The sequence below is a fragment of the Bacteroides sp. OM05-10AA genome (assembly GCF_003439055.1).
Taxonomy (GTDB): domain Bacteria; phylum Bacteroidota; class Bacteroidia; order Bacteroidales; family Bacteroidaceae; genus Bacteroides; species Bacteroides intestinigallinarum.
Genome location: NZ_QSUR01000012.1, coordinates 1 through 57,671 on the forward strand (window position 1 = coordinate 1; position 57,671 = coordinate 57,671).

Here is a 57,671-nt window from a genome sequence, read left to right on the forward strand (position 1 = left end):
GAAATAAAAAAGAGATTACCACCAAATTTGACGAAGAACCAAAAATCGCTTATGAGAGGCTGAATTCAAGTTGTAAATGCGACACCTCCTTGTTTTACAAGTTCACTAGTTTTACCGGAAACCTCAACTACATTATTGCATCATCATGTAGTTCTATGGATGGGAACTGATGCGAATGGGAAAGGTATGATGCTGCCAAAGCGCGACATCCGACACGATCTATTTTGCCGTTTTCCGTCTGTGGAATAGATTCTGTAATAAAAATATGTTTGGGACGATAATATGGTTCCAATGTTGTCTGCAACTTATTTTCTATCTCTCTTGTGTCCAATTGTCCCACTATCAATAAGGTTACAGCCTGCCCTAAGCGCTGATCCGGAACTGAAGTAATGACAAAGGACACAGGAATAAACGGGCGGAGTAACTTCTCCATCTCCTCTGCTTGAATCTTAATTCCTCCACTGTTAATCACATTGTCTTTCCGGCCTAGAATCATAAAACTTCCATCGGGATAGATACGTGCAATGTCATTGGTCTGCAATGTTTCGTCACATACCAAAGGGGCATCGATGATTAATGTATTCTCTGCGGATAAAGACAATTTTACTGAAGGAAATGGATAATAATGTTCTGAAGCCGATACTCCGTTCAGACGACGAAGGGCAATATGCGACAAAGTTTCAGTCATGCCATAAGTGGAGTAAACGGCAGTTGGAAGATGGTTTATCTCCGTTTCCAGAGCCTCATCAACGGCTCCGCCTCCTATAATCAGAATATCCGTTTGTTTTAATCGCTCTTTTTCTTCGGGAACCTGCAACGTGTTATAAACTTGCAATGGGACCATTGCTACAAATCTCAAAGGTTCTTTTATATCCATTAACGGATGACCGGAAGCAGGACGAACAATCAGGTTCAAACCTGCAACCAATGAACGTACAACCACCATCATTGCACCGATATAACGAAGATTCATACATAATAATGCCGACTCACCTTTCCTCAAATTCAGAAATTCACAAGTCAGACGCGCACTTTGCATCATTTGATCCTTGCGTACCATCAGTTCTTTAGGTATACCCGTAGAGCCCGATGTATGAACCGTGATGACAGGAGAGTCATTAAACCATTCGTTCAGGAAAAGATACAAATCCCAATAAGCAGGAGAATGAGCTTCTGCTCCTCCTGCTATCAGTTGGCTTATATCTTCAAAAGTGTATTCTTTTCCTTCCAGTAGCAAGCGCTGTCGTTGTCGATTGAATATCATCAGAATATCCTTTAAATACCACTAAATACCATCATTTACAAAACCACAGGCAATCTTTTCTGATTTCAAGAGGTACTTCCACATTGTCAGTAAAGAGCATACCCGTTCCCAGTCCTTGTGGTAGTGGATTATTGAATGTTGCACACCAATGGGCGATAGCGTTCAAACCAATGTTGGACTCCAAAGCGGAAGTGATCCACCAACCGATATGTTGCTTTTCCGCTTCCATAATCCATTCATCCCCTCCACATATTCCTCCGTGGAGGGATGGTTTAATGATGATATATTGCGGACGGATGGTTGCCAGCAGTTTCTTTTTTTCTTCCAGCGTGTTGCATCCTATCAGCTCTTCATCCAATGCTATCGGCAACGGAGATTCAGAAGTGAGCCGGGCCATTTCTTCCCATTGCCCGGCACGGATCGGCTGTTCGATAGAATGTAAATCAAATTCTGACAGACGTTTCAGTTTTTCCATTGCATCACCCGGAGAGAAAGCACCGTTTGCATCTACACGCAACTCTATTTCTTTAGAAGAGAAATGGGTACGAATATGACGTAACAACGCCAATTCTTTTTCAAAGTCGATAGCACCAATCTTTAGTTTGACGCAACGGAATCCGGCTTCCATCTTTTTCTCGATCTGGGATAACATGTTTTCAAAATCTCCCATCCAGATCAGGCCGTTGATTGGAATCCCTACCTCTCCACGTGAAAAAGCCGTATCGGACAAAGCCCAACTCCCTGCAAAGAAATGCCAGATAGCCGTTTCCAAGCCAAATAAGATGGAAGGATACTTGCATAGACCATCCTTATCCAATTTTCCCTGTTCTTCCTCTACTTGCCGGCAAGTTCTTATTAATATATCCTCATAATCAGGGAGATCATCACAACTTAATGCAGGCAAAGGCGCGCACTCTCCAATTCCCACTCTACCCGGAAAATCAGGAGAAGTAAAGTGAAGATACCAGACTTTTCGTGTAGTATATGTTCCCCGGGAAGTTCCCGCGGGTTGCTTGAAATGAAGCAACCGGGGAATAATATCTATCTTACAATCCATAATGAATATCTTTTCAATCTGCTAATTACTGCACAATCAGTCCTTCATTAGCCTATTATTTTAAGGGAATTTCGGATATTGTTTGAAGTTCGGTTTACGTTTCTCCAGAAATGCATTCTTTCCTTCCTGTGCTTCATCCGTCAGGTAATAAAGTAATGTTGCGTCACCTGCCAACTCCTGAATGCCTGCCTGACCGTCCAATTCGGCATTCAATCCCGCTTTAATCATGCGCAAAGCCAACGGACTAAGTAACATCATTTCTTCCGCCCATTGCACGTATTCATCTTCCAGCTGTTCCAAAGGTACTACCTTATTCACTAATCCCATATCCAATGCTTCCTGTGCATTATACTTCCGGCAAAGGAACCAAATTTCACGTGCTTTCTTCTGTCCTACCACACGTGCCAGATAAGATGCACCGAATCCGGCATCAAAGCTACCCACGCGAGGACCTGTCTGACCGAAAATAGCATTTTCCGAAGCAATGGATAAATCACATACTACATGGAGCACATGTCCGCCACCAATGGCAAAGCCGTTCACGGCAGCAATCACAGGTTTCGGAATACTACGGATTTGCTTTTGTACATCCAATACGCTCAAACGAGGTACACCGTCTTTCCCGATATATCCGCCACGTCCTTTCACATTCTGGTCGCCTCCCGAACAGAATGCCTTATCACCGGCTCCGGTAATTACAATCACATCAATATCCGCTTCTTCACGGCAAATGCGCAATGCATCACTCATTTCGGCAGTGGTAGTCGGGGTAAATGCATTCCGATAACGTTCACGGTTGATTGTGATACGGGCAATTCCATTATAATAATCAAAAAGAATATCGTCGTATTCTCTGATGGTTGTCCACTCTCTTTGTGTTGGCATAATTTATTTTTGTTTTAATTGATGATAATAATTCTTCAACATACGTGCATCCTTGTTTTTGTTGGTAAACACTTCCAGGAGCACAGGTTGTTCCATAGTTTCCGGCTGGGTGAAAGTTTTCATTGCTTCAGTCAGTTCTTCATCATTTTGCGCTTGTAGATAAAGGAAACCACGTTCCTCCGCCCAGCCTTTAGCTGACGTTTTATGGACTGCCGCAATAAATTTATGTGAGGTGCCCGACATATCCAATCCCGGTAAAGTATGGAAAATCTCTCCTCCTCCGTTATTTAATAAAAGGATACGCAGGTTGGAACGGACGTTGATATTCCACAACGCATTCATATCATAGAAGAAACTTAGGTCTCCGATAGCTATGAAATTCAGTTTGTCGGAAGCTGCCGCATAACCGACAGCGGTAGACAACGATCCTTCAATACCACTTGTTCCCCGATTGCAACAAACTTCAATCGTGGAAGGAATCGAATATAGTTGTGCATAACGAACTACCGAACTGTTTGCCAGATGCAATGCACAGGACTCCGGCAAGGCTTTCAATAATGTACCGACAGCCAACATCTCCGAATAGGCAAAATCCGGTTCGGGGATAATCTTACAATAATTCTCCCATACACGGGGATAGTCAGGAGTCCGGTTATCCAGCAGGCTGGCGATCTTCTCCAGAAATTCAAACGGGTCCATCTCGATCACTGTAGTCAATGAGCCGTATAGATCGACAATCTCACCCTCCGGCGATACGTGCCAATGCTCTTTAGGCGGATGCTGACGGAGAAACTTCTTCAATCGTTTGGAAACCACATGTCCTCCATAAGTAATCAGCAATTCGGGCACCATCTGGTCTATCTTCTCTTCGGGCATGGCATAAAGTGCCGCATCGAAATTCTTTACCGGAATACCGGGAACTGTCTGATTGCCGATATGTTCCGTCAACCAGGCAAAATGTTTATATAATAACTTGATATATCTTTTTTCAAACAGATAGATAAGGTTCATCTGACCGATGATAATCATGCGCTTCTGATATTTATTCATCCGGTCGACCAGATCATTATAATCACGGTCATAAACGTTCAATCCCTGATAACGGGTTATCACACGCACTTCCGGGAGCGTATCTACCGTGAACTGAAACAGTGGTTCGGAAATAGGAACATTGATATGCACCGGCCCTTTTCCATGATGATTCGTCTCCAGCAAGGCTTCATTCACCAGGCGATTGCAATACCATTCATCTTCTTCCGTATGAATCTCCGGAAGATTAACCGACTTCTTGACCAGCGTTTGAAACACACCCGGTTGCGGCACTGTTTGTCCATCCATCTGTCCGATCCAGGCAGCGGGACGGTCTGCTGAAATGACAACTAAAGGAACATTCTGATAAAATGCTTCGGCTACAGCCGGATGAAGATTTAATAATGCAGTACCGGAAGTGCAGCACACAGCAGCAGGCTTACCACCATTCAACGCAAGACCAATAGCAAAATAACCGGCACTCCGTTCATCCGTCACTGCATAACAGGTGAAATTCGGATGATTAGACAAAGTATGTACGATGGGCGTATTACGACTACCCGGACACAACACAACCTTAGTAATCCCGTGCGCCTCGAGCAACGCAACCAACTGGAGTATGTTCTTCTTGTCTGTATACATGATGATAATTATTAGTAGTTTATGATTTTAAAGGAGGCGTTGCAATAAGCCGTTTGATGGTTTGCAACTTCTTTTCCGTTTCCAGCCATTCGTCATTCAATTCCGAAGAAGCCAGTAGTCCACCGCCGGCATAAAGAGTCAGTTGTTCATCTTCAATATGCATACAGCGCAGATTCACATAGATGTCAGTTCGCCCTTCCGGGTCCAGCCAGCCGATAAAGCCGGAATAATAGCGGCGGTCGTAACCTTCGTTCTGCAATATAAACCGATAGGCTTCTTCTTTCGGTAAACCGCATACGGCAGGTGTCGGGTGCAACACTTTCAAGAGATCTCCCAAACCTTTGTTATCTTTCAAAGAAAACCGGAAATCTGTTTTCAAATGTGACAAAGCACCTGCATAAGCCGGATAAGGCCCGTTCTCCGTAGAATGAATGCCCAACGAAAGGAGTTGGCGACGAATGTAAGAAGCGACATAATCCTGCTCTTTTCGATTCTTTTCATCCCATATTTGGGGCAGTTTACCATCTTGCAAAGGCTGTGTCCCGGCCAACGCTACCGTATTCCATTCATCTTTTTCACCCGATAAAATGATTTCAGGAGTGCTTCCCAGCCAGATACCAGTTTGCGGAGTGTAGCACAAGTATATATATGAATGAATATAACGCCTGCACGCTGCACGAAATATGGATAAAGGAGAAAAACCGGATACTTTATCAATAGTAAGATGACGTGAAAGTACTAATTTATCAAAAGTATTATCACGCAAAGCATTTATAAAGGTATGAAAGCAGGAGGCATATTCCTCCGTAGAAGAAGTCAGGAACGATTCTTGTCCTTGCATCCGCAAAGCGACTTCCCGTTCTTCTGCCGTATCATCGTCAATCGGCAAAGGTTGCCCCCACTGATCGGGTTGAATCAGTACAACGGGACACGTCTCACTCACCTGAAACGGAGCGATGACAAATCCTCTCTTTCCATTCAACTCTTTCAGATCGTATATCAGCCGTACCGCTCCTTCCGCCTGTGTCAACAGACGGGGAACTTTCTCCCCCGGAATACGGTAAACAGCAAACGGCTGCTTCCGCTGAATAAATGCATCAATAGTTGTCAAATTACTTATTTCTTCGTCGGTCATCTCTTTTTCATCACACTGTTGACTACGCGTATGGAAGACACCAGTTTATTCGTTGAAGTAAACACGTCTACATTCCATACATGGGATGAGCGTCCCTTATGTACGATTGTTCCCACCGCACGCACTGTGTCTCCTTCATGTGCGGAGGATATATGATTGCCGCTAACCTGCATTCCGACAATAATCTCATCCGGTTGGCAAAGAATCATCGAGCCGAGTCCGGCAACAGTTTCTGCCAGTGCAAGAGTGGCTCCGCCATGTAAAATGCCAAAAGGCTGGCGGGTACGATGGTCTACCGGCATGGTTGCTTCCACACGGTCTTCATCGGCATACGTATATTGGATACCCAGGTTTCCCATCAGTGCATGGCGGGCCTGTGCATTCAGTTGGTCAAGGGGAATTTCGGCTGCACGCACTTCGGCAATGATAGCCTTTTCTACCGCAACAGCCACTCCGTCTTCCTCATTGGAAGCTGTCACATAATCGGCACAAACTTTCACGGAATCTTGTGAATGTCCCATAGCTACTCCTAGTCCTGCCAGTTGAATCATTGTCACATCACACACACCGTCTCCAATAGCAATCACTTCATCACGCTTCACATTCAATACTTCCAGCAAAGCTCCCAGAGAATTGGCTTTATCAATGGAGCAAGGAACTACTTCCAGAAAATAAGGTTCCGAACGGAATACGTCCAACGCTCCATTCAGTCTTCTTTTCCAATGATCTTCCAGTCCCACCAGCGCTTCTTCATCGTCACTGACCAGCATACATTTGCAAGGAGCAAAGTCGACGGCTGCAGAAAATTCTTCTTCCTTGATTATTTGCAGGTTATTCAACCGGGCTTCGTTACAGATATGTTCATTTTCTGGAGAATCCGTTATGATCGTATCATCATGATAAGTGAATATGGCAAAGCCATTTTTGCGGGCTTTCTTTTCCAGATAAGGCAACATTTCGGGATTGATCCTGCGTTCAAACAGAATCTCGCCATTTTGCGCATTGATTATCTGACAGCCATTATAGGAAAGAATAAAACCTCCATAGTTTCCAAGTTCGAGCATCTTAGCCAGTGGCATTAAGCCATAAGTCGGTCTGCCGGATGCCAATACGATACGTACTCCCATTTGTTGAACTTTCAACAAAGCGGCCAATGTACGTTTGCTAATTTCTTTCGCATCATTGAGGAGCGTTCCGTCTACATCAAGAACTAATAATTTATACTTCATGATTACACGATTTTGATTTAGATTACAAAGGTAGGAAATTGAGTGAACGACAGAAAGCGTAAACAGATAAAAATTACTTTAATTTCACTCTTTCAGACGCATTTCCAGATAATCGCGAAGGATTCGGGCATGATTATACACAGGTTCTTTAGAAGCATAAAGTAAAGTGACCACAGGATGGGGTTTGATAAGAATTAGAAAATCAGTCATTGCAGGAGAAGCATCCAGCTCTTTTTGATACTGCGTGACGAAATCTCCCCAATGTCCGAGAATATCTTCATGAAACCACTTACGTAATGTAGGGGATGGTGTTATGTCTTTTGCCCAATAATCGTATTTCAACCATTCTTTCTTCATTCCGCGTGGCCATAATTTATCTACCAACACCCGGTATCCATCTGTTTCTGAAAAATCTTCGTAAACCCTCTTTATCCTTACCTGTATCATTTCCATTAATATTTAGTTATCAATAGATAAACCGGGAAAAACGAAAATTGTTTAGTAGAACTATTTAATTCCTCAATGTGTCCTGCGCTTTTTTAAATTCATAAGGAGTCATTCCTGTCTTTTTCTTAAAAAGGTTATATAAAATTGGAGCGCTATTAAATCCGGACTCATCAGCGATGGCACGTATGGTATAGTTAGGATATTTTTTCATTAGTTTGATTGCATAATTAATACGCAGTCCGTTGATGTACCCATTGAAATTAGTTCCGGTGCATTCTCTTATCATCCGGGCAAAACGTGCATTATTCAGATGTACAATCTGCGCTAAATCTTCTCTTGAGAGCTCTGGAGAAAGATATAGCTGTTTCTGAACGACTGTATGGTTTAATTCCTGGAATATTTTCTTGTTCTCCTCTTCTTCCCCACTTTCTTTGTCTGTTTCGTCCAAAAGTTCATCCTGTTCCTCTGGAGAAATCAATTCAGGTTCCAGTTCTGATGAAACCTCCTGTTCCTCGTACACTTCCAATAACTGATTACCATCTTTTTTGTCAGCTAATTTCTCGTTTATCAGTTTGGCAAGCATCCGGTTTTTATACTCTATTATATGGTTGAAACGCCACAAACGCCAAAGTATAAACAGGGTCAGCACTACAATACACGCCAAAAAGCAGAGTGAAACATTCCTTATTTTTAGCTGTGAGGCTTGCTCGGCGATGTATTCTTCTTTTTCGGAAGCACCGTACATCGCGTTCAATTCTAATGCAGCATTTTTCCTGTCGTTACTGTTAATGCTATCCGTTATCGCAATGATGGTTTCACGTATTTCTGCAGCTTCTTTATAACGATTCATACCCAGATATGCTTGTACTTCCTTATTAAGTACAGCAAGATATTGAGCGTTCAAGGTATCTCGTTGTGTCCTCAACAGTTCTTTAAAGTCCTTACTGTTGTCTAGTACTTTCTCATATTGTTTGGAAAGAATCAAATAAGGAATCGAATACATCTTGCCATCCGGAGTATGAGATTCTTTCATTGCCAGATATTTTTGATAATATCCTTCTGCTTGCGCATATTTCTTTTCTAAATAAGAGATATAGGTCAATTTTGCATATAAATAGCTATATTGACCATCAATGTAACCTTCGGGAACCTCCGGTACTTTCTCTAATTTTTTAAGAAGTTTTTCGCGTTCATAAGCAAGAGCCAAAGCTTCATCAATACGGGAATCTGTCATTAAAAATCCCATCTCCGCTCCATAATAATAGGAAAGCAGCATCATTTCTCTCACATCCTTTGACCCACGCAGTAATTCAATCGTACGGTCAAAATAATTATACGCCTCATCTTTCAATGACAACCTCCAATTATTCTCCCCTATGCAAAAAAGTAATCTGGCTTCCGCCTCTCTGTCCTTCAGTTTTTGCGCCTGCATAATTCCACTAAGAGCATAATGCATGCTCTCATTATATTTACTCATTAAAGATGAAAGTTCAGCTAAATAAACCGTCATCTTCAACATGTGCTTAGGTTCTTTTTGAGAGATGGAATCAAGCAAGTATGACTTCCTTGCATACATAAAAGCTAGTTTATTCATATACATATTACGATATGACAAACTGCGCAATTCATTAATCAGACGCAGAGGGAAGGCTCTTCTGGATTCTGCCTCATCCAATAACTGTAAAGCACGTTTGGGGTTAGATATATAAATATCTCTGATATATTTTTCTGTATATAAAGAGTCATTATTTATAATTTTATCAGCCCTCGAAAATTGATTGTGTACAAATAGAAGCACAAAAATACATACCCAAAAACGCATAAAACTCTTAATCGTGTTTAATCATTAATGATCCAAAGGTATATATTTTCTATAGAACGTGCAGACACAATTTAAATTTGCAAAATAAAAATAAGAAACATTAGCTAAACATATTAGAGATGTAACGTGGTTCCAAGTCATCTATTCATCTGAATCACAGCCCCAACGCTTTACCCAATCGCCCTTCAAGACATACACTTAAGTCAGTCGTTACAAACTTACCATTATAAAAAAGAGTAAATATAGTAGCCGGAGTAGGTGCGTTTTGCGCCTGTTTCATACTTTCTAATTCAATTATTCTCAATGGAATATCTTTGCTCGCAGCAGCACTGACTAAAGAACCGCGAACGTGAAACTCCGTAAACGGGCAGCGATGGGTATAATAAACGACTATTCCATCCTTATCCGGACACTCACCGCTCAACACGCAATCATTAAAAGAAGGATCAGGAGCAGCCGGGTTTAGTTTCAAACTTAAAAGGCTGAATCCGTAAGGGAGTTTTTCTATTGTTTGGAAACCTTGTCGCAACAGCCATTTCGTGTCACTCATAAAATGAAATTTAGAAGTGCCCACCACTGTGACAAGCCCATCTTTCCCCTGCGATTTTGCATCATCAATGGCAGACTGCAATAATGCCTTACCATGTCCGCAACCTTTATATTTACCTGACACCCAGAAACAGTTTATCATCAGATAATTGGGAGCATTCACCGGAACCCATGCTTTTTCAGCAGGACCGTATTCGATAAACACTTTTGCCCGTTCATCAATACGTCTGAACACATAGCCGTTATCGAACTCTTTCTTCAGCCATTCTTTTTTCAGTTCATAACTATCCTTGCATTTCTTATCTGAAAAAGCACAGCATATATGTTCATTTGCAATATTCTCCTTTGTCAAAGTGATGTAATTGGTTTCCATAATATTCTATTTAATTAATAGGTTAAACAAATAACAGTTCGATATTCACTCATTGTTATGAGTTGGTAGAAAATCGCCAAGCTAATATCCTGCTACTTTTAGTTCCCTGCTGCATTCGAATAACTTTATATTCGGACACATTCACCGATTTTAGTTTGGCATATAACTTTTCCAGATTCTTTTCTTTAGAAACCAAACTCGTAAACCATCCGCAGTTCTTCTGATATTTTTGGCTCTCGGAAATCATATTCAATAAGAAACGAACTTCTCCGCCCTCGCACCAAAGTTCATTCGCACTCCCACCGAAATTCAACTGCACTTTATTTATCTTCGTACCTTTCAGACTGCTTAATTTGCGTAACGTTCCGTCTTCCGCCTCTTCACGCGAACTATGAAACGGAGGATTGCATATTGTCACATCAAAATACTCATCAGGCATAATAATTCCATCGAAAATCTTCTTACTGTCTTTCTGAAGTCGCAAGTCAATCTTATGAGCCAACACAGGGTTGCAAGTCACTATCTTTCGTGCATTTTCTATCGAAACCGGATCAATATCAGTACCAACGAAAGTCCATCCATATTCAGTGTGGCCTATGATCGGATAAATACAATTTGCACCTACCCCAATATCCAGACATCTACATTTTGACTTCTGACCATTAGCATCTCCCGCCGGTAAATCCGGTGTTGTTCCGTTCGGCTGGATAAGATCGGCAATATAATGAATGTAATCCGCCCTTCCGGGAATAGGCGGACACAAATATTGCTTCGGTATGTCCCAATAGCGGATGCCATAATAAGTTACCAATAATGCTTTGTTCAAAGCTTTCACCGCTTGCGGATTAAAAAAGTTTATAGTTTGTATTCCGAGGGGATTGAGCGATACGAACCTCTTTAATGGAGGATAATTTTCCATCAACAATGGAAAATCATACTGACCATTGTGCTTATTTCTTATATGTAACTCACCTTTTTTTGCCATGCGGGCAAAGATACAGAGAATTTTCCTGCCTACAAATTCTTCTTAACTCTTATCCTAACACTCTTCTGAATATCATATATAATATTCTACCATTTCAATCAGCCCGGCGCGTAAAGTATACTTAGTTGCTTCATATACATTATTCACACCCAACTTCCGGAAAATATTCTTTTTGTGGGTGATAATAGTATGAATGCTTGAGGTTCTTTCCAATGCTATTTCTTTCACGGATTTCCCATGTGCTATCAATTTAAGAATGTCAATCTCTGTAACAGTCAAAACAGAATGAATTTCCGGTTTGTCGGAACCGATTATCAATAAATTGGTTATCTGATGACAAAGAAATCGTTCCCCGTGTGCTGTACACATCAATGCAGAATGAATTTCCTCACCGGAGTTCTCTTTCAAAATCATACCAATATTCCTTTCTATACTCATCCTACGAATAAAGTCTTCGCTCAATTCATTGGAAAACAATATCCAACGAACTCTCGGAAAACGTTTTTCTATAATAAGAAACTCTTCTATACCATTGATGTCAAACAGTGTATAGTCAAGTATAACGACACTGTCATTACATTCTACCAATGCAAGCATGAGCTCTTTCTTGTCTGTCACATCTATCATGCGACATCCACTGAATATAGCGGAAATATATCCATGCATTCCCATTCTGGTTATATCCTGATTATCTGCTATGATAAATGTAATGTCAGTGTTCATTGTTATTCTGATTTTTAAATTCAACGGATATTTTTCAAACGCATATTGCAGCCCGGAGACACGGAGGTATCATCGTTCTTTATTAGCTACATCAAACCACAAACGGGTAGTAATCTCATCTGCTCCCTGATGGGATATGGCAATCTGATACTGCTTACCATTCAGTGATTGTTCCGTTACGGGATAAAAAAAGCGACGAGGTAACTCTCCGGAACCCAAAACGGAATCGGGACCAGGGATAAGCTGGGGATAACCGAGCCTACGCCAGTCAGTGAAAGCATCGGGTCCCTGTCCATAATAAGCGATCCACTTCTGCCATCCGATAGATTCATACCAATGTGCGGCGTCGAACCGAATTGCCTCCTGCTGTAAATAGGAATCGATTATACGATTGTCTATAATGCCAAACTGATTCAATGAAGCAGTAATAGCTTCGCGGTAGAGCGTTTCCGCATCAGCCGTTATCCAGCCGCGTGCAGCGGATTCTGCAAAGATAAACAAGACCTCGGCATACGTATAAAATACAGCCGGAGAGCTATCTTTCAAAAAATAAGTACCGGGACGGGAAACTTTATTAAATCCCTGATTATTAGCGGCATCAGCAGATAAGGAATTGGCAGCTCCTACATAGTTTTTCACACTTTCGTCTTGAGGTAGCTGGGCTAAAATTCCAATTCTCGGATCATTCCATTCATTCAGTTTATCAATCAACGTTTTTGATACCCGCTGATCATCACGTGAATTGAAAGCAGATGCCCATGGATTCCATTGTGGTGAAGAAGTAAAAACAAAACGGGCTATAGCATCATTGCTATCTATTACACTGTTACGATTATCCCAAAGGGAAGCAATAACCCGACGCGCTGTATCCTCATCTCGGTCAGCTAATTCGAGGGCGATACGTAGCCGTAGGGAGTGGGCCAATTGTTTCCAGCGGGTAATATCATTTCCGTAAATCAAATCCCCTTCTACCGTTCCTCCTGTGGTAGAAAGCAACTGGTCAGCAGCAATCAACTCCTCCAAAAGCCCGCGCAAAACAGTCTCTTGTGAATCATAAGCGGGTGTTACACTTTGTGCATATTCACTGTATGGTATATTTCCATACAGATTGGTCAGCAACAGGTAAACCCACGAACGCCACACTGTAGCTATCCCTCGATAATTATCATTTCCGAGTTCCGAACTGATAATAGCATTCAAGTCAGTTATTAGCGTTGCATAGCCGGTGTCCCACGTAGTGGTAAAACTACCATTATCCACATTATAGCAATCTGGCTCTGTATATTGTATTTTAGCCCAATGTTGCACCCACAACAGAGTAGAATTATAGTTCGTACTACTTCCCCAATAAAGATTGGCGGCATGATACTGTGCAGCGGCAAGTAAATAAGCCGGCTGTGGATTTTCAGTGGCATTGGGGTTGCGGTTGATATCAGTCAATTCATCATCACACGATGATAGAGAAATGGCAACCACTTGTACCCATATTATATATAAAAAATATATTCTTCTTTTCATCTTATCCTATTATTTAAAGGTTCACATTTAGAATTTCACGGAAAGGTTCACACCAAAGGAACGTGTTGTAGGCAATGAATAGGCTTCTACTCCTTGTGCATTTCCAGTAGTCAAAGCCGATTCCGGATCTATATTAGGGACGCTCTTATAAATAGTCCACAAGTTACGTCCCGTCAGTGTAACGGAAGCTTCTTGCAAATGCAGTTTCTGCGTCCACAAGCGAGGTAGACGGTAACTCAAAGCGACTTCTCGCAGTTTCACGTAAGAAGCATCATATACATTAGCTTCAGCAATACTATAAATACGATGGTAGTATTTCTCAGCAGATACAACCTCTTCGTTCTTAGAACCACTTTCCGTCACTCCTTCTACCATAATGCCATCCTGATACACACGGGTGGATTGCCCATTGACCTGGGCATAGTAAAGTCCATCGGAGGATACGGAATAAGAAGGAGATTCTGATAATCGTACATTGTTACCCATGGCGTCAGTATAATACCACAAGCCACCGTGCTCGGCATCCCGGCCCGATAATGTGTTAGCTAATACACCGGTATATTTTCCAGTTTTATTAGTGTTGGAAAAAATAGAACCACCTACACTTGCATCTATCAGAAAAGAAAGACTTAACGAACGATAACTGAAAGTGTTACTGATACCGCCTGTCCAGTCGGGCGTAAACTTCCCCAACGTTTTATTAGTGGTCGAAATCTTAGGCAGACCGTTAGCATCCACCACAACGTTTCCATTAGCATCACGCACGTATGAAGTGCCGAACAGGGTTCCATAAGCTTCGCCCACTGAAGCCAGTATCTGAATACCAGACGAGTAGAGCTGGTAACTCGTAATCAAACCTTCATCATCCAATTTGACAACCTTGCTGCTGTTGGCACCATAATTCAAATCCAGATTCCAACGAAACCCTTTCGATGTTTGTATAGGAACAGCGCCCAATTGTATTTCATAGCCACGATTACGGATATGTCCGGCATTACGCACCTGCGACGTGTACCCACTGGCAGCAGTAGTAGCTAGTTTCAATATTTGATTACGACTATCGGTCTTATAGTAAGTGAAATCCAAGTATAGGCGATTGTCCCAAAAAGCCGCCTCGAAACCAGCTTCTATAGATGACGTCTTCTCCGGTTTTAGATTCGGATTCATACCAATGGTAGAAGAGCTTTGAAGTGGATTCCCATTGAAAGCTGTTTCTGAAGTAAAGACCGTTGCCAATTGATAAGGATTGGCATCTGCTCCCACTTGAGACCATCCTCCACGTATTTTTAGGTAGTTAACAGCTTTACTTCTCCACCCGAAAGCTTCAGAAAGCAACACACTAGCCGTCACCGAAGGATAGAAATAAGAATTGTTGTCCACAGGTAGTGTAGACGACCAATCGTTCCGTCCTGTTATATTCAAGAAAGCCCAACGACGGTAATCCAGTTGTATGGAACCGTAAAGACCATATTGCCGTAAACGGTAGAAATCATTGGACGAAGTGAGCGGATCACGCGAGTTAGTCAATGTATAAAGATCAGCAACCGCCAAACGGGGAGCAGCCTGATAATTATTCTCATATTGTTTGTTACGTACATTAAAACCCAGAAGAGCGTCAATTCCCCAATTTTTATTCAACTGTTTGATATAAGTCGCCAATACTTCTGTGTTATTCTCTTTCACCGTATAGGCATCTTCAGCATAACTGCCGTAAGGCGAACCGGCACCTGCACTCCCCCATTTTACTTTGGATTTCCTCCGGTCATTATACCAGTCGGTACTAGTACGGAAACGCACATTCAACCCATCTGTCAGACGGAATTCGGCATGCAGATCACCTATCAGACGATGACGTTCCTGACTCTGTGTATTATAAGAAGCACTCCAAAAAGGATTGTCGTAATAGCTTGAATTCCAGTTGCGAGTATAGTCCGCCTTCAATGAGTTCGTATCCACTTGACGTCCGAACCACAAGAACTGAAGCATAGGACTGTTAGAACGTACGTTACTGCCCGAGGGGGTAGCTGACCCCGGTAAACTGGGAGCTGTATAAACGATGTAATTGGCCGTAGCTCCCACCACAATCCATTTTGCCAGATGGTAATCCGTATTTAAGCTGATATTCGTCTTATTAGTTCCAGCATCAGGAACGATACTGACTTGTTTTTCGTAGTTATATCCTACACGGAACTGGTATTTGTCGTCTCCACGGGCAATAGAAATACCGTTGTTTGTAGAAATACCCATGCGAAAATAATCGCGTACATTGTTGGGATGGGATACCCAAGGAGTAGCCACACGATTACCGTCAGCGTCCAATGGGCTATCGAACTGAGGAATCAACAAACCAATATCAAGACGTGGCCCCCAGCTTTCGTCTACCCCATCATTCACACCTGCACCCTTGCCATCTACATAACTGAACCGTCCCCCTGCCCCTTGTCCAAAAAGATTTTGAAACTCCGGCAAGGTAGCAACAAAAGAGACTTGCGTGGAAGAATGTAATGTAATCCCTATCCCTTTCTGCCTTTTGTCTCCTCCCTTAGTAGTGATGACAATAGCACCGTGAGCAGCACGCGCACCATAAAGGGCAGCGGCATTCGGACCTTTCAATACAGTAAGTGTTTTTATGTCTTCCGGATTCAGGTCTGCTATTGCATTTTTAAAATCACGTCCGCTGGAACGTGCATTAAGCTGCGAATTATCCACTGGGATTCCATCCACAATAAAAAGCGGTTGATTCTCACCTGCAATAGAAGTTTCACCACGAATAACGATGCGACTGGAACCAACATCTCCTTGTGTATTGGTAATACGCACGCCAGCTATCTTACCACTCAACGAATTTAACAGATTATTATCTTTCCCTTGCACCAAAGCATCCTGTTTTACTTCCTGTGCCGTATAGCCCAATGCCTTTTTCTCGCGTGAAATACCCAAAGCCGTTACTACTACCTCATCCAGCAGATGCGTATCACTCTTCAGTGTTACCGATACCTGTGGTGCAATAGCTACCTCTTTTGCCATCAGACTAATGTAAGAGATTAGCAGCCGGGTGGCTGATGGCGGGAGTCCACTCAGTTCAAATCTCCCGTTGACATCAGTTACGGTACCCAATGCAGTTCCTTTTACTATAACTGAGGCACCGATAACCGGCTCCCCATCTTCTTCTGTGGTGACGATGCCCCGCACTGTTGTCACCTGTGCTGCCCCTTGTATCACTCCTATTGCAAGAGCAAGCAAAAATAAATGAATCCTTTTACCCATTATTGTTTACTGTTAAAATGATGGGGCAAAGGTATTAGATATATACAAACTGATAAATCCCGTATGAATGGCATTTTATATACCATATTTGCGGTATATTTACAGTTTCGTATATGACTTTTGGATTTTTGCTTCTAATCCTTTTTATTATCCAAAGCCTGTCTGACATCGTCAAACAGATCATCCACATCCTCCAAACCAATTGAGAAACGGATAGTCGTATCCAACACATCCATGTCCTGTCGCTGTTTATCAGTAAACGGTCCAAAAATAGTACTTGCAGGATGAATAGCAAGCGTCTTATTGTCAAACAAGTTAGTAGCGCGACGTATCAATTTCAGTCGGTTGATGAAAGCAAAGCATGCCTCTTTACTTTCCAGGTCTATCGTAATCATAGCACCGGCAGTCGGACCAAACTGTCTTTGTGCCAAAGCATAGTATGGATTATCCTTCAGCCCCACATAATTCACACGTTTGACAGCAGATAATATGCGAAGCTTACCAGCCAACATAGCGGCATTGGCAGACTGTATCCGATATCGCGCGTCCAATGTTTCCAATCCGATAGTATGCATATAGGCCACATGAGGAGTCATATAAGCTCCCAGATTGAGTAACATCTCTGTACGCATACGTTTACCGAATCCCGGACATGTACCATAATCAATTACTAAACCACCAATGGAAGTGGCTCCCCCTGATAAATATTTGGTACTGGAAACCACTTCAATATCTACCCCTAAGCTATGTGAATCGAATTCTGTGAAAGGAATAAGCGTAGTATCAACGATGAGAGGAATTCCCCTTTCATGAACTATCCGTGAGAGCGCCTGTAAATCCGCCACTTCCATCTGCGGATTGGTGATAATCTCCATATAAATGCAGCAGGTATTACTGTCTACTACTTTCTCTACTGCTCCAATGTCTGTCAAATCACACAATCTAGGTTCCACCCCGAAGCGGGACAATGTACCAGCAATAAACGAATAAGTATTACCAAACAAATGACGCGATGTAACTATATTCTTTCCTGCAGCTGCAATTGAAAATAATGTATTACTAATAGCCGCCATACCGGAATTGAGGGCTATGACTTCTGCTGCCCCCGTAAGTTCCTTCACCTTATTCTCAAAAAAAGTCACTGTGGGATTCATCACTCTGGAGTAATCCGGAGCATCTGTCCGCCCGCAAAAAGCATCAGCCATGTCATCGGCATTGTCAAATTCATAAGCCGCTGTATGGTAAACCGGCATACTGAGAGAATTGTAAGAATCTCTTCTTTGGAACTGTGTATGAATCGCTTGGGTCTGTTTTTTCATCATTCTATTCATTAATATTATAACTATCAAATCTCGTACAATAAGAACAAAGGTAGATATAAAAACTGAAATCTGACAGTAGATAAAAACAGATATTTAACTGATAATAAGCATTTTGGAATAATATTCTTTAAACCGATAAATTTAATCTAAAAAAAGAGTGTTTATTCTAAAATAAACAGTTCAAATAGTGTTATTTTCTATTTCAACAGAAACCGCTCCTTTTTATGCTTATCTTATTCACATACACAAAAAAAATCCCCGTAAAGTACTACTTTACAGGGATTTATCTATTAATTGAAGCGGAGAGACAGGCTCTCGAACTTATACTTTCACAGAATCTCATAAAACCGCAAACAACTGATAATCAAGTGCAAATTACAACATAGAGTAAAACTAAATGTTTCTAAATGTCTTTTGCTATCTCAATAATTGGGTGTATATTTGGGTGTAGAATTTCAAACGCACCCAATTATGAATATCAAGCGCAACATCATTTTTGCATTGGAGAGCCGGAAAAAGAACGGTGTGCCAATCGTAGAGAACGTACCCATCCGTATGCGTGTCATCTTTGCCAGCCAACGCATCGAGTTTACAACGGGCTACCGGATTGACGTAGCCAAATGGGATGCAGACAAGCAGCGGGTAAAGAACGGATGTACCAACAAGCTAAAGCAGAGTGCAGCCGAAATCAATACGGACTTGCTGAAATACTATGCCGAAATCCAGAATATTTTCAAGGAATTTGAGGTGCAGGAGGTCATGCCAACGACCCAACAGTTGAAGGAAGCTTTCAACATGAGAATGAAAGACACCAGCGAAGAACAGCCGGAAGAAGCCCCTGTCAGCTTTTGGGAGGTATTCGATGAGTTTGTAAAAGAGTGCGGTAACCAGAATAACTGGACGGCATCCACCTATGAAAAATTTGCAGCAGTGAGGAACCACCTCAAAGAGTTCAAGGAGGATGCAACGTTCAACTATTTCGACGAGTTTGGATTGAACGAATACGTCAACTTCCTGCGTGATACCAAGGATATGAGAAACAGCACCATCGGCAAGCAAATGGGATTCCTCAAATGGTTCCTGCGCTGGAGCTTCAAGAAAGGACATCATCAGAACATTGCATACGATACATTCAAACCGAAACTGAAAACCACCTCGAAAAAAGTAATCTTCCTGACTTGGGATGAACTGAACAAGCTGAAAGACTACCAGATACCCAAGGATAAGCAATACCTGGAACGTGTGCGTGATGTTTTCCTGTTCTGCTGCTTTACGAGTTTGCGGTATTCGGATGTTCGCAATCTGAAAAGAAGCGATGTGAAGTCCGACCACATCGAAATAACCACAGTCAAGACTGCCGACAGCCTGACGATTGAACTGAACAAATACAGCAAAGCCATACTGGACAAATACAAGGACATCCATTTCGAGAATTACATGGCTCTGCCCGTCATCAGCAACCAGAAGATGAACGATTACCTGAAAGAGCTGGGCGAACTGGCAGAAATCAACGAGCCTGTACGGGAAACCTACTACAAGGGAAATGAACGTATTGATGAAGTCACACCCAAATACGCTTTGCTCAGTACCCATGCAGGAAGAAGGACATTCATCTGCAATGCGCTGGCTCTCGGAATCCCGGCACAGGTGGTCATGAAATGGACGGGACACAGCGACTACAAAGCTATGAAACCCTACATTGACATAGCGGATGATATTAAGGCAAATGCCATGAACAAGTTTAATCAACTATAAAAGTATCAAACAGTTTCATAGATAGTTATCAATGACTATATTTGTAGAAATTATCATCACAATATGAGCAACAAGGAATCCAACATAGAGAAAACGAATTTTGATGCATTCATACAAGCGGTCGGTTCGGAAATAGAACAGGCACAAGTAAGGCTGATTGTTGCAGCCAATGCACAAATGCTGTTCCATTACTGGAAGATAGGCAATTACATCCTTTATCACCAGCAGCTGCACGGATGGGGAAGCAAAATCATCAAGCAGTTGGCAAAGGCTATCCGACTGCATTACCCTGAAAAGAAAGGCTATTCGGAACGTAACCTTACCTATATGTGCCAGTTTGCAAAAGCATATCCTTTAAGAGCGTTGCAAAGTTTCATAGAAACAGATGCAAGCCTGTCTGTCCCAACCATACAGAGTGTGACCAATGAAGTATTAAAACTGAATGACAAGCAATTTACGCAGGAACTTACTGCGCAAATACAATCGATTGATTGTCAATCATTAGCAATTACGCAGGAAGTTCCTGCGCAATTTGAAGATGTGGGAAAAACCGTGTCTGCCATTTACAGGATGGGAATCAGGGAAATAGAAGAAGTTTTCTTGACCTCTCCTATAGCCAAAATAAACTGGACAAGCCAAATGACTATACTTGACAGTTCGCTACCTTTAGGTCTAAGCTACTGGTACATGAAGCAGTCTGTGGAAATGGGATGGAGCAGCAATGTATTGAAAATGCAAATTGACAGTGATTTGTATAGCCGACAAATCAGCAACAACAAGGTAAACAATTTCACGACCACACTTCCGGCTCCACAAAGCGACCTTGCCAATTACCTACTCAAAGACCCGTACATCTTTGATTTGGCAGGAGCCAAAGAAAAAGCAGACGAAAGGGATATTGAAGAACAGCTGGTGAAACACGTTACCCGCTACCTGTTGGAAATGGGCAACGGTTTTGCCTTCGTTGCCCGGCAGAAGCACTTCCAAGTCGGAAACAGCGATTTCTTTGCCGACCTGATTCTATATTCCATTCCGTTGCACGCATATATTGTCATAGAATTGAAAGCCACTCCTTTCAAGCCGGAATATGCCGGACAACTCAACTTTTACATCAACGTGGTGGATGATAAGTTGAGAGGAGAACACGACAACAAGACCATCGGTCTTTTGTTGTGCAGAGGAAAGGACGAAGTGGTTGCCCAGTATGCCCTTTCCGGCTATGACCAGCCCATCGGCATCAGCGATTACCAATTGAGCAAGGCGATTCCCGAGAAATTGAAATCAGCGTTGCCCAGCGTAGAAGAAGTGGAAGAAGAACTGGCTTCTTTCCTTGACAAGGATCCCCAATAATAAGAGTATGCCATGCAGAAAACGATAACAACCCTCATTCCTCAATACGGGGAGCTGAACAGAATCTGCAAAGATTGGATTGTAAGCCATACTTTCTCTTTTGAAAAGCAGAAATTCATCGTTGATTTCTACTCGAAATGGAGCGATATAAAGGCTTTTGAGCAAGCTATCCTTGAACTGGTGCTGCATACACCGCCAGAACCATGTACCCTGCTGCTGAAAAGTCTGAAAAAGGAAGTCAAAGAATACATACGGCTTTATGAATCTTACCGCCTTCTCCATGACGAAGTGATCATACGTGTATGCTACCAATACGCAGACCGCTACAAGGAAACCATCAAGGAAGAGATGGAAGTGGTAAACAGGCTGCGCAAACCGATGAACGAAGCCAACAACCGCTATGATTCCATTGGCTACCGAGAGCATACACCCGAAGAAGAAAAGCTGGCGGAAAGAGAATATGAGCGTTGCAAGGCTGAATATGAAAGGGAGAAAGCCCAACTGGAGCATCTTTATGAGCAGCAAACCCTTCTCTGGAAAGAAGCCCGGCAATACATGAAAAACCGTTGCGACGACATCTACCTGCTTAGCGTACACTTCATGGGCATCCTGACCAAATATGTACCGGACGAAGAAAGCCAACCGAACGAAGCAGACAGGCAGAGCCGTACAGACAGCCAGCCGGAAGCTGAAACTACAACCGCATCGACTACAGCTACGACTGCCGGATTGCCTGAATATTTCAGCATGAAGCTGATTTCCCTAATTCATGAAGTTTGTGCAGGGGAACAGTTTGAAGACATTACCGCACCGGATTTCTATGCCTGCATGAATCTGCATCCCTGCCAGTGCGTACTGAAAATAAAGCCAAGGGAAAAGATACGGGTATGCTATCTGATTTCCCTGATGAGGGAGCAGTTGCCGGGGCAGGATAAGGACAAATGGAAGGAAGCCATCCTGAAACACCTGGATATTGATGAAGACTATTACAAGTCCAAGTACAGGGAACCCGTTTCCGATTTACCCAGTATTCCCAACCAAAAGTTCGCCAAGGAAATGGACGGAATATTCCGATAACCCGTGATATTCCAATATATTTTACGACATGACCACTTATACCACTCAAAATAATTTTTGAGTGGTATTTTTATTTCTTGATATTCAGCGATATAACAGAACAATCCATATCTATCATCCACATACTTACCACTCAAAACCCTACCTAATTTTGCATCGTTCGAGAACAGAAGAAACAGCCTGTGCGCAGGGCTATTGTCAAACAAGTAATCATACGGACGATGAACAACCTCAAAGAACTGTTAGTGAAACCCGTCTGGCAGATGACAGGCGAAGAGTTCCTTTTTCTAAGCAGACACGCTTCGGTACAGGCAGAGGCGCAACCGCAGCCGACCACCGACACGGAAAGAAAGTACGTGTACGGCATACTCGGCATAGCCAAGCTTTTCGGGTGCAGCCTGCCCACAGCCAACCGCATCAAGAAAAGCGGAAAGATAGACAAAGCCATTACCCAGATTGGACGCAAGATTATCGTGGATGCGGAACTGGCGCTGGAACTGGCTGGCAAGAAAACCGGAGGACGCAGATAAAGGAGGTGATTATGGACTATATAAAAGAAATATCACCCGAACAAGCCGTTATCCTCTGGCAGGAATCCCGGCTAAGTCTGTCAAGATGCTACGAAAAAGCCCCCGAAATTCTGAAAGTACACGGCTCTGTCATCGGGACGCTGGGCAATTTCAGCGCATCCATCGGCAAAGCCAAGAGCAAGAAAACCTTCAATGTATCGGCTATCGTAGCCGCTGCATTGAAGAACGGTACCGTGTTACGATATGCGGCTGAACTGCCCGAGGAAAAGCGGAAAGTGCTTTATATAGATACGGAGCAAAGCCCCTACCACTGCCTGAAAGTGATGAAGCGGATCCTGCGGATGGCAGGATTGCCCGATGACAGGGACAGCGGTTATCTGGAGTTTCTCGCTTTGAGAAAATACACCCCGGAACAGCGCATCAGCATTGTAGAACAGGCTATCTACCACTCACCGGATATTGGGCTGGTCATCATAGACGGCATCCGGGATATGGTGTACGACATCAACAGCCCCGGTGAATCCACCCGCATCATATCCAAGCTGATGCAGTGGACGGACGACAGGCAGATTCATATCCATACGATACTGCATCAGAACAAGGGGGATGAGAACGCAAGAGGGCACATTGGTACGGAACTGAACAACAAGGCGGAAACAGTCCTGCTGGTGGAAAAGGACAAGGGGAACAGCGACATCAGCCATGTTTCCGCCATGCACATCCGGGCGATGGATTTCGAGCCTTTTGCATTCTGCATCAACGACAGAGCCCTGCCCGAACTTGCGGAAGGCTACAAGCCGGAAGCAAGGAAGCCGGGAAGACCCTCGGTGGAAAAGTTTGACCCTTACAAGGATATTTCAGAACCGCAGCACCGTGCCGCACTGGAAGCCGCTTTTGCACTGAAAGAGGAATACGGCTACAAGGAGCTGGAAGACACCTTAATCAGGACTTATCTGGCAGAAGGGGTTAGACTGAATCACCAGAATGCAGTGGCGCTTATCACCATGCTGCGCAACAAACGGATGATAGTGCAGGAAAACGGCAGGAAGTATTCCTTCAAGCCCGATTACCACTATTAGCCGACAATCCCGAAAATCGCTTCACTTTATTCCCGTATCCTATATATACGACAATTTAGTGAAGTGATTTCAGAAACAGACAAATCACTTCACTTTATTCCGGGGGTCTATATATTAGGAGTTTAGTGAAGTGATTGTACTGACCGCATACTTTTAAGAGTTGCGGGCAAAAAGAGAAATAATCAAAGCACTCACTAAAAACGATTTCCTTATGAACATCGAGACTGCAAAACAAATCAATCTGGCTGACTACCTGCACAGCCTGGGGTATTCACCCGTCAAACAGCAGGGTATCAACCTTTGGTACAAATCTCCCTTGAGGGAAGAAACAGAGGCTTCCTTCAAAGTGAACACCGAACGCAACCAGTGGTACGACTTCGATGCGCCCATATAGGCTACACAATAAATATCTCTATGGCAAGAGATTAGGTTAGAGTTCAACAGACCTATCCTCAACGACTTAGCTGGAGGAGAAATCCAAAGGTGACAAAAGCATGTCGGTAAAGTCATTAGTCAGCTAAATACCAAGCTGCGACTGCATGGCGAGAGGAAAAGACAGACACAAGGATGAAGCCTGATTGGTTGAACGATAGTTCTGCTGCACACGTACCAGCCCCGACGAAAGGTATTTGATTCACGTCGGGCTGAAGCACCCCATGTAAACCGAAATTACAATGGAGCAGGAGCTGGCTTCAGAGCAACCACAATAAGTGGAATAGGAACGTAAGTCGCATCCGACAGTCTGCCGAGCCAAACAGTTATTGTGAAAGCAAATGGGGATTCCCTAAATCAGAATGCCGTAAGGCTATGGGCATAGGACCCTGAATATCTGACATGGGAACGGAGCTTCCGTAGTAGTCCGAGCAAGGGAAAGCCTTGTAACATGGCGAAGGGAAGCAGTTAGATAACTTAATACAAATAATGGAAAATGTGTGAGACATTATGAGAAGTCCTGAGCAAGTATTAAAAGCTTTAAACAAGCATGGTAAAGTTTCGGATTACAAGTTCGAAAGGCTGTACCGTATCTTATTCAATGAGGAGATGTTTCATGTTGCTTACCAGCGTATTTACGCCAAACCAGGCAATATGACACCCGGTACGGATGGGAAAACCATCAATCGGATGAGTCTTCAAAGAATAAACAAAGTCATTGCATCTTTGAGAGATGAGTCTTACAAGCCTAATCCGGCAAAAAGGATATACATACCCAAGAAAAACGGTAAGAAAAGACCGCTTGGAATTCCTTCCTTTGAGGACAAACTTGTACAGGAGGTGGTGCGCATGATTCTTGAAGCCGTCTATGAAGAGGTGTTTGCAAACACCTCACATGGATTCAGACCAAACAGAAGCTGCCATACCGCATTGACCCATATCCAAAAGACATTTACAGGTACAAAATGGTTTGTGGAAGGAGACATTAAAGGATTCTTCGACAACATAGACCACAATGTATTGATTGCAACTTTGCGGAAACGGATTGCCGATGATAGATTTCTAAGGCTTATCCGCAAGTTGTTGAATGCGGGATATATTGAAGACTGGAAGTTTCATAATACAAACAAGGGAACTCCACAAGGCGGTAATATCAGTCCTATACTGGCAAACATTTATCTTGATAATTTTGACAAGTATATGGAAGAATACGCCCTACGCTTCAATAAGGGAAAAGAAAGACACATCACCAAAGAATACAAGCAACTTAGCGATAAGATGCAACGCATCCTTAAAAGCATCAAGAACATACAGGATGCAGATGTCAGATTACAGCTTAGGGATGAGTATGAGAAACTGAGACGTGAAAGGCAAAAGATTGAGAGCAGAGACAGTATGGATGAAACATACAGAAGGCTTCGATACGTAAGATACGCAGATGATTTCCTCATTGGTGTTATCGGAAGCAAGGCAGAGTGCGTTAAAATCAAGTCGGACATTACCAAGTATATGGAAGAAAACCTCAAGCTGGAACTGTCACAGGAAAAGACATTGATAACAAACGCACAAAAGCCCGCGAAATTTCTTGGCTTCGATGTTTCAGTCCGTAAGTCTGATGCTATCAAGCGGGACAAGAACAATGTGCCAGCCCGTTATTACAACGGTAAGATAGTCCTAAAGGTCGCCATAGAAACGGTGCGGAACAAACTGGAAGAATACAGCGCCATCAGATACAAGGTAGAAAATGGCCGACAAGTTTGGTTTGCAAAGTTCAGAGGCAATCTTATGAAGAAGAAAATCGAGGACATAGTGGCGGCATATAACTCTGAAATCAGAGGGTTCTACAACTACTACTGCATTGCCAACAACGTGGCATACGCGCTCTCAAAGTTTGGATACATCATGGAGTACAGTATGTACCATACCATTGCAGGAAAAACCAATAGCACTGTAAGCAAAGTCATTGACAAATATAAGGTTGGGAATGACATTATAGTGCCATATCAGGATGCAAAAGGTAAATTACGGTACAGGAAATTCTATAATGAGGGATTCAAACGTAAACCACCAATGTACTATACGGAGGTAAACGACTTATCCTACACAATCGCAATTCCACAGCCGACACTTACTGAGCGATTGGATGCGAGAACATGTGAATTATGTGGAAAAGTCGGACCTGTAGTCATGCGTCATGTCAGAAAGCTAAATCAGCTTAAAGGAAAAACTGAATGCGACAGGCTGATGCTTGAAAAGCATAGGAAGACATTGGTTGTCTGTGAAAAGTGTTATGCCAAAATACACAGCCATGCTAAATAAAGTCATGTTATCAACGGAGAGCCGTATGCGTGGAGACATGCAAGTACGGTTTGGGGGCAGGTACGGGAAAACCTACTGCCGAAAGGCAGTAAGGCGTTCTGTACCGAGCCTACGTTTAGGGAAAGGGGGCGGTATCATTGAACTGGCTGCACACCTGTATGCTACCGACCATGTACCTTACCTGCTGGAGCGGATTGCGGAACAGACACCGCATGTACACCCGGTATCTTTCTCTTTTGGCAAGCAGGACTCTTTCGGTCCGAGCTTCCAACAGCTGGAGATAGTACCGCTATCGTCTCCTGCCCTGCTTTCCTATTTACAAGGTAGAGGAATAAATCTGGAACTGGCAAAAAGAGAATGTAGTGAAGCCCGTTACACCCACAACGGCAAGCGTTACTTTGCCATCGCATTCCCTAACGGTTCGGGTGGGTTTGAGGTTCGTAACCCCTATTTCAAGGGCTGCATCGCCCCCAAGGAAATCTCCCACATCAGACAGTCGGGAAAAGCAAGGACTGCCTGCTATGTGTTCGAGGGTTTCATGGACTACCTTTCCTTTCTGACATTGAGACAAGAGAGCTGCCCAAATTATCCGGAATTGGACGGGCAGGACTATATTGTATTGAACTCCGTATCGAATGTGAACAAGGCTCTCTATCCGTTGGGCAATTACGAACGCATCCACTGCTTTTTCGACAACGACCATGCAGGAATGGAAGCACTCCGGCAAATCCGCATGGAATACGGCAGAGACCGGTACATCCGGGACGCTTCGCAGATTTACAGCGGATGCAAGGACTTGAACGAATACTTACAGAAACAGGTTGAAAGAAAAAGGCAGCTCCAGTCCGCCAAAGGGGTGCGCAGCCAATCACCGGAGAAGAAGAGCGGCTTCCGGTTATAGCCCACTATAACTACACGCTCCGCTTTCGTAGTTGTGGGCTCTCCCGAGGGGATTAGGGCTTTGCCCTAATGACCCACTCAGGGCGTTTCACCCCTGAGAACCCCGAGCAAAGAGTGACCCTCTCTTTGCAATCTCCGCTTATGGGTTACCCCTAAGAAATCTCGTGCAAATGAGAGCAGAGGCAAACTTGCTTGACCTATGCCGAATGCAGCCGAGATTCATAAAATAACCCCTCTGCGAAAGCGAGCAAAGTAAATTAATTGTAAACAAAGAAAAGAAGCTATGGCAACAAAATCAAGCATACACATCAAGCCTTGCAACATCGCATCGAGCGAGGCACACAACCGAAGGACTGCCGAGTATATGCGTAATATCGGGGAGTCCAGAATCTATGTCGTTCCCGAACTTTCCACCGATAACGAACAGTGGATAAATCCCGACTTCGGCACTCCCGAACTGCGAACTCATTATGACAATATCAAGCAAATGGTCAAGGAAAAGACCGGACGTGCCATGCAGGAAAAGGAAAGGGAACGCAAGGGAAAGAATGGAAAGATTATCAAGGTGGCGGGATGCTCACCCATCCGTGAAGGAGTATTGCTTATCAGACCGGACACCACACTGGCTGATGTACGCAAATTCGGTGAAGAGTGCCAAAGACGCTGGGGCATCACTCCGCTACAGATTTTCCTGCATAAAGACGAAGGGCATTGGCTGAACGGTCAGCCGGAAGCGGAAGACAAAGAGAGCTTCCAAATAGGAAGCAGATGGTTCAAGCCGAACTATCATGCTCATATCGTATTCGACTGGATGAACCACGAAACCGGGAAGAGCCGAAAGCTCAATGACGAGGATATGGCAACCATGCAGACCCTTGCTTCCGATATTCTGCTAATGGAACGTGGGCAGACAAAAGCTGTCACAGGTAAAGAGCATCTGGAACGAAACGATTTCATCATTGAGAAGCAGAAAGCCGAACTGCAACGTATAGAAGAAACCAAGCGACACAAGGAGCAACAGGTAAGCCTTGCCGAACAGGAACTCAAACAGGTAAAAGCTGAGATACGTACAGACAAACTCAAAAGTGCAGCTACCGATGTAGCCACTGCCATAACCAGCAGCGTAGGTTCTCTTTTCGGAAGCGGTAAGTTGAAAGAACTGGAACATAACATCGAGCAGCTACATCAGGAGATTGCCAACCGGGACAAAGCTACTGATGAATTAAAAATTCAGATGCAACAAATGCAGGAACAGCACGGCAGACAAATACGCAATCTTCAAGGAATACATAATAAAGAGATTGAAGCTAAAGACAAAGAAATATCACGGCTAAACACCCTGCTTGAAAAGGCATTATGCTGGTTCCCATTACTCAAAGAAATGCTGAGAATGGAAAAATTATGCTATGTCACTGGTTTTACCAAGGGGATGGTTGATTCTCTTTTATACAAAAAGGAAGCTCTCAGATGTAGTGGAAAAATCTATTCCGAAGAATATAGACAGAGATTTGAAACAAAAAATGTAATTTTCAAAATTGAACGAAGCCCGATCGATAAGAATAAATTGATGCTGACTATAAACCAACAGCCAATCAGCGAATGGTTCAAAGAACAATGGGAGAAGTTACAGCAGCATCTGCGTAACTCAGTGCAGAAAGAACAAAAATCCAGAGGATTCAGGATGTAATATAGAGAAGTACAATTCATCATGGATTGTACTTCTATCGTAATATATAGTACAAAATCTAAGTTGTCTAACTATTCTAAAGTAAAATAAGCAATAAAAGAATATCTTATTCACTATTAATATACCATATTGTCAATATCTTTCCCTCATTTAGTCAATCGTATCTTTTCGTGGTAGAAATAATTTACGATAACCGGCTTGCCTTTTTCCGAGCGCCCGTAAGGCAAATCATTTATTCTATATGGAAACCCCTGTGCCTTGGCGTATTGGGAAATGTCCTGTTCCAATGCCTGCCAGTAATCAAGCCTCTTTTTGTTGTATATTTCTTCGTATAACGGAAAGAGGTCGGGATGCTTCTCACGGATATACGTCATTATCCCTCCCTTGAACTGCCCGCGCAGATTCAGGTTTTCGAGCCATATCAAATCGGCATATCCTTTCACTTTCTCGATAATCGCCTTCATATCGGTTATTCCGGGGAATATGGGCGATACAAAACACACGGTACGGATGCCCGCCTCATAGACCTGACGCATTGCGTTCAGACGACGTTCTATGCTCACGGCATTGTCCATATCCGTACGAAAACGCTCGTCAAGCGTATTGACCGACCATGACACCGTTACTTTGGGAAAACGCTTCAACAGGTCGAGGTCGCGCAGGACAAGGTCGGACTTAGTGCATATCATAATCTCGGCGTTGCTCCCACGCAGCTCTTCGAGCAGCCTGTGGGTACGGCAAAATTGCTCCTCATACGGGTTGTAACCATCCGTCACGGAACCTATCACAATGCGCTCTCCGTCATATTTGTGCGGATTGGCTATCGGTTTCCAGTTCTTCACGTCCAGAAATGCACCCCACGGTTCTGTATGCCCGGTGAATCGTTTCATAAACGATGCGTAGCAATACTTACAGGCGTGGGGACAGCCCACGTAAGGGTTGACCGAATATCCTCCGACCGGCAGTGAGGATTTGGTCATAACGCTCTGTACGTCTATTTCTTTGATTATTTCGGTATTCATTGTAAGCGTTTTGTAAATTGTTCCGGCAGTTCCTGAATCATCCTTTCTTCGCCCATTATAGGCAGCAAATCCTCTTTCATAAACACGGGGACGCCCTGTGTTTGGGCTTGGTCGGCAATGTGAAGCACCCATTCGGGACGGGAATCCACTTTGCCTTTCCGATGTCCGGTCTCCGTACCTATGACAATCCAGTCGATACCCTCGAAATCTATATCGCCGATTTCATCGAAAATAGGTTCGAAAGTGACATGGTAGTGCTTGGCCTTGATATTTCTTTTCAAATCGTCTAGCCGCTTTTTTTCGGAATTGCGCGTGACGGTCACGCCCATCCATACATTCTCGTCATCTGTAGAGAAACTGATCTTGTCCGGACATTTCGTAAGGAATATATAAGCGTGTTGCGGATTGCTTTTCATTCGTCTGAATATTTCCGCATTCCATTCAGGCTTCCAATCGGAGAAATCGCTCATTCCGGTCATCAGCCATACGTGAGGCTTGGGCGTGTCGATGATACGCAGCTTTCGCACCATATATTCCGGTACGGAGAAGTCGTCCGTAATATGGAAACGGCGGCAGTTGTTACGGGCATAGCAGTAGCTGCACCCGATGGAGCAGCCTACCACTATGTTCATATTCTTTATCAGGGATTTTATACAGATAGTCATCTGCTTAGAGTTCCTTTTTAGAATCATTTCGGAGAGACTTTCCATTTTACCGGTTCTTTCAGTATGATTCCGTCAGTGGCATCCTCCTGTGAGAATGTATTGCTGCAATATTGTATGCAGAGCATGAGGAGCGGAGTCGTTCCGTTGTTACGGACACTTCGTTTTCCTGCAGGAGATACCCTGACAACGCTACCTTCTTCCACTGGGAACACTGTTCCGTCTACTTGAAATTCACCTTTACCGGAGAGGAAAAAATAAAGTTCCTCATGACTCTTGTGACTATGCAGAAATCCGGTTTCTGTACCCGGGGCGAATGACTGGAAAGAAAACTCGCTTCCCGTAGTTCCGAGAGCGGTGCTGCAGAATACTTTTCCGGGAATTTTCACATCCGGGCCAAGCTGAAGTTCGTATTCATTCAGTTCATTCAACTTACCGACACTGATCGCGGCGAAATTCTGTTCTACCGCGATTTTCCTAATCTTTTTCATCTTTCTAATATTTTGAAATGATTGTTTATACAGTTATTTAAGTGTTATGCTTTCTCCGTCTTCCGGTATAATCAGTCGGCTCATATCCGTCCCGTGATGGCGAGCTTCGTTGCGAAGGATGGCACGGGTGGTCTGGCAATGATCGATGGCATCCATGTGTACGGTAATCAGCTTGATGTGTGGGGGGAGTGTGTCAAGCATCGCCATTACTTCCTGTTCATTGGGGATGATACAACCGTCCGTCTTAGAGAATTCGGGGAATACCGCACCGCCACTGTTCACCACAATATAATTAGGACGATACTTTTCCACGGTAGCAAGAGTACATTCTTCCCATTTGCAATCGCCCATGATATAAATAGTCGGAAGCCCTTCGGACATCAGCACATAGCCCGAAACAGGTCCCATCATCTGGCCTATCTGACCGAAACCGTGATGGCCAATAGCACGGTGGATGGTCAGATGACCTAAGGTTATGCTCTCTTCAATCGCTTCTACATTTGAGAAACCATCTTTCAGGATGGCGGCCTTATCTTGTGGCTGGGTGTAGAAAGGAATGTCTTTCGGCAAATGCTGCTTTACACTTGGTTCGTAATGGTCGATGTGGTTGTGGGTGAGCAGTACCATATCAACACCTTCAGTAATGTCGCTAATAGGCATTACGAGATGTACCCTCGGATTCTTATATACACCGAGAGCTGATTGCAGGGTTCCTTTGTCGGCAAATACGGGGTCAATAAGAATGGTATGTCCTGCATAGTTGATTTTCAAGGTGGCACTGCGTACCAACCGAATAATTGCTTTTTCGTTCATGATGTTATGTTCTGTATTATTTTTCGGGTACAAAGTTCGAAAGGATATCCCAATGTCTCTATGCCTTAAAAACAGGAATATATGCCATTTTGATAAAAGAATGATGTATATTTGCAGAAAGCAAAAAACAAGAGTGATGAAAGCTATAATCAATCCCGAAAGACTTGTAAGCGTTCCGTTCAATAAAACGCAATGTGGCGTAGACTTCTACATTAACACAGGCGAAAGCAAGGACATCTGTGGTGTCTTGACCGAGCATAAGGCGTTTAAGACAGATTTTTTCAGCTTCTATTTCTTTCGTCGTGCCAATGGATATTTGTTGCTGAACTTCCGAAAAGTGGAGTTACGGGATGGTATGGTGCTGCTTTTGTCGCCGCACCAGCAACAGGAATGGCACGTGAACGAGGTAGAACTAGATTACACTTTTCTTATTTTCCGCGAAGACTTTATGCGCACGTTCATTGCTGACAAGTTCTTCGTATATCGGCTGTTGTATTATTATCAGACTGATACACCGCCCTACTTGTTTGCCGAGCCGGAGGAGCTGACGGAATATATGCGCCTCTTAAAAAAGATAAAACAAGAACTACAACATCCTGTGGTAGACACTTACAACCTCATTGTGTCAGTGCTTTATTATCTACTGGTAATTATCAACCGGGCATACGCTCAAACTTATCGTCTACCTGTCGAAGTGCCAAAAAACAATTACGCATTCAAATTCAAGGACTTACTCGAAAAACATATCCGAACGACACAGCGCGTTCAAGAATATGCTGATATGCTTCGGGTAAGTCGTATCACCTTGAATAATTCTGTCATGGCGCAATTTGGTGTATCAGCCATTCACTTACTCAAGCAACGTCTTTTGGAAGAGCTGAAAAATGAGCTACTGTTCTCCAATCTGAATGTGAGCCAACTGGCAGACGAGTTCCACTTTTCCGACCCCAGTCACCTCATGCGTTTTTTCAAAAAAGAAACAGGCAAGACTTTTACCCAATATCTAATGAATTACAAAAGAGGAATATATGAATAGAAATTTCATATTTGGCAAATGAATTCCATATTTAAGATATTTATTTTTTTGAATAACTATATTTTTCGTCATAAAGGTTCATTCTGCCAGTCCATAGAAATACCAATCGCTTTGTAATTGACATTCTTTTGAAGAATCTTAAAAAATACAAAAACACCCAATTTTACATTCTTGGGTGTAAAAAAGGGTGTAAATCTCGCAAATGCTTGATTTACACCCTTTATTGCGGAGAGACAGGGATTCGAACCCCGGGTACCTCGCAGTACAACGGTTTTCAAGACCGCCGCAATCGACCACTCTGCCACCTCTCCAAAACTCCTTTATCAGAAGTGCTTTCTGTTGAAAGCGGTGCAAAGGTACGAATCATTTTTAAATCTGCAAACATTCTGATATTTTTTTCGCGAATTAATCGTATTTTTGCAGTTCATTAGTAAGAACAGAAATATGATATACCCTCAAAACTTTGAGCAAAAGATAGGATTCGACCAGATAAGACAGTTACTAAAAGATAAGTGCCTCAGTACTTTAGGTGAAGAAAGAGTTACAGACATGAACTTTTCCGAGCAACATGAAGAGGTTGAGGAGAAATTAAACCAAGTAACAGAGTTTGTCCGCATCATCCAGGAAGAGGACGGATTTCCCGATCAATTTTTCTTTGATGTTCGTCCTTCGCTAAAACGTGTGCGGATAGAAGGAATGTATTTGGACGAACAAGAATTATTTGACCTACGCCGTTCATTAGAAACCATCCGTGACATTGTACGCTTTCTACATCGGAATGAAGATGAAGAAGAAAACAATACCCCCTACCCCAGCCTGAAACGACTGGCAGGAGATATTGCCGTGTTCCCGCAACTGATAGGAAAAATAGATGGCATCCTTAACAAATATGGAAAAATCAAGGATAATGCCTCTACCGAATTAGCCCGCATACGTCGCGAACTTGCCAGTACGATGGGAAATATTTCCCGTTCATTAAACAGCATCCTGCGTAGCGCGCAGTCCGAAGGATACGTGGACAAAGATGTAGCTCCCACCATGCGTGACGGACGTCTGGTGATTCCAGTTGCCCCCGGACTCAAGCGAAAAATCAAAGGTATCGTACACGATGAATCCGCCAGTGGAAAAACAGTGTTTATAGAACCGGCGGAAGTGGTAGAAGCCAACAACCGCATCCGCGAACTCGAAGGTGATGAACGACGTGAGATCATTCGCATCCTTACCGAGTTCTCGAATACCCTTCGTCCATCTATCCCGGAAATTCTTCAATCATACGAATTTCTGGCAGAGATAGATTTTATCCGTGCGAAAAGTTACTTCGCCATACAGACCAATAGTCTGAAACCCGCCGTAGAGAATGAGCAACTACTGGATTGGACAATGGCAGTGCATCCTTTATTACAACTTTCATTAGCCAAACATGGAAAGAAAGTCGTACCACTGGATATAGAGCTCGATCAAAAACAACGTATCCTTATTATATCCGGACCGAATGCCGGAGGTAAGTCCGTCTGTTTGAAAACAGTCGGTTTGCTGCAATATATGCTGCAATGCGGTATGCTGATTCCCTTGCACGAACGTAGTCATGCCGGTATATTCAGTAGCATCTTTATCGATATTGGTGATGAGCAATCTATTGAAGATGACTTGAGTACCTACTCTTCTCACTTGACCAATATGAAAATCATGATGAAGAGCTGTAACGAACGGAGCCTCATCCTGATTGATGAGTTCGGTGGAGGTACGGAGCCGCAAATCGGAGGTGCTATTGCCGAAGCTGTACTGAAACGTTTCAACCAGAAAGGAACATTCGGAGTCATCACTACCCACTACCAGAATTTGAAACATTTTGCCGAAGATCATGAAGGAGTAGTGAACGGAGCCATGCTTTACGACCGTCATCTCATGCAAGCACTTTTCCAATTACAAATCGGTAATCCGGGAAGTTCGTTCGCCGTAGAAATTGCACGAAAAATCGGACTACCGGAAGATGTCATCGCAGATGCTTCGGAAATCGTAGGAAGCGAATATATCAATGCAGACAAATACCTTCAGGACATTGTACGCGACAAGCGTTACTGGGAAGGGAAACGTCAAACCATCCGTCAACGGGAAAAGCACATGGAAGAAACCATTGCCCGTTACCAGACAGAGATGGAAGAATTGCAAAAATCCCGGAAAGAGATTATCCGGCAAGCAAAAGAAGAAGCGGAACGCATGCTTCAGGAATCCAATGCCCGCATTGAAAATACGATTCGTACGATAAAGGAAGCACAAGCCGAAAAGGAAAAGACACGCCAGGCACGTCAGGAACTGACAGACTTCCGTACTTCTCTGGATGCACTGGCATCTAAAGAGCATGAAGAGAAAATTGCACAAAAAATGGAGAAACTAAAGGAGAAGCAAGAACGGAAGAAAAACAAGAAGAGCGAACCGAAAGCTGCAGTCTCTTCTCCCTCAAGTGCCCCTAAAATAGTGCCGATTGCAGTAGGAGAAAATGTAAAAATCAAAGGACAGACAAGCGTCGGCCAAGTGATGGAAATCAGTGGTAAAAATGCGACTGTTGCTTTTGGAAGCATAAAAACGACCGTAAAAATAGACCGTCTGGAACGTGCCAATCATACGCCCAAGACGGAAGGGATTGCAAAAAGCACCTTTGTCAGCAGCCAGACACACGATCAGATGTATGAAAAGAAGCTTAGCTTCAAACAGGACATTGATGTACGCGGAATGCGTGGAGATGAAGCCTTACAGGCAGTCACCTATTTTATTGATGATGCCATATTAGTCGGCATGGATCGTGTACGTATCCTTCACGGCACAGGAACGGGAATACTTCGTACACTTATCCGCCAATATCTGGCCACCGTACCGGGAGTCAGCCACTATGCCGACGAACATGTACAGTTTGGCGGTGCCGGAATCACAGTAGTCGATTTTGACTAACACGTAAACAAAACGTTCAAAGAACTTGTTCTCATTTAGAAAACCACTACCTTTGTTACAGTGGTTTTCTAAAACGAGAATAAAGCATGAAGAATAATCTGTTAAGCGAAAAGCTTATTTATACAGGAGAAAGTCTTACTCCTACCCATTTACATCTTTGTACTTACAATGCTACCGAGATGCAGGAAAGCTCTAGTGATACTTTTCAAGCCATCAAAGGTACGCTAAACAACGATCAAATCAACTGGCTACAAATACACGGAATGAAAAACACAGAAACTATCCGGGAAATTTGCAGTCATTTCGAAATAGACTTCCTTGTTTTACAAGATATATTAAATGCGGATCATCCGACTAAGATAGAAGAACATGATAAATACATTGTCCTGATCTTAAAGATATTCTATCCGAACAAACATAAAGAAGAAAATGAACTGGACGAACTGCTCCAACAGCAAGTCTGCCTTATCATAGGAAATAATTATGTACTGACTTTCCTCGAAAAAGAAACTGATTTCTTTGATGATGTCAGTTCTGCCTTGCGTAATGATGTTCTGAAGATACGCAGCCGTCAAACAGATTATCTACTTAGCGTACTGCTCAACAGCGTGATGGGAAACTACATTTCAACCATCTCTTCCATCGATGACGCACTCGAAGATTTGGAAGAAGAATTGCTAACCATCACCAGCGGAGACGACATCGGTATCCAGATTCAGGCATTACGACGCCAATATATGCTAATGAAAAAAGCAATTCTCCCCTTAAAAGAACAATATATAAAGCTACTGAGGGCAGAAAACCTGCTCATCCATAAAGTGAACCGTGCTTTTTTCAATGATGTAAACGACCACTTGCAATTTGTATTACAAACCATCGAAATCTGCCGTGAAACCCTTTCTTCATTAGTCGATCTTTATATCTCCAACAATGATTTACGTATGAACGATATCATGAAGAGGCTGACCATCGTATCCACTATTTTCATCCCTTTGACATTTCTGGTTGGAGTATGGGGAATGAATTACAAATGGATGCCGGAACTGGAATGGCAGTACGGGTATTTATTTGCCTGGATTATAATGGCAATTATCGGTATTATTGTATATTTGTACTTCAGAAAAAAGAAATGGTATTAACAAAAACACATCATTAGTCATGAAATCAATTAAAGAGCTATATAGAATAGGTACAGGACCTTCCAGTAGCCACACAATGGGACCACGCAAAGCTGCCGAAATGTTTCTGGAACGTCATCCGGATGCCGCATCTTTTAAAGTAACCCTTTACGGCAGTTTAGCAGCTACAGGCAAAGGGCACATGACGGATGTAGCTATTATAGACACTTTACAACCCATCGCTCCGGTAGAAATTGTATGGCAGCCCAAAGTCTTCCTACCGTTCCATCCCAACGGAATGACATTTGCAGCTCTGGACAGTAATGATAAAGTACAGGAAAACTGGACTGTTTACAGTATTGGCGGCGGTGCACTGGCAGAAAATAATGATAATCCGACCATCGAAAGTCCGGATGTATATGGCATGGAAAACATGACCGAAATACTTCAATGGTGTGAAGATACCGGAAAAAGTTATTGGGAATACGTGAAGGAATGTGAGGAAGAAGATATATGGGATTATCTGGCTGAAGTGTGGGCCACCATGAAAGATGCCATTCACCGTGGACTGGAAGCGGAAGGAGTACTTCCCGGCCCACTAAACCTTAGACGAAAAGCTTCCACCTATTATATACGTGCTACCGGATATAAACAATCCCTCCAATCAAGAGGACTTGTTTTTTCTTATGCTTTGGCAGTAAGTGAAGAAAATGCTTCCGGTGGAAAAATTGTGACCGCTCCTACCTGTGGTTCCTGCGGAGTGATGCCTGCCGTACTATATCATCTCCAGAAAAGCCGTGATTTCAGTGATATGCGCATTCTACGTGCGTTAGCCACTGCAGGATTATTTGGCAACATTGTCAAATTCAATGCATCTATTTCCGGAGCAGAAGTAGGTTGCCAGGGAGAAGTAGGCGTTGCCTGCGCAATGGCTTCAGCTGCCGCTAATCAATTATTCGGAGGTAGCCCGGCACAGATTGAGTATGCAGCAGAAATGGGATTGGAACACCATCTGGGAATGACTTGCGACCCGGTATGCGGATTGGTACAAATTCCTTGCATCGAACGAAATGCATACGCCGCTGCACGTGCGCTGGATGCTAATCTTTATTCAGCTTTCACCGATGGTATGCACCGTGTCTCTTTCGACAAAGTTGTGCAAGTAATGAAACAAACCGGACACGATCTTCCATCACTTTACAAAGAAACAAGTGAAGGAGGGTTAGCTAAGGATTATAAACAAATGTAATTATAAAAAACAACGGGCTATTCCTTTTATCGAAATAGCCCGTTTTGATTTTTATGACTAACAACTATTCAGTCGGCGGCCAATTCGTATCGTCTCCATTGCTAATATCTTTTTCATGTAGCAATCCGCCTTCCTGTAAGAAATAAAGCGCATAGCGTTGGCTACCTTGCTTCACTTGAATCACAGATTCCGTCGGATTTTGTGGAAAAGTCAACACATATACATCCGTCACTACCCATGCATTATACTTGGAATCCATGAAAGCCGTATAAACAGCCGGTACCAGCTGGTCTATGCTATTCAGTTCATTTTCCGTCATCACCCAATTGGCATTGGCATCAAACCAGACCTCCAGTTCGTCATTACTTACCCAACAGTCAGCTACATAATAGGCACCTTTCATCTCCCATTCTACATTCTGGGCAGCCGGATATACCTGTTTTAAAGCTTCTGTAATATTACTGGGCGGAACAAAAGTATCATCATCGTCATTATCACATGCGCCAAACGAAAGAGCAGTCATCACCAATACCACTGCCCAAGCGCTAAACTTAAATCTCCACATAGCTATCTTCTTGTTTAGGTCTATTTATCACAAATCTTCAGTTAATCATCAGCCTTGATAAACTTTCCCTTCTTATCAAATTTGAAAGAAAGTCCGGTAGACAATTCTATTTCATATCCTTTGCGGTCACGTTCGACTTTGGTCACTCCTTCGTTCACAAAATTATGAGACTTCAAATAATTGACAGCAAATCCCGGAATAATACTAACAGGAACAACCTGTCCTTTCTTTGCACTTACCTCTTCCCAGTTGCCCTTGCTATCAAAATCAATTTCCGTACCATCCATCAATACTACTTCATACTTGGTAGACTCCATCATATCTTTATCAATCTTGATATGAGCCACCTCTGGTTTCGTAAAATGACTATTGATAAAATTACGTGCCGGAAGCGGTAACTGATTCATGTCTTTGGTAATTACATCTTTTGCAAATGAAAACTGTACGGCTACAATAGCCAACACAAGTAAAGATAGAATTTTCTTCATAATCGTTATTCTTTTAGCGTTAATACTATACTTTCGTTTCATACAGCAAATAACGATACAGATTCTGGAAAGATTTAGGAATCATGCGAGTTTGCTCTTTTTTTGTATTCTTTAACCATCTATTCTATCTTCCATTCTCCTATTGTACACCGTTCACTATCAAAGCTGATAGCAACCTTCACAATCGGCAACCCACATAAAGCAAAACGTTCAGGATAATTTTTCAAGTCAATCTGTTCCATCGCTTCATCCGCATTCTTATCCAGTTTCAATTCCATTACATATAAGGTAGTCTTGGTGCGCAATACCATATCCACACGACCACGGGGAGTACGCACTTCCACATCAACATAGTTACCCAACAAACTGAATATGATATAAAACATCTGTTGATAATGACCCTCATATCGGGTGTTGTCGCAGTAAGGAATAGTAGACAAAAATGTTTGCAGACGACGCAACGCCGCATCCATATCACCATTCCGAATATCACGGGAGAGATAAGCCACCATCGTAGTAGTTTCCCGCGTTTTGCTGGCAACATAATTGGGCAAAAGACTCTTCATCAAACCCAACCGCACTTCCTTGTTGGGAATATCCAGTGTATACAAATCCAGAGTTTTATCATAATCCTTTATCGTAATATAACCACTCTGATATAATAACGGGATAATATCAGTCATTGTTTCAGTAGGAGCATCGAAGGCAGAAACCTCCGCATGATTATTCCCGATTTCAGAAGGTTCTACATTGAATTTTGCCAGCATTTTTATCAAATATGTAGGTGTACCGCTACCAAACCAATAAGAATTAAACTTTCCATCAGCAAAAGCATTAAGCAAACTGAATGGATTATATATATCCGGAGATGGATAAGTGAAATGATAACCATCGTAGTTTTCTTTCAATTTCTGCACTACTTCTTCAGATGAAATCTCCATTTTTATAGCCAAGTTATCAATATCCTCTCTCATTTGGATAAGCATCTCATCTTCTGTAATGCCACAAATAGCAGCATAAGGCTCATCCATACTAATATTTTTAATATTATTCAGCTCACTAAAAATACTAAGTTGAGAAAACTTTGTTATACCGGTCAGAAATACATAGCGTAGATAAGGGTCACAAGCCTTTAATGGACTATAAAAATTACGCATGATATTGCGCAATATGCCCAAATTTTCGTGTTCATGCACCACATCCAACAGAGGAGCGTCATATTCATCAATAAGCACGGCCACTTTCTTGCCAGTCTGCTCATAAATACGTTTAATAAGGTTAGTCAATCGCAGATTGGCATTTTCACTCACAGTATCAATACTAAACATGCGTTCATGTTCAGCCAGCATGAAGTCAAGCAGACTTTCCAATCCCTCTTTATCCACATGCTTCGCCATACTCAAATCGAAGTGAAGTACCGGATATTCCACCCACTCTTTCTCCAGTTTCTCTATGGCTAACCCATGAAACAATTCTTTGCGCCCGGAAAAATAGCTATGTAGCGTGGAAGTCAGCAATGATTTTCCAAAACGTCGTGGACGGCTCAAAAACATATATTTAGAAGAGGAATGTGTCATCCGATAAACATATTCCGTTTTATCAATATAAAGATAATTCCCTTCTTGTATTTCAGAGAATGTTTGTATCCCAATTGGGTACAATTTTTGCAAATCTTCCATATCTGTTAGTTTTGTTACAAAGCTACAAAAAAATATCAGATTTGCATTGATAATGCTCACTTCTTCTGCACACCAACTCCTTAAAACGCAATATACCAACCATCCTCACGGACAGTTGGTATATTTCACATATAGATACATATCAGCTTTTAGGCCGATATGAGGGTCAAGTTAGAAATATACCGCTGTACGATTTCTAACCTGCAAAATGTAGGGATTTCATGAGTTCATCATGAATCTAGGGACCTACATATTCTTTTATATTTATAGTTTGTGATTCATTTTTTAATATCAACGATCTTCACAGACAGTTGATATAGTGGGAAATTCACATCGGCTTTAACCTCCGATGCCAGGGCGTAAATAAGAAATGTACCGTCGTACGATTTCTAATCTACAATGTAGGAGAATCATGCTTTTTACAGCATGAAGCTAGGGACCTACATTTTTTTCATCTCACATACAAACACTCTTCGTGTTAATTACATCTCAACATATTCAACATTTATTATATACCCAATTTATTTCAGAAAATTCATCTCAAATACAGATTATCATTATCTCTATACCAATCCTTAATTGCTTCCTCAAATGTATAATGAAATTTATAACCTGAATCAGCCAATTTCTTTCCGCATATATTAGTAGAGATCATTAACTTCTTCACACGAGCAGGACAAATACCTAAAGCTTTTCCCCCTAACGGACCAACAATACTTGCAACTGTCATTAAAAGACTTCCAGATACCTTGACAATGATACGTTGTAGCCCCGTAGCCTTTTTCATCGTTTCGACTATTTGCTCAATAGTAAAAGCTGGTTCAAATGTACAGTTATACAACTCGACTCCTTCATTATGATTCTCCAGCCGATAAAGCATAAAGCAAACTAATTCTTTCACATAAATGCAAGCTTTAATCGTATCTTTACGACCCGGATAGAAGAACTTACCGCCACGGATCCCCCAATACAAACGGGTAAAGTTGCCATTTTCTCCTTTGCCGAATACCACACCCGGACGAACAATAGTAAGTTGTCGTTCGTTCGTTTTTTTTGCCTGCCAAATCGTATGTATTTTTTCGGCCACTAACTTAGAAATTCCATAAGGCGTGTTCGGTGTAGGAAGCGTCTCTTCAGTTTTCAAATCTTCAGCTGCACCATAAGGTGCTATGGAACTGGTAAAAACTATTTTCTTTATCCCGAACTTCTCCGCAAAAGTACATACATTCTCCGCACCACGGATATTCGTTTCAAAGTATGCTTGATCCGGATGCCCCGGAGTACGATGAACGGCCGCAAAGTTAAAGATGACGTCTTCGGAAGTAACGAGAACATCAATGTTTATATCAAAACGAACATCACAGTTGATATACGTAGATTTACCTTCATGGTCGTTTTCCTCAATATCCAGATTATAAATTTTGGTACCTGGATATAGATTATTAATTAGAGCAACAAGGTGGGTACCGATAAAACCTGAACCGCCAAATATAAAATAATTCATTTCATTAGATGATTAAATTCATTATATTTCAACTCTACAAACTCTTTTATTTCCTTTTTGAACCGTTCTTCGGAGAAAGTCTCAGCATGATTACGTATTTTTTTAGGATCAAATGGCTCTTCTAAATTTTCAAATCTTTCCACTGCATCAATAATCGCATCAGCAGTTTGTTTATAAAAGAAAAGTCCTGTAACTCCGTCTTTTACTGTTTCAAGAGAACCTCCTCTACCATATGCAATAACGGGTGTTCCACATGACTGCGCTTCAATTGGAATCATACCAAAATCCTCATCTGCTGCAAAAACAAATGCTTTAGCTTTCTGCATTTTCTCTTTTAATACAGCAAATGGTTGATACCCCATTACATTTACATTATTACCAGCCATCGTCTGTATTTTCTCCAAATTAGGACCTCCACCAATCACTACCAGCTTTTTATCTGGCATGCGATTAAAAGCTTCGACAATAAGGTCTATTTTCTTATATCCTACCAAACGACTACTAGCCAGATAAAAGTCTTCTTTCGCTTCGTACAAATCAAAGTTAGATATATCAATATTCGGATGAATCGTCACAGCATCTCGCCGATAAGTTTCCTGTATTCTGCGTCCAACGTAATCTGAATTACTAATAAAATAATCTACGTGAAAGCTAGAAATTAAATCCCATTTACGAATACGATGAAGCATATATTTTGCCAAATAGCCTTTCATCCCTTTATCCAATCCTGATTCTTCCAGATATTCATGATACATATCCCAAGCATAGCGTATAGGAGAATGGCAGTAACAGATATGCAATTGATCCGCTTTGGTTAGAACTCCTTTCGCAACAGCATGAGAAGATGATATGACAACATCATATCCACGCAAATCAAACTGTTCTATAGCGAACGGAAATATAGGCAGATACATTCTATACTTCTTTATTCCTAAAGGCAAGTTCTGAATAAATGATGTATGGACTTTATTCCAGTCGATACCTAATTCATCACAAACTTCCTTTTTAGCAACCAAGGTATAAATATCCGCATTAGGAAATACATCCAAAATAGCTTTTACGACTTTATCAGACCCCCCAACGGTCACTAACCATTCTTGAATGATGGCGACTTTCATTTCTCTCAATATTATTTATATAATTGATGATATTTCTTTCAAAAGCATTTTTCCGAATTTCTCCTCATTTAAATGGTCTCTTATCACGCAATAAACAGCATTCGAAACTTCTTGATACCAATGTTCATCATCATAAAAATTCAATATTTTTTCCACTAAATCAATTACATTTCCTTGTTCAAATAAGATTCCATCACGATAAGATGGGAGAAATGCTTCAACAATTTCTTTCATGCCATAATCATCAGTGGCAATTGTCGGAATACCTAGTGCCCAGCTTTCTGTCATTGATAGAGAAAATGTTTCAAAAGATGATATTGAAGGAATTATTACTAAACTAATTTGATTGTTAATAAGATAATCCGCAACATTTGATATTAGTCCTGTATAGATACATCTAACCGAAAAAGATTGTAACTCTCTCAAATACCTTTTATCCAAAAGGTTACCAATCACATGCAACTCATAATTTTCGGGTAAAGCCTCCATAGCTTTAAATACAACATGGTGGCCTTTAAATTTAACGACATCCCCTATTATTGCTATCTTATGAGATGAATAGCTGATATTTGCTTTTTCTTTTAAAGGTATAGGATTATACAGAACAAAACTCTTTTTCAGATTTTGTCCGGATAGCTGTGAGAGTGTGTATCTCGATACACCAAAAATTCGTTTTACATATTTATTCTTTAAAAAGCAATCTACCATTCTCCTCGTCTGATTATCTATATATATGACATGAAGATGAGATATCATTTGGATTCTTACTTTCTTGTTTACTAATATACATACAGGAAGAACGTTCTGGTGCTGGATATAGAGCAAATCAAAATGCTTTTCCTCTAGCAGCTTACACAACATTTGATATATAGAAAAAATATTATAGACTAATAAAAAATAATCTTTTATCTTTTTCTTCCCGCTAGAATACGGAATTAACTTATAATGGTATTGTTGATAATCAAACAATAAGTTAGATATATCATTATCTTGCCCCGGAACAAAAACTGAAACATCGTATTTCCTTGAGAGCGTATCACAGATACGCTTCGTTATGATTTGTCCCCCACCGATATTTTCTCTCCCCTCAACAATCAGAATTTTTTTCATGAACATATTTATTATACCCTAAAGCTAATACCAAAAACACCCACATATACAAAGCATAAACAAGAGAATTAGATAACGCAACGGCAACATTAAAAAGTCCTCCGATAAAAAACATTCGGCCAAAAGGTTTATCATTCCGATACTTCCATAGTTCTTTCACCACGCCTAATAAAAATAACAACAAAGCGATGCCACCCAGTAATCCTTGCTCCGCAAAAACACAAGCGTAAAGATTTTGAGGAAAGATTCCTAAACTCAACATCTCACCAAAAGATACAATTCCCATTTTAAATTCATATAGATGCATATAATAAACACTATTTCCTACTCCCACTCCGAAAAGAGGTTGACTACAAAAAATCTCCCATCCTATCCTACCTGTATAATTCCTAAAACCACCACTATCCAATGTATGATCTGCCGCACTAAAAAAATTGACTGCTTTATTCAAAAACAAAGTCTCAAACAAATCATAATATCCACTTTCAAGTAATATAAAATATCCTACACCAAACAATATTAAGCTCAGAAAGACAATAATTATTTTTTGCTTTTTAGTTGTAGAGCACAGAAAATATGACAACAGAACCAATGCAACAAAAGCAATAAGCGATGTAGAAAATGTAAAAAATAACGATAAAATATTTATAATCAACATAAATAACCATGTATTCTTAGAAAATAGGTTTTTCGCATAATAAGTGAATAACACAACCCATACTTGATAAACAACATAATTACCAGGTTCTTGAGATAAGCCGCTACTTCTAAAATCATATTCGGACTTATGTTGAAGGAACGAAGGTAAATCCAGTATCGGGTCATAAATAAAAAGAGCAAATAAAGAATAGACAGCTATACATGTCCCTATAATTACAATATACTTTCGTAAATGGTTAAAATACTTATATAAATTTCGTTCTCGATAAACACCTGCGAGAGCTGCAAAACAGAAAAGCATATACACGATTTGTAATACTGCAAAAAAACTATTTCCAAACTTAAAAGACTCCTTGGCTTCAGGGTATCGCAAATAAAAATCAGGAGGAATATCAAGGAAAAAGAATGAATAACAAAAACTTATTATAGGAGAAAAAACAAATAATACCCATAATGCAATAAGTTTACTATTCCAAAATCCATGATTTCTATATTTTAAAAGTAAAATTAGAGACAGTAACTCATATATTTTAAAACTGCCACCTATCCGAAGGACCGGAAATTGTTGAAACCCTATTAATAGAATAATAAGATAAAGTAAGAAGTAGTGTTTCTTAGAAGACAATAATACTGTCGACATTCTACTTTGTAACAAATATAATAGATTTCAACATAATCCCCACCATTCTCTTCAAACACAGATATAGATTAACAATTAAGGGTACTGTATGATATTTTTTTCTTATTCTGAATGTTTCATATTGGCATTTCATTGAAAAACTAGCTCCCCCTATTTTAAAAACCAGTACTGGCTGATCATAAAATGCACAACGAAGATTTTTACCTTTCCGCATCAGCAGTTCATAGTCAGCACAAATTTTATATTCCAATGAATATCCACCTATTTCTTGAAAGAGACTCTCATTATGCAATGTAGAACCATGAGAAATATGCATATTTCTCTTTTCTTTTTTCCAACAAAATGGTTCTCCTATTTTTTTTATTAATCTACCTTTCAAATCCACAAAATATGCACACGCTGTTATTATATCATAATTTAGACAAGACTTTTGATGTACATATTGCATATACGGCAACAATGAATTATCAACCAATATATCATCGGCACCTATAAACATAATCCAGTGCCCGGTAGAGTACGATATACCTTTATTCCATGCATCATAAATACCTTTATCCGGCTCTGATATTAACACATCTATTTTATCTCCATAAGAATGAGCTATATCAAGAGTATTATCTGTTGATCCTCCATCAATAATTAATAACTCTATTTCACTACTTTTCTGCTCAACTATACTTGTCAAGCAAGTATTTAACGTGTTACCTGCATTATAAGTAGCAATAATTATAGATAATAATTTCATCTTAAATCTCTATTTATGTTTATACCACCGACTATGTTTTATTAACAACTTTATTTTTCTCCAGAATGATTCTTGCTCCATCCAAGAATTATCACAATAATGCACTATATATGATTCAGATGTACGTGTTCTAGGATCACCGGCTAATACAGATGAATCATAAATCATCATATTATTGTCAAGTAGTTGGCTCATATCACAATACTTAAAGCCATGGCGAACAGCAATACTAGCAATAATGGTAGGGTTAATAATATCCGTATACAAACTTCCATCTTCCCGGATAAAGTGATGAGATTCATAGAAATCCATACATTCACGTATAAATACATTTTGAGCTTTGGCTCCCATACAAGCAGCCAAGATTCCCATTCCACAGACATCTATTATTTTTCCTTCTAAAACCCTCTCTTGATATTTACCAATTGTCTCAAACAAATTCGGATGAAATTCCACTGCAGAAAAAAAGTCCCATGATAAAAATCCATTCAAATTCTTAAAGACTTTTACATCTGTATCCAGATAAATTCCTCCCTCAGTATAAAGCGCATACAATCGTATGTAATCTGATGCAAATGCCCACATTTTCTGTTGTATCGCCTCTTTAACCCATGGAACAGAGTTTATATCAAAGCTTTTCTCATTCCAGCACTTTATAGAATAATCCGGCATATATTTCTCCCATGACTTAATACAATCTTTAACAGATGCGGGTAGAGGAGCACTGCCTAACCACACGTAATGAATTTTTCTTGGAATTTCTAACATGCCCTGCTTTTATTTATTAATATCATACATACTAATTCAGTCCAAATTATTTAATAGACTTATTACTTTACATAAATTTCCAACTGCAATACAATCAACCGGGATGGATTTAGTAACCACACTTCCACTGCCTATTATTCTTCGTGCACCGATAGTCACTCCTTTTAATAATATGCAACGAGTACCTATTATCCGAAACGTCACCCTATTCCACAGAATATAAAAGTTCATCCGAAGTTTTCTCGGTAAACGATACAACTTAGATATAAATTGTTTAAAAAACATTCTATGGACGGAATTTAAGATAAGATTGTATTTGCTTAATATTATCAATGTAAAATTTTTGATAGACTTTTTCATATTCACATATATCAATTCTATCATTAGGAGCATACATTTTTAATTCATGTTCTTTAACCTCTTCTGGAGAATATGAGAAACCGACAATTTTTGCAGGATTCCCAATCACGACAGCATAAGGGGGTATTTTAAAACGTACTACACTTCCAGCACCAATATTTGCTCCTCTTCCTACATGACACCCTTCCATCAATATCACATTTGCCCCTATCCAAACATCTTCATGAACAATAATATCCTGTTCAATATCTTCTGAACGTTTCTGGATTGTTTCCTTTATAAACTCACCTACAACTCGGTGATGATTACCTGTTATTATTGTCAATCCTTCAGCTGCACCAGAATTCTCTTTCATAATAAACTTACCCGTATAACTAATAAAACGAAAGCCATCAAAAATATTTGTATTATCATATAGGTACATTCTTTTTAGAGAACTACAACTGGCAGGAATACCAAGCATAACATTTTTTCCCCTGTACCCCAGTTCCCTTTCATAACAAGAGGCTATTAATGATTTGAACTTTCTATATATCTTAATTATAAGACATGAAAAAAAAATCTTCATATAATTATCATTCAAATTTTAACATTGTACCTCCCCAACTCAAACCTACACCAAATCCAGCTACCATCAGTTGCATACCGGAGCTAATCATTCCTGTATTGAGAATATTCTTTAATCCGATCATAATAGTCGAAGATACAGTATTACCCGTTTCCTCCAGATCAACATAAAATCGTTCTTTAGGTAAAGAACAGACTTTTCTGATTGTATCAAGCATAAATTTATTCGCTTGATGAAATAGAAAATAGTCTACGTTATCTAATATTAGATTATTCTTTCTCAATATCTGCTGCATCATGTCAGGTACAACATTTAAGGTAAAATTGAAGATAGCCCCTCCGTTCATATACAGATAATCATCATATTGCATATGCCCCTCTTCATCAACAACCGCTAACCCAGTTCTATCCTTTTGTCTAGCCGCACCAGTTCTCACAATCAAATTATCAGCACCGCTACCATCCGTTCCCAGAATAAATTCCCCCATCCTCGCAAAGCCTTCCGTTGATATTAAACAAGCCGCTGCTCCATCTCCAAATATAGAGCGATTGCTTTTATCTGATGGATGCAAATACTTGTTATAAGTTTCGGCAGTAAGCAAAAGTACATTCTTTGCTATACCTCCAGCTATCAATCCCTTAGCCACAGCCATACCGTATATACAACCCGAACATCCCAAATTATAATCAAACGCGCCTGCTGTTGTCGGTATACTCAACCTATGTTGTAAGACACATGCTGTAGATGGCAGAAAATAATCTGGACTTTGCGTACAAAACAATACAAAATCGATTTCTAATGGAGAAATATGATACTCAGCAAACAACTTTCTTGCAGCTTGCTCCGCCATATCTCCAGCTGTTTCATCCTTTGCAGCTAGATGACGGCTATTTACTCCTACTTTTTTTGCAACCTTATCCACATCCCACTCGGGAAAGCTTTGTAACAATTCTCCATTACTCACAATCCTCTCTGGCAGATAATATGATATACCTTTTATAAACGCCATAAACAATCATTTACTTAAATTAAATACTCCCCCCGAAATTTCAACATTAGAACCCGTCATCCAAGATGATGCATCAGACAACATATAAACAGCTAAGTTGGCTATATCTTCCGGACATCCATATCTCTTAAGCGGATAGCGTTTCTCATCTTCTTCAAGTTCTTCTCTTGATATACCTTCCTGCAAAATCAAATCTGTCCAAACCATTGCTGGACTAATACAATTTACTCTAACATCTCGGGGAGCTAACTCCACCTCAAGGCAATTTGCATAAGAAATAATAGCACTCTTAGATGCACTATAAATAGCATTCCCTATACTTGGAGAATGAGATGCCATCGAAGCTATAAAAACTACGGATCCTCCTTTATGTATTTTCTTTTTCTGAAGTATTATAGTTTGAAGTAATACAGGGGCCTTAAAATTGATATTCATTACAGAATCAATATCCGTTTCCTCCAATTGTCTGCAAAGTTTACGCTGCCCGATGCCGGCGCAATGAACAATACCATTCACTTTAGGCATTATATCACAGATATAATTAATTCCATCTTTTGAAGTTAAATCTGCAATCAAGACTTGGTGCCCTTCTCCTTCCAACTGTGAGAATGTTTCTTTCAAACGTTCCTCATTTCTTCCACTGATAAGAATAGTCGCCCCCATTTTTGAACAAGTCACCGCAATACCACGCCCAATACCAGACGAAGCACCAGTAATTAAAACGATTTTTCCCTCTAAGGAAAAAGGATTAAAATGTCCTGCCATATATTCTACTTAGATAATACTAATTCGAATAGGTCTTTCACCGTTTCACACGCTCGAATTTCTTTACCTGTGACTGTCTTCCCATATTGGGTTCTTACCAATGCTATTACCCCCATAGCAATAAGTGAACTCCATTCATCTAAGTCCTTAAATTTAGTATCTGACGTTATTTCTGATGCTTCAGTGTCATCAAACTGTTCTATAAAACTATCTATAAACTCTTTTAATTCCATAAGTTAAAAATTATATTAATATTTACATACACCATTACAAAAAGCATCTCATTTTCTGACATAAAGAGCGAAATAGATTTACATAATTAAAAAGAATTGCATAATACCTCCATTTCATATAATTGGCATACATCTCTTTTATTTGTTCTATATGCCCGGTATATAATATAAGACCTGTTATTCTTCCTCGGTTAATTCAAATCAAAATATTAATACGAGCTTTTTTATAATTCAATAAATTGAGATACAAAACTTTCTTCTATTTTCACATTCTTTTTATTAACAATTTTAATCGGTTCAAATTATACTTTCCTAAAATACATAATAACAAGCTATTCAACAGTCCATACAATCTACTCCGAAATGTTTTATATTGAGTTTTTTTCAACATATCTTTTTCAAAATCATCGTCATATTCACCTAAATTCTGTGATGTAAAAGGATAAAAATCATTTTGATATACATTATTTGAAAGTCGTAAAATACTAGAATCACTATGAGTGCCAACAACACCGATATTCTTTACTAAATTGACAATAGGATATACCCCATAAGATTTATCTTTTATACAATTCAACATAAATACGTAATCCCAACAATGTGTCCGATCTATGAAATCCGCTAGCTTGTCAAAACGATCTTGAAAAAAAAGAGCAGCACGCCGAGTATAAAAATAATTCTCAAAAAGACCTTGGGATATCACTTCTTGGCTTGTTATATTAACATTTATATTTTGCCAACGATCACGCCAAGTTGCAAATCCATAAAAATAAAACATATCACTGTAAATATGATCTACATCATTTTTTATCTTATAGTTCTTAGCATAATTCGCTCCTGAAATAAATCCTACATTCTTATCATCTCTGTACTTATTCAAGAAGAAATCACAATACTCAAAAAAAGCTATCGAAGGTATACTATCATCTTCCAACACTATTGCTTCCTCCTCATTTTTAAAGACCCAATCTTTAGACCCTAAGGTAGAAACATAAATATCAACATATTCATCACGGAAAAAAGTATGTAATTCACAATCCCAATCAATTTCTTTTACCCATGAACGAATTTCTTCATTATTCTTCATTTCTTCAGGGTAACCAATTCGTGCTTTATTACTATAAAAATACAACTTCTTAGGTTGTGCCTTTTTGATTTGATCAAACACTTGCCGAGCATATACCGGACGGGCAAAAGTTTCAAACAAGACTGCAGAATTGACCATAATTACGACTGTTTATTTAATAATTTATTATTGATGACTAACATTATTAAAGTCTTTTCTTCAGCCGACAAACCGAAAGAGTAGACCGTAAAATATGTATAAGCAAATGAAATCAACGTTGCAAGCAAAACGTTCAAATTTTCTTCTAACAACAAATAATGCAAAATACCATAAGGTAACACTATCATGGCTATTCTTACTACATTATAGAGGCCATAGTTGGTAACACCAAGTACATTAAGTACAATTCGAGAAGAAAACAACCCTACAGCTATAGACACGAAAAGCTTAACATATAACGCTATCGTATTAACTGTTATTCGTTTGTTTTCTGGAGTCATGCAATACTATTGTTTTTGTTGAAGTGCCTCTACAAGCGTAGTTGAAGGTAACATATTCAATGCATTTTTTAGTTTCATGGCATTCAAACGTAAGCATCTAATATTCCCATCTCTACGCGCTTCTTGTCCAAAATAAGAATCTTTGCAAGGAACATTAAAAAAGTCAAACAATGTTTCTATAAGTTCACGAATAGACTGAAACTTTCCTCCTCCCATATTATATACCCCTGATGGTAAACCTGAATTTATGGATTTAGAAATGATGTTGAACACATCTTCCATAAGGATAAACTCTCTCGTTTGGGTTCCTGCACTAAAACGTGGTTTTTCCGGATTCAGTCCCTGCTTATATGCCTGTAAATATTGTAAAACGTATGGAATTAAGCGAGTACCTGGTTTAAAATCATCATACGAAAACATATTAGGTAAGATGAAATGCCAATAAGTAAAATCTCCCCAAAAACTTGCCATATAACGACTATACAAACGTTTAGAAAGTGCATAATCATTGGTTACTGGCAACAAGCTACTAATAATCTCTTCTTCCGTAAAAGCCTTTCCATCCTCATCATTCACGCCTATCTCCATGTAAGAACCAAAAGATATATAAACACCATTATAACTCTGTTTTTTTAGATTAAGCGTGATATCAATGGGCGCTTGTACATTTAGTTGATACATTAGCGCAGCATCTGTATTAAGTGCGGCTTGAACACCCGCACCAGCTGCATAAATAATCACATCAGAATCTAACAAAGGTATTACATCTAACGAAACTTTCACTAAATCAACATGTGTAAAAGTAGTGCATGAATATCCTATGGGGTTACTCAATCCATAAACATCAACCTCATTCTTCAAATCCATAAAGTATTTGGTAAGAGCAACAGACAGCATACCGTTAGAACCAATAATTGCTATTTTCATAATTACTTCAAAAACGTATTAATTTCCTTAATACATAGTTCATAGACATCTTCGTGTGTATAATGCTTATACCAATCGACTACAAGCTCTATACATTGGTTCATATCCATTCGGGGGCTCCACCCTAGACGAGTCTTAGCCTTATTTATATCAAGCATCAGAAGACTTGCCTCATGCAAAGTCTCCAAATTAGAGGAATCACGAAGTTCCCCTCTCCCATAATTCTTGATAATCTCTGTAGCTACTTCCCAAACAGTAGCTACAGAATCAGTTTCCGGTCCAAAATTCCAACCTTCACAGTATTCCGTAGGTGCATTCCACATTTTTTGTGCAAGAAGTATATAACCGCTCAACGGTTCTAGTACGTGTTCCCAAGGACGCACAGCTTTAGGAGAGCGAATATCAATTGGAGTTCCTGCTTCAAGCGCCTTGATGCAGTCAGGAATTATTCGATCAAGAGCCCAATCACCACCTCCAATTACATTACCAGCACGAACACTAGCTATTGATTTTCCATGTTTATCATACTGTGCCGGATTAAAGAAGCTTCTCCGCCATGAAGAAATTACTATCTCACAAGCTCCTTTTGATGAACTGTAGGGATCATATCCTCCAAATGGGTCATCTTCTTTATAGCCACTAAATTGTTCCTTGTTCTCGTAGCATTTGTCAGTGGTTATCATGATACCCACCTTTACGCAATCTGTTACCCGTATAGCTTCCAATATGTTAATCGTTCCCATTACATTCGTTTCGTATGTTTCAACAGGAACTTCATAACTTAAACGCACTAGAGGTTGAGCAGCCAAGTGAAATACTATTTCAGGTTGATATATCTGAAAGATTTCTTTCATTCGCTGACCATCACGAATATCAGCACGCAGGTCAGCTTTTATTCTTTCTCCTATTCCAGACAAAACATAATTATCTTTATCTGTAGCCGGATCTTTGGCTACTCCAACTACTTCTGCTCCAAGTTCATGGAGCCAGATAGAAAGCCAACTGCCTTTAAAGCCTGTGTGTCCAGTTACAAGAACACGCTTTCCTCTATAGAAATTATTAAATATATCTATATTCATCATTTACCACACTTTCCAGGGAGCTATCCCTTTATCCCACATTTCATTGAGTTCCACATTATCGCGCAGTGTATCCATCGGCTTCCAAAAACCTATATGACGATAAGCATGCATTTTACCATCTTTTGCCAGACCTTCAAGAGGCTTACGCTCAAAAACAATAGTATCATCACACACAGGAATATATTCAAAGACCTTAGGTTCGCAAACAAAATAGCCTGCATTCACCCAATTACGATCACCATCGGGCTTTTCTTGAAAAGAAAGTACCTTGTTGTTATCCAAATCTATTTGTAAAGCTCCGAATTTGCCTCCGGGCCTGTAAGCCGTTAATGAAATGTCACAACCTGATAATTCATGTTCCTTAATGCTCTCTGCTATATTTATATCTGCCACTCCATCTCCATAAGTAAGAAGGAAGCGTTCATCACCAATATATTTCTGTACTCGTTTCAAGCGCCCTCCCGTTTGGGTATTCAACCCTGTATCAACCATTGTCACTTTCCAATTTTCAGAGTGATTATCGAGTATTTCAACACTATTATTAGATAGATCGACTGTCAGGTCACTATTATGACGAAAATAATTGGCGAAATATTCTTTTATAACATATTGCTTATAACCGCAACAGATTATAAATTCATTAATTCCATAATGACTATAAGTTTTCATAATATGCCAAAGAATAGGCTTTCCACCTATTTCAACCATCGGTTTGGGAATAAGATTGGTAGCCTCACTCAAACGGGTTCCAAAGCCTCCTGCAAAAATGACTGCTTTCATTATCCTCTACGCTTTACGGGATGTAACAAATTCCTTGATTGTGGAAATCATATATTGGAGTATTTCTTCAGTCATACCCGGGTAAACTCCAATCCAAAAAGTATTATTCAATATAAAATCTGTACCTTTCAAGTCACCGACAACACGATAACCTTCACCAGTTTGCCGCATTTCGTTAAAAGCCGGATGTTTCAACAGGTTTCCCGCAAAAAGATTACGGGTTTGTATTTTCTTACTTTCCAAATATTCAGATAATTCATTACGAGTGAAGTTGGCGTCTTCTTTCACTGAAATAAGAAAACCAAACCAACTGGGATTAGAGTTCTTTTGAGGTTCAGGAAGTATTAGTCCTTCTACACCCTTCAAACCATCAAGTAAAGTCTGAAAATTCTTTCTCCGAGCCAATACTATACTGTCCAACTTATCTAATTGGGCACAACCAATAGCTGCTTGCATATCGGTTAACTTCAAATTATAACCAAAATGAGAATAAACATATTTATGATCATAACCTACAGGTAACTCACCAAATTGTTTACTGAAACGATATTTGCAGGTATTATCAACACCACCTACACACCAGCAGTCACGTCCCCAATCACGGAAAGAATTAGTTATCTTATTGAGCAATGAATCATTTGTATACACAGCACCACCCTCACCCATTGTCATGTGATGAGGAGGATAAAAACTGCTAGTACCAAGATGTCCGATAGTTCCTGTTTTTCTCGTTTCACCATTGATGGTATATTCTGAACCCAATGCATCACAGTTATCTTCAACCAACCAAAGATGATGACAATCACAAAAATCTTTCACAGACTGTAAGTCGAAAGGATTCCCCAATGAATGGGCAATCATGACAGCTTTGGTTTTATCAGAATAAGCAGCTTCCAATTGAGTTATATCTATATTATACTCCGGGATCGTTACATCTACAAACACCGGAATTGCACCATACTGAATGATAGGTGTTACTGTAGTGGGAAATCCACAAGCCACTGTTATAACCTCATCTCCCTTTTTTATACGACGTTCTCCCAATAGTGGAGAAGTCAATGTCATAAAAGCTAATAAATTTGCAGAAGACCCAGAATTTGTCAGGGAGCAATATTTAACTCCCAGCCAGTCTGCAAAACGTTTCTCGAATTTATGAGCCCAAGGTCCTGCTGTTAACCAAAAGTCCAAAGATGAATCAATCAAATTAACGAGTTCTTCAGCATCAAAAAAGCGGCCACCATAATTTACAAAACTCATCCCTGGTTCAAAGACTTTTGAGTTCCGATGAACTTCATTATAATATTCACGAGATAACAGAAGGATTTGTTGCTTCAGAGTTTCTTTTTTATTCATAAGCAGATCTATTTTTTTAGTAGTTATGTGAGACATTCATAATATGCCTAAAAGAAGACCTCTTTAGTTAAATTAGTTACGCTTAAAAGATCTACATATAAGGTCATAAATAATTTTTTTTTCTTTATACTCTAAACTGAAGATATACATCAAACCTAGCAATACGCTCCATGAACATAATATATTGACAACCAAACGAAAAAAATTAGCATCTCCCATTATCTTATTAATCAACAAAGACGGCAATAAGGACAAAACGAAAATTAAAATCATCTTGAATATGATATCTATATAGAATTTCCTAATAGGAAATTCTATTAAAAATGTAATCATATAAAAAGCCACAATGAATGCTACAATCTCATTTAATATGCCAACATAAAACATTGTAGACGGCGGAGTCCCTAAGTAATAGCAAAAATAACACAAGGGTAAGTAGCATGCGAATATCAATGAAGAAACAATAGAAAACTTTTTCATATGACCAATGGCTATAAACAAAATGCCACATGAATTGGACATGATATGAGAGAAGCCCAATAGCAATGATAACTGAGAAAATTGGATAGAATAGTCAGGTGCTTCACCTAGCCACAGCTCCAGCAAATATTTAGTTTCTATCATTAATGGTAACATTAGAAAAAACATCAAATATCCTTGCACTTTTACAGAGAATAAAGTCAAGGATACTGCTCTCTTATGATCGCCATTAGCATAGGATTTTATTATTTGCGGATTAACAGCCTGTCCCAAATTATTTGCAAAGCTTCCAACTACTCCTTGTAACTGTTGCCCTATGCCTCTTGCTGCATTTAATAATACACCATAAAATATATTCAATATAATATTTCCACTCTGATCTCGGATAATCCCAGTAAATGAAGACAGCCCAGCAAAGAAAGAGAATGGCAACATTTCTTTAGATATTTTTTTATCAATAATAATACGATACTTTGATTCTTCAAATTCTATGCGACAATATATACCATATACAACCCTGACAATAAGAACAACAACAGTCAGCAATACAGCATA

General features: G+C 40.6%; 50 protein-coding genes, 1 tRNA gene and 1 pseudogene (1 of these 52 running past the window's edge). 13 read left to right on the top strand and 39 right to left on the bottom strand.

Annotated elements, in window-relative coordinates:
* Nucleotides 1-127 precede the first annotated feature (127 nt).
* The 14 genes from DXB58_RS11205 to DXB58_RS11270 form a co-directional block, all read right to left on the bottom strand.
* A complete protein-coding gene (locus tag DXB58_RS11205; RefSeq protein WP_122136764.1) occupies nucleotides 128-1,264 on the bottom strand; it encodes an AMP-binding protein in 1,137 nt (378 codons plus the stop codon).
* Between the two features lie 31 nt (nucleotides 1,265-1,295).
* Complete coding sequence (locus tag DXB58_RS11210) at nucleotides 1,296-2,321, bottom strand: o-succinylbenzoate synthase (protein WP_122136765.1); 1,026 nt, start codon at nucleotides 2,319-2,321, stop codon at nucleotides 1,296-1,298.
* Between the two features lie 60 nt (nucleotides 2,322-2,381).
* Nucleotides 2,382-3,206 (bottom strand): 1,4-dihydroxy-2-naphthoyl-CoA synthase, encoded by an 825-nt coding sequence (gene menB, locus DXB58_RS11215; RefSeq protein ID WP_004302264.1) that lies wholly within the window; start codon nucleotides 3,204-3,206, stop codon nucleotides 2,382-2,384.
* A gap of 3 nt (nucleotides 3,207-3,209) precedes the next feature.
* A complete protein-coding gene (gene menD / locus DXB58_RS11220; RefSeq protein WP_122136766.1) occupies nucleotides 3,210-4,877 on the bottom strand; it encodes a 2-succinyl-5-enolpyruvyl-6-hydroxy-3-cyclohexene-1-carboxylic-acid synthase in 1,668 nt (555 codons plus the stop codon).
* Nucleotides 4,878-4,896: 19 nt separating this feature from the next.
* The gene (locus tag DXB58_RS11225; RefSeq protein ID WP_122136767.1) at nucleotides 4,897-6,012 is read right to left on the bottom strand and encodes an isochorismate synthase; all 1,116 of its coding nucleotides are present in this window, start codon (nucleotides 6,010-6,012) and stop codon (nucleotides 4,897-4,899) included.
* The gene (locus DXB58_RS11230) at nucleotides 6,009-7,241 is read right to left on the bottom strand and encodes a Cof-type HAD-IIB family hydrolase (RefSeq protein WP_074557721.1); all 1,233 of its coding nucleotides are present in this window, start codon (nucleotides 7,239-7,241) and stop codon (nucleotides 6,009-6,011) included. Before DXB58_RS11230 ends, DXB58_RS11225 begins: the two co-directional genes overlap by 4 nt.
* A gap of 84 nt (nucleotides 7,242-7,325) precedes the next feature.
* Nucleotides 7,326-7,688, bottom strand: coding sequence for a DUF488 domain-containing protein (locus DXB58_RS11235; protein ID WP_122136841.1), 363 nt, complete (start codon nucleotides 7,686-7,688; stop codon nucleotides 7,326-7,328).
* A gap of 64 nt (nucleotides 7,689-7,752) precedes the next feature.
* Entirely contained in the window at nucleotides 7,753-9,510 is a 1,758-nt protein-coding gene (locus DXB58_RS11240; protein ID WP_122136768.1) for an AraC family transcriptional regulator, read from the bottom strand.
* A gap of 154 nt (nucleotides 9,511-9,664) precedes the next feature.
* The gene (locus DXB58_RS11245) at nucleotides 9,665-10,432 is read right to left on the bottom strand and encodes an N-acetyltransferase (RefSeq protein ID WP_122136769.1); all 768 of its coding nucleotides are present in this window, start codon (nucleotides 10,430-10,432) and stop codon (nucleotides 9,665-9,667) included.
* A gap of 55 nt (nucleotides 10,433-10,487) precedes the next feature.
* The gene (gene rlmF, locus DXB58_RS11250; RefSeq protein WP_074638804.1) at nucleotides 10,488-11,417 is read right to left on the bottom strand and encodes a 23S rRNA (adenine(1618)-N(6))-methyltransferase RlmF; all 930 of its coding nucleotides are present in this window, start codon (nucleotides 11,415-11,417) and stop codon (nucleotides 10,488-10,490) included.
* 72 nt (nucleotides 11,418-11,489) lie between these two features.
* Complete coding sequence (locus DXB58_RS11255; protein WP_004302256.1) at nucleotides 11,490-12,140, bottom strand: response regulator transcription factor; 651 nt, start codon at nucleotides 12,138-12,140, stop codon at nucleotides 11,490-11,492.
* A gap of 69 nt (nucleotides 12,141-12,209) precedes the next feature.
* Complete coding sequence (locus DXB58_RS11260) at nucleotides 12,210-13,658, bottom strand: SusD/RagB family nutrient-binding outer membrane lipoprotein (protein WP_117932101.1); 1,449 nt, start codon at nucleotides 13,656-13,658, stop codon at nucleotides 12,210-12,212.
* Nucleotides 13,659-13,685: 27 nt separating this feature from the next.
* Complete coding sequence (locus DXB58_RS11265; protein ID WP_122136770.1) at nucleotides 13,686-16,925, bottom strand: SusC/RagA family TonB-linked outer membrane protein; 3,240 nt, start codon at nucleotides 16,923-16,925, stop codon at nucleotides 13,686-13,688.
* Between the two features lie 134 nt (nucleotides 16,926-17,059).
* On the bottom strand, nucleotides 17,060-18,244 hold the full coding sequence (locus DXB58_RS11270) for a PLP-dependent aspartate aminotransferase family protein (RefSeq protein ID WP_122136842.1): 1,185 nt from the start codon (nucleotides 18,242-18,244) through the stop codon (nucleotides 17,060-17,062).
* A 474-nt stretch (nucleotides 18,245-18,718) separates the two neighbouring features.
* On the opposite strand from DXB58_RS11270, the gene DXB58_RS11275 reads away from it, so the two are divergent.
* From DXB58_RS11275 to DXB58_RS11315, 9 genes and pseudogenes are all read left to right on the top strand, one after another.
* Complete coding sequence (locus tag DXB58_RS11275; RefSeq protein WP_007756660.1) at nucleotides 18,719-20,002, top strand: site-specific integrase; 1,284 nt, start codon at nucleotides 18,719-18,721, stop codon at nucleotides 20,000-20,002.
* A gap of 63 nt (nucleotides 20,003-20,065) precedes the next feature.
* Nucleotides 20,066-21,352 carry a YhcG family protein gene (locus DXB58_RS11280; protein ID WP_007756662.1) on the top strand — a complete coding sequence of 429 codons (1,287 nt, stop codon included), beginning with the start codon at nucleotides 20,066-20,068 and terminating at the stop codon, nucleotides 21,350-21,352.
* A gap of 12 nt (nucleotides 21,353-21,364) precedes the next feature.
* Nucleotides 21,365-22,429 carry a hypothetical protein gene (locus DXB58_RS11285; RefSeq protein ID WP_115485124.1) on the top strand — a complete coding sequence of 355 codons (1,065 nt, stop codon included), beginning with the start codon at nucleotides 21,365-21,367 and terminating at the stop codon, nucleotides 22,427-22,429.
* A gap of 221 nt (nucleotides 22,430-22,650) precedes the next feature.
* Nucleotides 22,651-22,959 carry a DUF3853 family protein gene (locus DXB58_RS11290; RefSeq protein ID WP_005654521.1) on the top strand — a complete coding sequence of 103 codons (309 nt, stop codon included), beginning with the start codon at nucleotides 22,651-22,653 and terminating at the stop codon, nucleotides 22,957-22,959.
* A gap of 11 nt (nucleotides 22,960-22,970) precedes the next feature.
* On the top strand, nucleotides 22,971-24,038 hold the full coding sequence (locus DXB58_RS11295) for an AAA family ATPase (RefSeq protein WP_117463820.1): 1,068 nt from the start codon (nucleotides 22,971-22,973) through the stop codon (nucleotides 24,036-24,038).
* Between the two features lie 211 nt (nucleotides 24,039-24,249).
* A pseudogene (locus tag DXB58_RS11300) lies at nucleotides 24,250-24,417 on the top strand (DNA primase); the annotation flags it as partial.
* A gap of 563 nt (nucleotides 24,418-24,980) precedes the next feature.
* Nucleotides 24,981-26,789, top strand: a complete 1,809-nt coding sequence (locus DXB58_RS11305) for a reverse transcriptase/maturase family protein (protein ID WP_004308094.1) — start codon at nucleotides 24,981-24,983, stop codon at nucleotides 26,787-26,789.
* A complete protein-coding gene (locus DXB58_RS11310) occupies nucleotides 26,779-27,690 on the top strand; it encodes a toprim domain-containing protein (RefSeq protein WP_117680874.1) in 912 nt (303 codons plus the stop codon). The genes DXB58_RS11305 and DXB58_RS11310 overlap by 11 nt, the downstream gene beginning before the upstream one ends.
* Nucleotides 27,691-27,972: 282 nt before the next feature.
* Complete coding sequence (locus DXB58_RS11315; RefSeq protein ID WP_022210005.1) at nucleotides 27,973-29,376, top strand: hypothetical protein; 1,404 nt, start codon at nucleotides 27,973-27,975, stop codon at nucleotides 29,374-29,376.
* A gap of 146 nt (nucleotides 29,377-29,522) precedes the next feature.
* Here DXB58_RS11315 and DXB58_RS11320 read toward each other — a convergent pair whose 3' ends face one another.
* Genes DXB58_RS11320 through DXB58_RS11335 form a run of 4 tightly spaced genes read right to left on the bottom strand, consistent with a single transcriptional unit; the run spans nucleotide 29,523 to nucleotide 32,364 of the window.
* Nucleotides 29,523-30,398: a radical SAM mobile pair protein B gene (locus DXB58_RS11320; protein WP_005924033.1), complete on the bottom strand. Its 876-nt coding sequence runs from the start codon at nucleotides 30,396-30,398 to the stop codon at nucleotides 29,523-29,525.
* The gene (locus DXB58_RS11325) at nucleotides 30,395-31,063 is read right to left on the bottom strand and encodes a radical SAM mobile pair protein A (RefSeq protein ID WP_005924036.1); all 669 of its coding nucleotides are present in this window, start codon (nucleotides 31,061-31,063) and stop codon (nucleotides 30,395-30,397) included. The genes DXB58_RS11320 and DXB58_RS11325 overlap by 4 nt, the downstream gene beginning before the upstream one ends.
* A gap of 23 nt (nucleotides 31,064-31,086) precedes the next feature.
* The gene (locus DXB58_RS11330; RefSeq protein WP_005924039.1) at nucleotides 31,087-31,551 is read right to left on the bottom strand and encodes a cupin domain-containing protein; all 465 of its coding nucleotides are present in this window, start codon (nucleotides 31,549-31,551) and stop codon (nucleotides 31,087-31,089) included.
* A gap of 33 nt (nucleotides 31,552-31,584) precedes the next feature.
* Nucleotides 31,585-32,364, bottom strand: coding sequence for an MBL fold metallo-hydrolase (locus DXB58_RS11335; protein ID WP_005924041.1), 780 nt, complete (start codon nucleotides 32,362-32,364; stop codon nucleotides 31,585-31,587).
* Between the two features lie 136 nt (nucleotides 32,365-32,500).
* On the opposite strand from DXB58_RS11335, the gene DXB58_RS11340 reads away from it, so the two are divergent.
* A complete protein-coding gene (locus tag DXB58_RS11340) occupies nucleotides 32,501-33,400 on the top strand; it encodes an AraC family transcriptional regulator (protein ID WP_025819263.1) in 900 nt (299 codons plus the stop codon).
* Between the two features lie 226 nt (nucleotides 33,401-33,626).
* Here DXB58_RS11340 and DXB58_RS11345 read toward each other — a convergent pair.
* Nucleotides 33,627-33,711 (bottom strand) — tRNA-Ser (locus DXB58_RS11345).
* 133 nt (nucleotides 33,712-33,844) lie between these two features.
* Between DXB58_RS11345 and DXB58_RS11350 the strand changes: the two genes are divergently transcribed.
* From DXB58_RS11350 to DXB58_RS11360, 3 genes are all read left to right on the top strand, one after another.
* A complete protein-coding gene (locus DXB58_RS11350) occupies nucleotides 33,845-36,346 on the top strand; it encodes an endonuclease MutS2 (protein WP_122136771.1) in 2,502 nt (833 codons plus the stop codon).
* Between the two features lie 86 nt (nucleotides 36,347-36,432).
* Nucleotides 36,433-37,485, top strand: a complete 1,053-nt coding sequence (corA, locus tag DXB58_RS11355) for a magnesium/cobalt transporter CorA (protein ID WP_122136772.1) — start codon at nucleotides 36,433-36,435, stop codon at nucleotides 37,483-37,485.
* A gap of 19 nt (nucleotides 37,486-37,504) precedes the next feature.
* Nucleotides 37,505-38,713: an L-serine ammonia-lyase gene (locus tag DXB58_RS11360; protein ID WP_117932093.1), complete on the top strand. Its 1,209-nt coding sequence runs from the start codon at nucleotides 37,505-37,507 to the stop codon at nucleotides 38,711-38,713.
* A gap of 64 nt (nucleotides 38,714-38,777) precedes the next feature.
* On the opposite strand, the gene DXB58_RS11365 is transcribed toward DXB58_RS11360, so the two are convergent.
* From DXB58_RS11365 to DXB58_RS11465, 20 genes are all read right to left on the bottom strand, one after another.
* Entirely contained in the window at nucleotides 38,778-39,278 is a 501-nt protein-coding gene (locus tag DXB58_RS11365) for a PepSY-like domain-containing protein (protein WP_122136773.1), read from the bottom strand.
* Nucleotides 39,279-39,319: 41 nt separating this feature from the next.
* The gene (locus tag DXB58_RS11370; RefSeq protein ID WP_032843210.1) at nucleotides 39,320-39,766 is read right to left on the bottom strand and encodes a PepSY-like domain-containing protein; all 447 of its coding nucleotides are present in this window, start codon (nucleotides 39,764-39,766) and stop codon (nucleotides 39,320-39,322) included.
* Nucleotides 39,767-39,885: 119 nt separating this feature from the next.
* Nucleotides 39,886-41,445, bottom strand: coding sequence for an ATP-binding protein (locus DXB58_RS11375; RefSeq protein WP_122136774.1), 1,560 nt, complete (start codon nucleotides 41,443-41,445; stop codon nucleotides 39,886-39,888).
* A gap of 535 nt (nucleotides 41,446-41,980) precedes the next feature.
* Nucleotides 41,981-42,949: an NAD(P)-dependent oxidoreductase gene (locus DXB58_RS11380; protein ID WP_122136775.1), complete on the bottom strand. Its 969-nt coding sequence runs from the start codon at nucleotides 42,947-42,949 to the stop codon at nucleotides 41,981-41,983.
* The gene (locus DXB58_RS11385) at nucleotides 42,946-44,067 is read right to left on the bottom strand and encodes a glycosyltransferase family 4 protein (RefSeq protein WP_122136776.1); all 1,122 of its coding nucleotides are present in this window, start codon (nucleotides 44,065-44,067) and stop codon (nucleotides 42,946-42,948) included. The genes DXB58_RS11380 and DXB58_RS11385 overlap by 4 nt, the downstream gene beginning before the upstream one ends.
* A 15-nt stretch (nucleotides 44,068-44,082) precedes the next feature.
* Nucleotides 44,083-45,177, bottom strand: coding sequence for a glycosyltransferase family 4 protein (locus tag DXB58_RS11390; protein ID WP_158571564.1), 1,095 nt, complete (start codon nucleotides 45,175-45,177; stop codon nucleotides 44,083-44,085).
* Nucleotides 45,155-46,477, bottom strand: coding sequence for an O-antigen ligase (locus DXB58_RS11395; RefSeq protein ID WP_122136778.1), 1,323 nt, complete (start codon nucleotides 46,475-46,477; stop codon nucleotides 45,155-45,157). The genes DXB58_RS11390 and DXB58_RS11395 overlap by 23 nt, the downstream gene beginning before the upstream one ends.
* A gap of 1 nt (nucleotide 46,478) precedes the next feature.
* Nucleotides 46,479-47,225, bottom strand: coding sequence for a glycosyltransferase family 2 protein (locus DXB58_RS11400; RefSeq protein ID WP_122136779.1), 747 nt, complete (start codon nucleotides 47,223-47,225; stop codon nucleotides 46,479-46,481).
* Nucleotides 47,226-47,234: 9 nt separating this feature from the next.
* Entirely contained in the window at nucleotides 47,235-47,993 is a 759-nt protein-coding gene (locus tag DXB58_RS11405; RefSeq protein ID WP_122136780.1) for a glycosyltransferase family 32 protein, read from the bottom strand.
* A 286-nt stretch (nucleotides 47,994-48,279) separates the two neighbouring features.
* The gene (locus DXB58_RS11415; RefSeq protein ID WP_122136781.1) at nucleotides 48,280-48,921 is read right to left on the bottom strand and encodes a galactoside O-acetyltransferase; all 642 of its coding nucleotides are present in this window, start codon (nucleotides 48,919-48,921) and stop codon (nucleotides 48,280-48,282) included.
* A 7-nt stretch (nucleotides 48,922-48,928) separates the two neighbouring features.
* Complete coding sequence (locus DXB58_RS11420) at nucleotides 48,929-49,930, bottom strand: 3-oxoacyl-ACP synthase III family protein (RefSeq protein ID WP_122136782.1); 1,002 nt, start codon at nucleotides 49,928-49,930, stop codon at nucleotides 48,929-48,931.
* Nucleotides 49,931-49,936: 6 nt separating this feature from the next.
* Nucleotides 49,937-50,695, bottom strand: a complete 759-nt coding sequence (locus DXB58_RS11425; RefSeq protein WP_122136783.1) for an SDR family NAD(P)-dependent oxidoreductase — start codon at nucleotides 50,693-50,695, stop codon at nucleotides 49,937-49,939.
* Between the two features lie 5 nt (nucleotides 50,696-50,700).
* Nucleotides 50,701-50,928, bottom strand: a complete 228-nt coding sequence (locus tag DXB58_RS11430) for a phosphopantetheine-binding protein (protein WP_122136784.1) — start codon at nucleotides 50,926-50,928, stop codon at nucleotides 50,701-50,703.
* 265 nt (nucleotides 50,929-51,193) lie between these two features.
* Nucleotides 51,194-52,153 carry a hypothetical protein gene (locus tag DXB58_RS11435; RefSeq protein WP_122136785.1) on the bottom strand — a complete coding sequence of 320 codons (960 nt, stop codon included), beginning with the start codon at nucleotides 52,151-52,153 and terminating at the stop codon, nucleotides 51,194-51,196.
* A gap of 2 nt (nucleotides 52,154-52,155) precedes the next feature.
* Nucleotides 52,156-52,494 (bottom strand): hypothetical protein, encoded by a 339-nt coding sequence (locus DXB58_RS27615; protein WP_147338725.1) that lies wholly within the window; start codon nucleotides 52,492-52,494, stop codon nucleotides 52,156-52,158.
* 6 nt (nucleotides 52,495-52,500) lie between these two features.
* Nucleotides 52,501-53,421: an NAD(P)-dependent oxidoreductase gene (locus DXB58_RS11445; RefSeq protein WP_122136787.1), complete on the bottom strand. Its 921-nt coding sequence runs from the start codon at nucleotides 53,419-53,421 to the stop codon at nucleotides 52,501-52,503.
* 2 nt (nucleotides 53,422-53,423) lie between these two features.
* On the bottom strand, nucleotides 53,424-54,500 hold the full coding sequence (rfbG, locus tag DXB58_RS11450; RefSeq protein ID WP_122136843.1) for a CDP-glucose 4,6-dehydratase: 1,077 nt from the start codon (nucleotides 54,498-54,500) through the stop codon (nucleotides 53,424-53,426).
* A 3-nt stretch (nucleotides 54,501-54,503) separates the two neighbouring features.
* Nucleotides 54,504-55,283 (bottom strand): glucose-1-phosphate cytidylyltransferase, encoded by a 780-nt coding sequence (rfbF, locus tag DXB58_RS11455; protein WP_122136788.1) that lies wholly within the window; start codon nucleotides 55,281-55,283, stop codon nucleotides 54,504-54,506.
* Between the two features lie 6 nt (nucleotides 55,284-55,289).
* A complete protein-coding gene (gene rfbH, locus DXB58_RS11460; RefSeq protein ID WP_122136789.1) occupies nucleotides 55,290-56,636 on the bottom strand; it encodes a lipopolysaccharide biosynthesis protein RfbH in 1,347 nt (448 codons plus the stop codon).
* 72 nt (nucleotides 56,637-56,708) lie between these two features.
* Nucleotides 56,709-57,671, bottom strand: the 3' portion of a protein-coding gene (locus DXB58_RS11465) for a lipopolysaccharide biosynthesis protein (protein ID WP_122136790.1). The gene runs 570 nt beyond the window's last position; 963 of the gene's 1,533 nt are visible here — the last part of the coding sequence; its start codon lies off the right edge, out of view — the gene reads right to left on this strand; its stop codon occupies nucleotides 56,709-56,711.

Excerpts from the sequence above, each read along its gene's own strand:
- DXB58_RS11205 (WP_122136764.1), bottom strand. The coding sequence starts at position 1,264 with ATGATATTCAATCGACAACGACAGCGCTTGCTACTGGAAGGAAAAGAA.
- DXB58_RS11210 (WP_122136765.1), bottom strand. The coding sequence starts at position 2,321 with ATGGATTGTAAGATAGATATTATTCCCCGGTTGCTTCATTTCAAGCAA.
- menB (WP_004302264.1), bottom strand. The coding sequence starts at position 3,206 with ATGCCAACACAAAGAGAGTGGACAACCATCAGAGAATACGACGATATT.
- menD (WP_122136766.1), bottom strand. The coding sequence starts at position 4,877 with ATGTATACAGACAAGAAGAACATACTCCAGTTGGTTGCGTTGCTCGAG.
- DXB58_RS11225 (WP_122136767.1), bottom strand. The coding sequence starts at position 6,012 with ATGACCGACGAAGAAATAAGTAATTTGACAACTATTGATGCATTTATT.
- DXB58_RS11230 (WP_074557721.1), bottom strand. The coding sequence starts at position 7,241 with ATGAAGTATAAATTATTAGTTCTTGATGTAGACGGAACGCTCCTCAAT.
- DXB58_RS11235 (WP_122136841.1), bottom strand. The coding sequence starts at position 7,688 with ATGATACAGGTAAGGATAAAGAGGGTTTACGAAGATTTTTCAGAAACA.
- DXB58_RS11240 (WP_122136768.1), bottom strand. The coding sequence starts at position 9,510 with ATGCGTTTTTGGGTATGTATTTTTGTGCTTCTATTTGTACACAATCAA.
- DXB58_RS11245 (WP_122136769.1), bottom strand. The coding sequence starts at position 10,432 with ATGGAAACCAATTACATCACTTTGACAAAGGAGAATATTGCAAATGAA.
- rlmF (WP_074638804.1), bottom strand. The coding sequence starts at position 11,417 with ATGGCAAAAAAAGGTGAGTTACATATAAGAAATAAGCACAATGGTCAG.
- DXB58_RS11255 (WP_004302256.1), bottom strand. The coding sequence starts at position 12,140 with ATGAACACTGACATTACATTTATCATAGCAGATAATCAGGATATAACC.
- DXB58_RS11260 (WP_117932101.1), bottom strand. The coding sequence starts at position 13,658 with ATGAAAAGAAGAATATATTTTTTATATATAATATGGGTACAAGTGGTT.
- DXB58_RS11265 (WP_122136770.1), bottom strand. The coding sequence starts at position 16,925 with ATGGGTAAAAGGATTCATTTATTTTTGCTTGCTCTTGCAATAGGAGTG.
- DXB58_RS11270 (WP_122136842.1), bottom strand. The coding sequence starts at position 18,244 with ATGAAAAAACAGACCCAAGCGATTCATACACAGTTCCAAAGAAGAGAT.
- DXB58_RS11275 (WP_007756660.1), top strand. The coding sequence starts at position 18,719 with ATGAATATCAAGCGCAACATCATTTTTGCATTGGAGAGCCGGAAAAAG.
- DXB58_RS11280 (WP_007756662.1), top strand. The coding sequence starts at position 20,066 with ATGAGCAACAAGGAATCCAACATAGAGAAAACGAATTTTGATGCATTC.
- DXB58_RS11285 (WP_115485124.1), top strand. The coding sequence starts at position 21,365 with ATGCAGAAAACGATAACAACCCTCATTCCTCAATACGGGGAGCTGAAC.
- DXB58_RS11290 (WP_005654521.1), top strand. The coding sequence starts at position 22,651 with ATGAACAACCTCAAAGAACTGTTAGTGAAACCCGTCTGGCAGATGACA.
- DXB58_RS11295 (WP_117463820.1), top strand. The coding sequence starts at position 22,971 with ATGGACTATATAAAAGAAATATCACCCGAACAAGCCGTTATCCTCTGG.
- DXB58_RS11305 (WP_004308094.1), top strand. The coding sequence starts at position 24,981 with ATGAGAAGTCCTGAGCAAGTATTAAAAGCTTTAAACAAGCATGGTAAA.
- DXB58_RS11310 (WP_117680874.1), top strand. The coding sequence starts at position 26,779 with ATGCTAAATAAAGTCATGTTATCAACGGAGAGCCGTATGCGTGGAGAC.
- DXB58_RS11315 (WP_022210005.1), top strand. The coding sequence starts at position 27,973 with ATGGCAACAAAATCAAGCATACACATCAAGCCTTGCAACATCGCATCG.
- DXB58_RS11320 (WP_005924033.1), bottom strand. The coding sequence starts at position 30,398 with ATGAATACCGAAATAATCAAAGAAATAGACGTACAGAGCGTTATGACC.
- DXB58_RS11325 (WP_005924036.1), bottom strand. The coding sequence starts at position 31,063 with ATGACTATCTGTATAAAATCCCTGATAAAGAATATGAACATAGTGGTA.
- DXB58_RS11330 (WP_005924039.1), bottom strand. The coding sequence starts at position 31,551 with ATGAAAAAGATTAGGAAAATCGCGGTAGAACAGAATTTCGCCGCGATC.
- DXB58_RS11335 (WP_005924041.1), bottom strand. The coding sequence starts at position 32,364 with ATGAACGAAAAAGCAATTATTCGGTTGGTACGCAGTGCCACCTTGAAA.
- DXB58_RS11340 (WP_025819263.1), top strand. The coding sequence starts at position 32,501 with ATGAAAGCTATAATCAATCCCGAAAGACTTGTAAGCGTTCCGTTCAAT.
- DXB58_RS11350 (WP_122136771.1), top strand. The coding sequence starts at position 33,845 with ATGATATACCCTCAAAACTTTGAGCAAAAGATAGGATTCGACCAGATA.
- corA (WP_122136772.1), top strand. The coding sequence starts at position 36,433 with ATGAAGAATAATCTGTTAAGCGAAAAGCTTATTTATACAGGAGAAAGT.
- DXB58_RS11360 (WP_117932093.1), top strand. The coding sequence starts at position 37,505 with ATGAAATCAATTAAAGAGCTATATAGAATAGGTACAGGACCTTCCAGT.
- DXB58_RS11365 (WP_122136773.1), bottom strand. The coding sequence starts at position 39,278 with ATGTGGAGATTTAAGTTTAGCGCTTGGGCAGTGGTATTGGTGATGACT.
- DXB58_RS11370 (WP_032843210.1), bottom strand. The coding sequence starts at position 39,766 with ATGAAGAAAATTCTATCTTTACTTGTGTTGGCTATTGTAGCCGTACAG.
- DXB58_RS11375 (WP_122136774.1), bottom strand. The coding sequence starts at position 41,445 with ATGGAAGATTTGCAAAAATTGTACCCAATTGGGATACAAACATTCTCT.
- DXB58_RS11380 (WP_122136775.1), bottom strand. The coding sequence starts at position 42,949 with ATGAATTATTTTATATTTGGCGGTTCAGGTTTTATCGGTACCCACCTT.
- DXB58_RS11385 (WP_122136776.1), bottom strand. The coding sequence starts at position 44,067 with ATGAAAGTCGCCATCATTCAAGAATGGTTAGTGACCGTTGGGGGGTCT.
- DXB58_RS11390 (WP_158571564.1), bottom strand. The coding sequence starts at position 45,177 with ATGAAAAAAATTCTGATTGTTGAGGGGAGAGAAAATATCGGTGGGGGA.
- DXB58_RS11395 (WP_122136778.1), bottom strand. The coding sequence starts at position 46,477 with ATGTCGACAGTATTATTGTCTTCTAAGAAACACTACTTCTTACTTTAT.
- DXB58_RS11400 (WP_122136779.1), bottom strand. The coding sequence starts at position 47,225 with ATGAAATTATTATCTATAATTATTGCTACTTATAATGCAGGTAACACG.
- DXB58_RS11405 (WP_122136780.1), bottom strand. The coding sequence starts at position 47,993 with ATGTTAGAAATTCCAAGAAAAATTCATTACGTGTGGTTAGGCAGTGCT.
- DXB58_RS11415 (WP_122136781.1), bottom strand. The coding sequence starts at position 48,921 with ATGAAGATTTTTTTTTCATGTCTTATAATTAAGATATATAGAAAGTTC.
- DXB58_RS11420 (WP_122136782.1), bottom strand. The coding sequence starts at position 49,930 with ATGGCGTTTATAAAAGGTATATCATATTATCTGCCAGAGAGGATTGTG.
- DXB58_RS11425 (WP_122136783.1), bottom strand. The coding sequence starts at position 50,695 with ATGGCAGGACATTTTAATCCTTTTTCCTTAGAGGGAAAAATCGTTTTA.
- DXB58_RS11430 (WP_122136784.1), bottom strand. The coding sequence starts at position 50,928 with ATGGAATTAAAAGAGTTTATAGATAGTTTTATAGAACAGTTTGATGAC.
- DXB58_RS11435 (WP_122136785.1), bottom strand. The coding sequence starts at position 52,153 with ATGGTCAATTCTGCAGTCTTGTTTGAAACTTTTGCCCGTCCGGTATAT.
- DXB58_RS27615 (WP_147338725.1), bottom strand. The coding sequence starts at position 52,494 with ATGACTCCAGAAAACAAACGAATAACAGTTAATACGATAGCGTTATAT.
- DXB58_RS11445 (WP_122136787.1), bottom strand. The coding sequence starts at position 53,421 with ATGAAAATAGCAATTATTGGTTCTAACGGTATGCTGTCTGTTGCTCTT.
- rfbG (WP_122136843.1), bottom strand. The coding sequence starts at position 54,500 with ATGAATATAGATATATTTAATAATTTCTATAGAGGAAAGCGTGTTCTT.
- rfbF (WP_122136788.1), bottom strand. The coding sequence starts at position 55,283 with ATGAAAGCAGTCATTTTTGCAGGAGGCTTTGGAACCCGTTTGAGTGAG.
- rfbH (WP_122136789.1), bottom strand. The coding sequence starts at position 56,636 with ATGAATAAAAAAGAAACTCTGAAGCAACAAATCCTTCTGTTATCTCGT.